This window comes from Akkermansia muciniphila, from assembly GCF_040616545.1.
Classification (GTDB): Bacteria; Verrucomicrobiota; Verrucomicrobiia; order Verrucomicrobiales; family Akkermansiaceae; genus Akkermansia; species Akkermansia muciniphila_E.
This window is the reverse complement of the sequence record NZ_CP156688.1, coordinates 1-57,671: the sequence shown is the minus strand read 5'-3', so window position 1 is coordinate 57,671 and position 57,671 is coordinate 1. Positions and strand designations below refer to the sequence as shown.

At 58.1% G+C, this 57,671-nt stretch carries 44 protein-coding genes and 1 tRNA gene (1 of these 45 running past the window's edge); 18 read left to right on the top strand and 27 right to left on the bottom strand.

Annotated features, from left to right (window positions below; genetic code table 11):
* Positions 1–583: the beginning of a sodium:alanine symporter family protein gene (locus ABGM91_RS00225; protein ID WP_215428399.1), read on the bottom strand. Its footprint begins 827 nt before the window's first position; only the first 583 of its 1,410 coding nucleotides appear in the window; the start codon lies at positions 581–583; its stop codon lies off the left edge, out of view.
* Between the two features lie 364 nt (positions 584–947).
* On the opposite strand from ABGM91_RS00225, the gene ABGM91_RS00220 reads away from it, so the two are divergent.
* On the top strand, positions 948–1,358 hold the full coding sequence (locus ABGM91_RS00220; RefSeq protein WP_354832799.1) for a GNAT family N-acetyltransferase: 411 nt from the start codon (positions 948–950) through the stop codon (positions 1,356–1,358).
* Positions 1,359–1,494: 136 nt separating this feature from the next.
* Here the strand turns inward: ABGM91_RS00220 and glsA are convergent, their stop codons facing one another.
* A complete protein-coding gene (glsA, locus tag ABGM91_RS00215) occupies positions 1,495–2,436 on the bottom strand; it encodes a glutaminase A (RefSeq protein ID WP_215428401.1) in 942 nt (313 codons plus the stop codon).
* Positions 2,429–3,913, bottom strand: coding sequence for a putative glutamine/gamma-aminobutyrate antiporter GadC (gadC, locus tag ABGM91_RS00210; RefSeq protein WP_354834876.1), 1,485 nt, complete (start codon positions 3,911–3,913; stop codon positions 2,429–2,431). Before gadC ends, glsA begins: the two co-directional genes overlap by 8 nt.
* 548 nt (positions 3,914–4,461) lie before the next feature.
* On the opposite strand from gadC, the gene ABGM91_RS00205 reads away from it, so the two are divergent.
* The 6 genes from ABGM91_RS00205 (at position 4,462) to ABGM91_RS00180 (ending at position 13,394) form a co-directional block, all read left to right on the top strand.
* Positions 4,462–10,008: an RHS repeat-associated core domain-containing protein gene (locus ABGM91_RS00205; RefSeq protein ID WP_354832797.1), complete on the top strand. Its 5,547-nt coding sequence runs from the start codon at positions 4,462–4,464 to the stop codon at positions 10,006–10,008.
* A 25-nt stretch (positions 10,009–10,033) separates the two neighbouring features.
* Positions 10,034–10,297, top strand: a complete 264-nt coding sequence (locus tag ABGM91_RS00200; protein WP_354832795.1) for a hypothetical protein — start codon at positions 10,034–10,036, stop codon at positions 10,295–10,297.
* Between the two features lie 94 nt (positions 10,298–10,391).
* Positions 10,392–10,778 carry a hypothetical protein gene (locus ABGM91_RS00195; protein WP_354832794.1) on the top strand — a complete coding sequence of 129 codons (387 nt, stop codon included), beginning with the start codon at positions 10,392–10,394 and terminating at the stop codon, positions 10,776–10,778.
* 274 nt (positions 10,779–11,052) lie between these two features.
* Positions 11,053–12,189 (top strand): RHS repeat-associated core domain-containing protein, encoded by a 1,137-nt coding sequence (locus ABGM91_RS00190; RefSeq protein ID WP_354832792.1) that lies wholly within the window; start codon positions 11,053–11,055, stop codon positions 12,187–12,189.
* Complete coding sequence (locus tag ABGM91_RS00185) at positions 12,186–12,767, top strand: hypothetical protein (protein ID WP_354832790.1); 582 nt, start codon at positions 12,186–12,188, stop codon at positions 12,765–12,767. Before ABGM91_RS00190 ends, ABGM91_RS00185 begins: the two co-directional genes overlap by 4 nt.
* A 165-nt stretch (positions 12,768–12,932) precedes the next feature.
* Positions 12,933–13,394: an RHS repeat-associated core domain-containing protein gene (locus ABGM91_RS00180; RefSeq protein ID WP_354832788.1), complete on the top strand. Its 462-nt coding sequence runs from the start codon at positions 12,933–12,935 to the stop codon at positions 13,392–13,394.
* 376 nt (positions 13,395–13,770) lie between these two features.
* Here the strand turns inward: ABGM91_RS00180 and ABGM91_RS00175 are convergent.
* The 4 genes from ABGM91_RS00175 to ABGM91_RS00160 all read right to left on the bottom strand — a co-directional run bounded on the left by ABGM91_RS00175 (position 13,771) and on the right by ABGM91_RS00160 (position 17,077).
* Positions 13,771–13,845: transfer RNA gene (locus ABGM91_RS00175), tRNA-Gly, on the bottom strand.
* 86 nt (positions 13,846–13,931) lie between these two features.
* Positions 13,932–14,366 (bottom strand): hypothetical protein, encoded by a 435-nt coding sequence (locus tag ABGM91_RS00170; protein WP_354832786.1) that lies wholly within the window; start codon positions 14,364–14,366, stop codon positions 13,932–13,934.
* A gap of 443 nt (positions 14,367–14,809) precedes the next feature.
* Positions 14,810–16,330, bottom strand: coding sequence for a proline--tRNA ligase (gene proS, locus ABGM91_RS00165; RefSeq protein WP_354832784.1), 1,521 nt, complete (start codon positions 16,328–16,330; stop codon positions 14,810–14,812).
* 54 nt (positions 16,331–16,384) lie between these two features.
* On the bottom strand, positions 16,385–17,077 hold the full coding sequence (locus ABGM91_RS00160) for a site-2 protease family protein (protein ID WP_354832782.1): 693 nt from the start codon (positions 17,075–17,077) through the stop codon (positions 16,385–16,387).
* 103 nt (positions 17,078–17,180) lie between these two features.
* On the opposite strand from ABGM91_RS00160, the gene ABGM91_RS00155 reads away from it, so the two are divergent.
* The 6 genes from ABGM91_RS00155 to ABGM91_RS00130 all read left to right on the top strand — a co-directional run bounded on the left by ABGM91_RS00155 (position 17,181) and on the right by ABGM91_RS00130 (position 23,184).
* A complete protein-coding gene (locus ABGM91_RS00155) occupies positions 17,181–17,900 on the top strand; it encodes a hypothetical protein (protein ID WP_354832780.1) in 720 nt (239 codons plus the stop codon).
* A 75-nt stretch (positions 17,901–17,975) separates the two neighbouring features.
* A complete protein-coding gene (locus ABGM91_RS00150) occupies positions 17,976–18,884 on the top strand; it encodes a sugar phosphate nucleotidyltransferase (RefSeq protein WP_354832778.1) in 909 nt (302 codons plus the stop codon).
* 12 nt (positions 18,885–18,896) lie between these two features.
* Positions 18,897–19,991 (top strand): aminoglycoside phosphotransferase family protein, encoded by a 1,095-nt coding sequence (locus tag ABGM91_RS00145; protein WP_215428410.1) that lies wholly within the window; start codon positions 18,897–18,899, stop codon positions 19,989–19,991.
* Positions 19,992–20,020: 29 nt separating this feature from the next.
* Entirely contained in the window at positions 20,021–20,947 is a 927-nt protein-coding gene (locus tag ABGM91_RS00140) for an NAD-dependent epimerase/dehydratase family protein (protein WP_215428411.1), read from the top strand.
* Positions 20,948–21,316: 369 nt separating this feature from the next.
* Positions 21,317–21,712, top strand: a complete 396-nt coding sequence (locus ABGM91_RS00135) for a hypothetical protein (RefSeq protein ID WP_290566319.1) — start codon at positions 21,317–21,319, stop codon at positions 21,710–21,712.
* A 92-nt stretch (positions 21,713–21,804) separates the two neighbouring features.
* Positions 21,805–23,184 carry a replication-associated recombination protein A gene (locus ABGM91_RS00130; protein ID WP_354832775.1) on the top strand — a complete coding sequence of 460 codons (1,380 nt, stop codon included), beginning with the start codon at positions 21,805–21,807 and terminating at the stop codon, positions 23,182–23,184.
* A 122-nt stretch (positions 23,185–23,306) separates the two neighbouring features.
* Here the strand turns inward: ABGM91_RS00130 and ABGM91_RS00125 are convergent, their stop codons facing one another.
* The 4 genes from ABGM91_RS00125 to ABGM91_RS00110 all read right to left on the bottom strand — a co-directional run bounded on the left by ABGM91_RS00125 (position 23,307) and on the right by ABGM91_RS00110 (position 29,001).
* Entirely contained in the window at positions 23,307–24,524 is a 1,218-nt protein-coding gene (locus ABGM91_RS00125) for a hypothetical protein (RefSeq protein WP_354832773.1), read from the bottom strand.
* 26 nt (positions 24,525–24,550) lie between these two features.
* The gene (locus ABGM91_RS00120; protein ID WP_354832771.1) at positions 24,551–26,779 is read right to left on the bottom strand and encodes a discoidin domain-containing protein; all 2,229 of its coding nucleotides are present in this window, start codon (positions 26,777–26,779) and stop codon (positions 24,551–24,553) included.
* Positions 26,780–26,888: 109 nt separating this feature from the next.
* Positions 26,889–27,488 carry a manganese efflux pump gene (locus ABGM91_RS00115; protein ID WP_290566316.1) on the bottom strand — a complete coding sequence of 200 codons (600 nt, stop codon included), beginning with the start codon at positions 27,486–27,488 and terminating at the stop codon, positions 26,889–26,891.
* A gap of 793 nt (positions 27,489–28,281) precedes the next feature.
* Positions 28,282–29,001 carry a GDSL-type esterase/lipase family protein gene (locus tag ABGM91_RS00110; protein ID WP_290566315.1) on the bottom strand — a complete coding sequence of 240 codons (720 nt, stop codon included), beginning with the start codon at positions 28,999–29,001 and terminating at the stop codon, positions 28,282–28,284.
* Positions 29,002–29,140: 139 nt separating this feature from the next.
* Here ABGM91_RS00110 and rpoN point away from each other — a divergent pair, with 139 nt between their 5' ends.
* Both rpoN and ABGM91_RS00100 read left to right on the top strand, forming a co-directional pair.
* Entirely contained in the window at positions 29,141–30,538 is a 1,398-nt protein-coding gene (gene rpoN / locus ABGM91_RS00105; RefSeq protein ID WP_354832768.1) for an RNA polymerase factor sigma-54, read from the top strand.
* 149 nt (positions 30,539–30,687) lie between these two features.
* Positions 30,688–31,839, top strand: a complete 1,152-nt coding sequence (locus ABGM91_RS00100; RefSeq protein ID WP_354832766.1) for an MFS transporter — start codon at positions 30,688–30,690, stop codon at positions 31,837–31,839.
* Between the two features lie 17 nt (positions 31,840–31,856).
* Here ABGM91_RS00100 and ABGM91_RS00095 read toward each other — a convergent pair whose 3' ends face one another.
* Both ABGM91_RS00095 and eboE read right to left on the bottom strand, forming a co-directional pair.
* Positions 31,857–32,813: a hypothetical protein gene (locus tag ABGM91_RS00095; RefSeq protein WP_290566313.1), complete on the bottom strand. Its 957-nt coding sequence runs from the start codon at positions 32,811–32,813 to the stop codon at positions 31,857–31,859.
* A gap of 4 nt (positions 32,814–32,817) precedes the next feature.
* A complete protein-coding gene (eboE, locus tag ABGM91_RS00090) occupies positions 32,818–33,960 on the bottom strand; it encodes a metabolite traffic protein EboE (protein WP_354832764.1) in 1,143 nt (380 codons plus the stop codon).
* 218 nt (positions 33,961–34,178) lie between these two features.
* Here eboE and ABGM91_RS00085 point away from each other — a divergent pair, with 218 nt between their 5' ends.
* The gene (locus ABGM91_RS00085; protein ID WP_354832762.1) at positions 34,179–36,551 is read left to right on the top strand and encodes a glycoside hydrolase family 95 protein; all 2,373 of its coding nucleotides are present in this window, start codon (positions 34,179–34,181) and stop codon (positions 36,549–36,551) included.
* A 211-nt stretch (positions 36,552–36,762) separates the two neighbouring features.
* Here ABGM91_RS00085 and ABGM91_RS00080 read toward each other — a convergent pair whose 3' ends face one another.
* The 7 genes from ABGM91_RS00080 to pheA all read right to left on the bottom strand — a co-directional run bounded on the left by ABGM91_RS00080 (position 36,763) and on the right by pheA (position 47,110).
* Positions 36,763–38,208 (bottom strand): Gfo/Idh/MocA family oxidoreductase, encoded by a 1,446-nt coding sequence (locus tag ABGM91_RS00080; protein WP_215428422.1) that lies wholly within the window; start codon positions 38,206–38,208, stop codon positions 36,763–36,765.
* A 482-nt stretch (positions 38,209–38,690) separates the two neighbouring features.
* Positions 38,691–39,299 carry a hypothetical protein gene (locus ABGM91_RS00075; RefSeq protein ID WP_290565420.1) on the bottom strand — a complete coding sequence of 203 codons (609 nt, stop codon included), beginning with the start codon at positions 39,297–39,299 and terminating at the stop codon, positions 38,691–38,693.
* A 112-nt stretch (positions 39,300–39,411) separates the two neighbouring features.
* Positions 39,412–40,701, bottom strand: a complete 1,290-nt coding sequence (locus tag ABGM91_RS00070; RefSeq protein WP_290565421.1) for a DEAD/DEAH box helicase — start codon at positions 40,699–40,701, stop codon at positions 39,412–39,414.
* Between the two features lie 443 nt (positions 40,702–41,144).
* On the bottom strand, positions 41,145–41,753 hold the full coding sequence (gene pgsA, locus ABGM91_RS00065) for a CDP-diacylglycerol--glycerol-3-phosphate 3-phosphatidyltransferase (RefSeq protein ID WP_290565422.1): 609 nt from the start codon (positions 41,751–41,753) through the stop codon (positions 41,145–41,147).
* Between the two features lie 131 nt (positions 41,754–41,884).
* Complete coding sequence (gene ligA, locus ABGM91_RS00060) at positions 41,885–44,269, bottom strand: NAD-dependent DNA ligase LigA (RefSeq protein ID WP_354832759.1); 2,385 nt, start codon at positions 44,267–44,269, stop codon at positions 41,885–41,887.
* A 24-nt stretch (positions 44,270–44,293) separates the two neighbouring features.
* Complete coding sequence (locus ABGM91_RS00055; protein WP_354832757.1) at positions 44,294–45,910, bottom strand: alpha-L-fucosidase; 1,617 nt, start codon at positions 45,908–45,910, stop codon at positions 44,294–44,296.
* A 42-nt stretch (positions 45,911–45,952) separates the two neighbouring features.
* On the bottom strand, positions 45,953–47,110 hold the full coding sequence (pheA, locus tag ABGM91_RS00050) for a prephenate dehydratase (protein WP_354832755.1): 1,158 nt from the start codon (positions 47,108–47,110) through the stop codon (positions 45,953–45,955).
* 141 nt (positions 47,111–47,251) lie between these two features.
* Between pheA and ABGM91_RS00045 the strand changes: the two genes are divergently transcribed.
* On the top strand, positions 47,252–48,025 hold the full coding sequence (locus tag ABGM91_RS00045) for a hypothetical protein (RefSeq protein ID WP_354832753.1): 774 nt from the start codon (positions 47,252–47,254) through the stop codon (positions 48,023–48,025).
* A gap of 251 nt (positions 48,026–48,276) precedes the next feature.
* Positions 48,277–48,810, top strand: coding sequence for a TlpA disulfide reductase family protein (locus ABGM91_RS00040; RefSeq protein WP_215428430.1), 534 nt, complete (start codon positions 48,277–48,279; stop codon positions 48,808–48,810).
* Between the two features lie 45 nt (positions 48,811–48,855).
* Here the strand turns inward: ABGM91_RS00040 and ABGM91_RS00035 are convergent, their stop codons facing one another.
* The 7 genes from ABGM91_RS00035 to dnaA all read right to left on the bottom strand — a co-directional run bounded on the left by ABGM91_RS00035 (position 48,856) and on the right by dnaA (position 57,671).
* Positions 48,856–49,827 (bottom strand): RluA family pseudouridine synthase, encoded by a 972-nt coding sequence (locus ABGM91_RS00035; protein ID WP_354832751.1) that lies wholly within the window; start codon positions 49,825–49,827, stop codon positions 48,856–48,858.
* A 16-nt stretch (positions 49,828–49,843) separates the two neighbouring features.
* Positions 49,844–50,620 (bottom strand): Nif3-like dinuclear metal center hexameric protein, encoded by a 777-nt coding sequence (locus ABGM91_RS00030; RefSeq protein WP_354832749.1) that lies wholly within the window; start codon positions 50,618–50,620, stop codon positions 49,844–49,846.
* A 13-nt stretch (positions 50,621–50,633) separates the two neighbouring features.
* Complete coding sequence (locus tag ABGM91_RS00025) at positions 50,634–52,688, bottom strand: DUF4340 domain-containing protein (RefSeq protein WP_354832747.1); 2,055 nt, start codon at positions 52,686–52,688, stop codon at positions 50,634–50,636.
* Between the two features lie 27 nt (positions 52,689–52,715).
* A complete protein-coding gene (locus tag ABGM91_RS00020) occupies positions 52,716–54,287 on the bottom strand; it encodes a Gldg family protein (RefSeq protein WP_215428434.1) in 1,572 nt (523 codons plus the stop codon).
* 36 nt (positions 54,288–54,323) lie between these two features.
* On the bottom strand, positions 54,324–55,106 hold the full coding sequence (locus ABGM91_RS00015; protein WP_102713460.1) for an ABC transporter permease subunit: 783 nt from the start codon (positions 55,104–55,106) through the stop codon (positions 54,324–54,326).
* A gap of 49 nt (positions 55,107–55,155) precedes the next feature.
* A complete protein-coding gene (locus tag ABGM91_RS00010) occupies positions 55,156–56,091 on the bottom strand; it encodes an ABC transporter ATP-binding protein (protein WP_354832744.1) in 936 nt (311 codons plus the stop codon).
* A 173-nt stretch (positions 56,092–56,264) separates the two neighbouring features.
* Complete coding sequence (gene dnaA / locus ABGM91_RS00005; protein WP_354832742.1) at positions 56,265–57,671, bottom strand: chromosomal replication initiator protein DnaA; 1,407 nt, start codon at positions 57,669–57,671, stop codon at positions 56,265–56,267.

Sequence of the window (57,671 nt, the reverse complement as noted above, 5' to 3'; positions counted from 1 at the left end):
TTCCCCAGGAAGGAATGGCAAAAGCGTGGTGGAGCTGTTCCGCTGCCGCGTTCCCCTGCGTCAGGTTGCCGATGCCGAAGGCGGCAACGGCCGTGAATACGGCAAAGGCTACCCCGAGCCATTTGCATTTCATGCCGCGTTCCAGCACAAACATGGGGCCTCCGCTCATGTTGCCGTCCGGGTTTTCCACGCGGTACTTGATGGCGAGCAGCCCTTCCGAATACCGTGTAGCCATGCCAAGAACGCCCGTCAGCCAGCACCAGAAAATGGCCCCCGGCCCCCCGGCGGCAATCGCCACCCCCACGCCGATGATATTGCCCGCGCCGATGTTGGCGGCCAGGGCCACCATCAGGGAACTGAACGGGGAAATGTCTCCCTTGTCCGTATGGTCTTTCACAAAATACAGTTTCAGGGCCTTGAGCAGATAACGCTGCGGAAAACGCAGAATGATGGTCAGGTACAGGTGCGTGCCCAGCAGCATGATGAGCAGAGGCCATCCCCACAGGAAACTGCTGAAGGCGGACAGCCAGGACGTGAGTGTGTCCCCGGTCTGGAAAAAGGCGTTTTGCAGGGCTTCAAGCATACCGGAAAGACTCTAGGGAAAAATGTTGTGGTGGCAAGTCCTTAAAACACGGGAAGAGCGCGGGAAAACAACTCTGCGGCTACGGAAGAGGGGAGAAGGAAAGCTTTTTACCAGGGCGCGTGGTTAAGCTTCCATGAAGAAAAGTCCGGACTTGTCCGGGACCAACTGCCATTTGGCCGGCATGGAAGAGCGCCACAGGCGCCTCTGCCGCTCCTTGTGCTGTTAATGAAGCACAAGGAGCGGCACATAGTTGCTTGTCTCCGGGGCCTGTGGACTTTATCATGAGTCCCATGAGGAGAGCTGTAAATGGCATTGTCCATTGCCTGGACTGTGCTGGCCACTCACCCTGCAACCAAGCGGAAAGATGATTGTTTTTACGGAAGAAAAGAAGTTTACCCGGGAAAAAGTGCAGGAGCTGTTCCTGTCCGTGGGATGGATTTCCGGCCAGTATCCGGCACGGCTCTACAAGGCCCTGATGAATTCGTCCACCGTGTTTACCGCGTGGGACGGCGACCGCCTGGTCGGTCTTGTGCGACTGCTGGACGACAGCGAGATGGTGGCCTACATGCACTATGTCCTGGTGCACCCCGACTATCACGGCAGGGGAATTGCAGGAAAAATGATGGAAATGGTCAAGGAGAAGTACAAGGACTACCTCTATATTGAAATCATGCCTGAAGAGAGCAGGAACGCCGCTTTTTATGAAAGGCACGGTTTCCACGTTATGGAAGACGGCGTACCCATGCAGCTGTGCAACTTCTCAAACAGGATTTAATGTCTATGGCCCGGCAACCGGGTTCCGCCAGGCGCAGAAGGCACCGCCTTGCGTTATTTTCACATGGCCGGGATACAGTAAACCCGCGGGAATCCTTTCGGATCTTGGCTCCGCGGGTTTACCTTCTCATCCCGGATCAGCTCCGGAAAAGGTTCAAATTCAATTCTTTAATAATGGATTGAAGAGCCGCCTGGCCCTTGACGGTGTTGCCGGCGGGGTCCAAGGGCGGGGAGAAGGCCGCCATGGCCAGCTTGCCGGGGGCTACGGCCACCAGGCCGCCGCCTACGCCGGACTTGGCCGGAAGGCCGGCCTTGTACATCCAGTCCCCTGTGGAATCATAGAGGCCGGACATGCACATTTCCGCCAGAATGGGAGGAACGTTGACATCCTGAACCACCCGCTTCTTGCTGACGGGGTTGACGCCTCCGTTGGCATAGCAGGCGCCCATCAGCGCCAGCTGGGAGGTGGTGATGTTCAGGGAGCACATGCGGGTGTACAGGTCCACGATCATGGGCGGCGTATTGTAAAAATAGCCGTAGCTGTCAAGCAGCCACGCAATGCCGCGGTTGTGCTGGTTGGTGGCGCTTTCCGACTTGTAGATCTCCTGGTTCACGGTCAGGGCCGTGTTGGCGAAGTTGTTGAAATTATGAATCATGTTGGACCATATTTCATCGGAGTCTGAGCCGTTGACCAGGCTGACCGTCGCCATGGCCCCTGCGTTGACCAGGGGGTTGAGGGGCTTGCCGCCGTGCAGTTCAATCGCCATGACGGAGTTGAAGGGCTCCCCGGTGGGGTCTGCCCCGATCTTCGTGCGGAGCTCCTTCATTCCGATCAGGTCCATGACATAGGCCAGGTTGAAGGCCTTGGAGATGGATTCAATGGCAAAGGGCGTGTCTGCGGAACCTGCGGTCAGCAGGTCCCCGTTGACAGTGACCACGGCAATCGCCAGCAGGTCGGAAGGAACTTGAGCCAGAGCGGGAATGTAGGAGGCGTTTTTGCCTCCCTGGACGGTTTTGGCGTAGGCATACGCGTTGTCCAGAGCCGTCTGTATTTGTTCATTGGAAGGGACGTTACTCATGGGATATGGGATGGATTGGGGTTACTGTAGAATGGGTTCCATTGGTTTTTTCCCATCCGAAGGGTTCGAAGGCGTCTTCAGGATCCACAGGCCGCTTCCAGGAGGGCTTGGCCATGGCATGGATGATGAAAGGAATGCCGGCGAAGATGAAGGTGCCTACCACCAGAAGCATAATGTACATCGTATTGCTGCCCACGGTAATCTGGTTCGGCGGGATGAAGCTCACCAGGAAGGCCGCCAGGCTGGCCAGGAAGCCGAGGCCGCCGACAATCCACATGCCGAGGGTCTTGCCTCCGGGAATGCGGAAGGTGCGGGGCGTATTCGGTTCCCGGTAGCGCAGATAAATGCCGGAGGCGAACATCAGCATGTACATGATGAGGTACAGGATGATGGTAAGCTGGGAAATAATCTGGTAGGCGGACTGCACGGAAGGCATGATCACGAACATGATGGAAAGCAGGGTGACGATGCAACCCTGAATGAGCAGGATGCCCATCTGGACGTTGTTCTTGTTCCGCTTCTGCATGACGGGCGGCAGGTTGCCGGCCAGGCCTACCTGGTACAAGCCTTTGGAAGGACCTCCCACCCACGCCGTTACCTGGGCCAGAACGCCTACGGCCAGCGCAAGGGCCAGAATCCAGTTCATCCAGCCAAGGCCGAAGAAGCTGAAGTAACTGTCATAAGAAATCAGCAGGCTCTGCACCAGGTTGATCTGGGAGTTGGGAATGATGAAGCCGATGGCCAGCGTGCCCAGAACGAAAATGAGTACCGTAATGATGGCGGAAATCAGAATGGCCAGCGGATAGTTGCGGCCGGGGTCATTCACGTCCTTCACGTGTACGGCGGACATTTCCATCCCTGCATAGAACAGGAAGATGCTGGCGGCCAGAACGAGGTTGTTGAAATTGCTCATGTCCGGTATCAGCTTGTCCCAGCTCATGTCCAGCAGAATCGGGTTGCCTCCGGCCCAATAGCTCAGGCCCAGCAGAATCAGGATGGCGCCCGGAATGATGGTTCCGATGATGGTGCCCCATTTGGTGACGCCTGCGGAAGTCTTCATGCCGCGCAGGTTGAGCAGGGTAGCCGCCCAGTACACGCACAGCACCACGATGAGCACATACCACTTGTTGGCGGCAAGCGCTTCATCCCATCGCTGTCCGGGTCCCATGAAAGCCAGGGAGACGGCGGCGAAGGTCAGTACGGTCGGGAACCAGATGGTGCTCTCAATCCATTGCAGCCAGATGGCCAGGAACCCCCATTTCTTGCCGAAGGCTTCACCTACCCAACGGTAAACGCCGCCTTTCTGCGGCCATCCGGTAGTGAGTTCCGCGGCCACCAGGGAGACGGGCACCAGGAAAAAGACCGCTGCAAAAATATAGTAAAAGACGGAACTGAGTCCGTACGTGCTTTCCGCAGGCATGCCGCGCAAGCTGACAATGGCGGAAACGTTAATCATGGCGAGCGTAAATACCCCCATGCGAAGGACGGATTTTACCGCCGGAGCGTTATTGGTTGTAGCGGGACCTGTTGGAGAGGTCCCTGATTGAGTCGTATTGTTCATTGGTTTATTCCGGGTTGAGAATTGGGACGGCGTATCGAAATGCCGACACCGGCCTTATCTGAACGACCATCAGGAAGGCTCTTTCGTTGAAGGGATGGTGCAGATAGGGCTGCCGGAGTCTGTCTTAACGGCGGCTACCGCTTTCCGGACGGGATGGGAAAGCCGCACGCTTTTATTTTGGAGGGAGGCCTTTTTGGATAACAAAGTAGGAGTACATCAGCATCACGTGTCCGGATGGTTGCCGCCCGGGAAGAGAACGGGAATCATTAGAAGGAGATAGGAACTATTGCCATGTAAGGTATTCATCATGATGCCTTCCTACAAAATCAGTCACTTGGGGAAGAAAGATTTTCCTGTCATTCTTCTCTTCCCATTTTTTCCGGAAATTTCCATGGCAGCCGCCGGCCTTCCGGGCATTTTCAAAGGCGGCTGCACTATCATATCAAACAAATTAAATCAAAATCATGAATACCCCTGTTACTTTACTTGAAGCGGAATATCCCTTGGACAAATGGGAAGGTCAACTGAAAGGCGACCAGCCCCATTTGAATGTGGAAGCTCCCGCTCCCGAAAAGACGACCCTTTGGGACGGCTACATCAAAATTGAAACCGCAGGCTCCTATGAAATCAAAATCGGCGCGGACGATTATGGTTATTTTACGCTGGGAGGCCAGACTGCCAGCATTGCCGATCCGGGACAATACCGGGAATCCGATCCTGTCACCGTGGAACTGGAAGCGGGATGGCACCAGGCCTTCCTTTCCCACACCAACATTGACTACAAGCCGGAATCCGGCAACGTCTCGCGCTTCGACTCCTATCTGAACGGAGTCCAGGTGGAGCTCTACGACATCGTGCCCGCAGAAAACAAGCCGGTGGTGTGCAAGAAGGGATGTGACGGCAAGGAAGTTTGTGAGGACCCGGACGCCCCTAGCGGGGGAACCAGTCCCAGTTCCTCGCCGTCCTCCGCCCGCATGTCCTCCCGGCTGGCCCGCTCCACGGTGTCCGGCTCCTCCGCAGGAACGAACGTGGCGGCAGATGCCTCCCAGGAAAGCATGTACTGGCAGTGTAACTTCGGCCTGTTCCGGGGATTGCCCGGCGTACCCGGAAGCCAGATTGAAATCGTGGAGGAGGAATTTACGGAACGCCTCTGGTCCCCCTCCGCCCTGTTGTTCCGCCATGTGCTGCACAGCAAATTGCTCAAACCCACGGAAGGCTTGAGCAACAACTGCATGGTAGCCGTTCGGAAAGGTTCCCTGCTGGCCTATTACTTCATCACCCAGGGGGAAGAAGACAACGGCAGTGTGGGCAACATCGGCTACAACACGCGCCTGACCAACCGCGCCCGGATGCTGGGAGAAGATTTTACACCGGTCGTTTCCAATCCGGTTTACATTGAAGTGGCGGAAGCCAATGGCAGCAAGATGGTCTATTCCGTGGAAACGGGAGATCCCGTGCGTTTTACGGCATCCAGCGGCCTGCAGCTCACGAAAGAGGATTTTTATGCCTTCATGGATGTGGTGTATGCGGAAGATGGTTCCCTGCGGCAGGTAAGCAATATTTCAGACGGTCTTGCCAGCGTGCAGGACGTGACGGAAGCGGGCTATACGCTGGCCCTGTACCTTCCTTCCCAAGTAGGAGCCAAGGATGAGACGACGGGGCTTTATGCCGTGACGGGAGAGCCGTTCAAGCGCTTTGTTTTTGCCCGCAATGAAGAAGGGGACAAGGCGAGCGTGACGGAAAGAACGCCCGGAAGGAATGATTTTGTCACAACCTGGTGGAAGAATGGAGAGGTATGGTGCCTGGGCAAGGGCACGGGAGACTCCGCTATTCATACGGTCAGGACGCGCACGGAGGTCTCCGAAAAGGAATGGAACCTGCTGACGGAAGTGCGGATGGGGGAAGAAGGAATGGCGGTCTCCAGCCTGATGGAGAGCTACAAATCCACCCCGCAAGGCAATCTGCTGATGAGCAGAACGGAAGGCTACGGTTCCGGCATGGCCCGCACGACTTCTTATGAATATTCCGCCAACGGGGTTCTGACGAAAGAAACGCGTCCGGACGGTTCCGAAGTCAAGTACGAACAGGATCGTCTGGGCCGCCAGACTCTCATTTCCACTCCGTATAAAGGCTTTGCGGAAAAGAGAGTGAAGACGACCTACTGCGAAGCGAAGTTCAACGATCACGATCCCGCAGAAGTGACCACCATACTTCGGCAAAAGAACAAGGCGGACGTGCAGTTGAGCCAGACGCTTTATACCTATACGGAAGAAAACGATGTCAGGCGCGTGGAAGAAAGGACGACCGCGCTTGGGGCTGAAGGAACGCGGCTGGAAGTGACGGAAACATGGCTGGCCTCCGCGCCCAATCCGTATGCCAGGGGACGCCTCAAGATGCGCCAGGGTATTGACGGCGTACAGAGGGTTTATTCCTATGAACATGCAATCCGGCATGGAGCGGCCTATACCGTGACGGAGGAAATGCAAATCGGCGGAGCGCCCGTACCGGGGCAGAGCCGCCGAATGGTGTCCTTCATCTCGGCGGAGGGCAACACGGTCAGAACGGAGGAATACATCCTGCTGACGGATGGAACCTGGTCGCTGCTGGACAGCGCCGACTACGAGTTCGACCTTCAGAACCGCTGGACCAGGAAGACGCGCGGCAACGGACGAATAACGGAACGGGAACTGATGTGCGACGGGCGCGTTTTATGGCAGCGTGACGAAGACGGCATCCTGACCAGCTACGGCTATGACAGCGCAAGGCGGTTGGTAGAAATGATCCGCTCCGCGACGGAGACTGCCCCTGAAACCATCATCTCCTATACAAGGGATGCCCTGGGGCGTGCGGTTGAGGAGAGAAAGGACATCGGAGCCATGAGTACTGTGCGCCGGACGGCCTATGACGTGCTGGGGCGCGTCAGCTCCAAGACGGATGAACTGGGAAGGGTTACGTCCTATGCTTATAGCGACGACGGATTAACGACGGCGGCGACGCTTCCCCATGGAGCAACCTTGATTCGGACGACTGCCCCTGACGGTACTCTTCTCTATGAGGGAGGGACGGGCCAGAAGGAACTGTCCCACAGGATTGACATCATTGAGGATGGCATCCGGAAAGTCACGCTGGAAGCGCAGGCTGAAGGAGACCCGGCAGCAACGTTCCGGGAAATCACCAACGGCTATGGGGAAGTCATCCGTACGGCCACGGCCAACGCCCTGGGCAGTTTCTATTACAGCCGGTTCACGTATGATGAACGGGGGCATCTTGTCAAGACGGAGGTGGATGCGGGAACGCCTGCTACCGCCATGGCTCCAACCTTGAAGGAATACGACGCCTTTGGCAATATAACGAAGGAAACATGGAAGTTGGACGATCATCCCGATGCCACCAATTCCCGCATCACGATTTATTCCTATGCGGCTGAACAGGCGGATGACGGCATCTACCAGATCAAGACCACGACTATGAACAACAGCCGGGGAACAACCTATTCCCTTACGGGAAAGGCCTTGATTTCCTCCCTGTCCACGACATTGGAAAACAGGACGGTTTCTACTGACCCGAGAGGGCAGGAAACTGCTTCCTGGACGGAGTATGCCGGAGATGCCAAGCGAATCAGCAAGAACAAAATCCCGGGTTGTGAAACTGCGGAAAGCTCCCTGATTGTGGATGGTATGACTGTGTCCCGTACTGATTATGCTGGAGTAACGACAAGTATTGCCCGCAGCTACACGGAAACAGGCATTGTTCTCGTCTCCACGGATGCTCGTGGTAATGTGACAACGACTGTCCAGGACATCGCCGGGCGGACAGTCAGCGTAACGGATGCTGCGGGGAATGCCACTACTTACGCTTATGGGGAACCGATCGACTCTCCTACGGTCATCACGGACGCTCTGGGGCATTCCTCCTGTTATGCCTATGACATGAGGGGGAGAAAGATTGCAGAATGGGGAACGGCCCTTCAGCCAGCCTTTTTCTCTTATGACAATGCCGACCATCTCACCAGCATGCGCACGTTCCGGACAAATGGTGAAACTATTACGACCGATCCCAGGGAACGGACGGACGGGGACACGACCACCTGGACCTACCACAAGGCTGGCGGCCTGCTGATGCGCAAAACCTATCCGGATGGAACCCATGAAGATACGGCTTACAATATCCTGAACATGGTTGCCAACACCACGGATGCCCGTGGAGTGAGGACTACCTATGGATATGACTTGCCCAAGGGAGTGAACACGTCCGTCACGTTCAGTGACGGAACTCCTGGCATTGCCTATGCCTACAACCATCTGGCGCAGATGACCCGCGTGACGGACGATACCGGAACCCGGGAATTCTCCTACAACCAGTACAATGAACTGGAGACGGAAACAACGGCGGGACTGGCGCCGGGCATCTTGACGTACCGGAAGGACAGCCTGGGCAGGGACGGCGGTTACAGCCTGGACTACGGCAATGCTACTGTTCAGCAGACGGCGCTGGGTTACGATGATGCCGGAAGGCTCTCAACCGTTGCCCTCAATGAAGCCGCAACGCCGTTTACCTATGGCTACAATGCCAATAATGGTCTACTGGAGACGCTGAACTATCCCAATACGCTGAAGAGATGGTACACACGGGAAGAAAAGCGGGACCTGGTTATTAAAGTGGATTATCTGCGTCCGGGAGGTCAGAATTATCCGGCCAAGGTTGATTATACCTATGACGCCCTGGGACGTTCCGTGACAAAAAAGGATTATTTCAACACACCCAGTCCTGATTTGACACACGCCTACACGTATAATGACCGTGGCGAGCTGACTGCCGATGCCATGAGCCGTGGAGGAACCTACAGCTACGCCTATGACAATATCGGCAACCGGGAAATGTCCCGGGAAGGCGCGGCTGTTCCCAGTTCGTATGAAACCAATGAACTCAACCAGTATACTTCCATTGGGGAAGGAGAGCAGGCTGTGTTCGTTCCGGAACATGATGCTGCCGGGAACCAGACGAAAATCAGGACAGCTACAGGAGAATGGTCCGTTGTCTACAATGCCTTGAACCAGGCGGTGAGCTTTACGCAAGGTAACAAGCGTGTGGAATGCCGTTATGACTACTTGGGAAGGCGTGTGGAGAAATCCGTTTATGAAGGGGAAACCCTTGTTGCACGTAAACGTTTCCTGTACCGCAACTACCTGCAAATTGCGGAGCTGGATGCCACCGATACAACGGAGGAAGTAACACCTGTCCTGCAAAAGACCTACCTGTGGGACCCGATGGAATCTTCAGCAACACGCATTCTTATCATGAGCCTGTTTGATGAAGTAGGAACTTACCAGGAAGACCTGTACTACACGCATGACCTGTTGAAAAACACGACGGCGTTGTTTGGAATCCAGGTGGGAAGAAGGGGCTTGTACGAATACGGCCCTTATGGTAATGTAATCAAGATGGAGGGTAATGTTGCCGAACAGAATCCGTTCCGTTTCTCAAGCGAGTATGCTGATGATGAAATGGGATTGGTATATTACAATTATCGTTATCTCAATCCTGTGGATGGCAGGTGGATTAGTAGAGATCCCATTTCGGAAGAAGTAGGGTTAAACTTATATTTATTTTTTCCTTTTAAGAATGATAGGTTGGGACAATTAACTATTGATACTCTATCGGAAGGAGCTATTCAAGGTTTAGCTGGTGGTGAAATTGTAGCTGTTGCCAGAATGTTAGGATTTGCATCTGTTGCTGCTTTCTTAAAAGCTATGGATAAGAGTGGTTATAAATTAAGGTGTATGCCGTGCAAACCTCCTGTCGGAACACAGCGCCAACAATGTCACGATGTGGAAAAAGGAAATAAAAAACATTATAAATGGCCTAAACATTATCATGTATTTACAGTAAATCAATCTCCAGTTCGAGCGGGATGCAGGTGCTTTGACAAGCGCACTACTGTTGAAGAGGATCCCGGGTTTCCTCCTTATCAGGGGCGGCCGCGAGGAGGAGGGATTATCGCAACCAAGTAATTAAGTTAGAAACAGATATTAATTTATGAATGTTAAAAAATATTATTCTGGGGAAGAGATTAAAATTGGTGATCATATTACAACAGATAGTGGTGAGGATCACAACACTATCATGAAATTCATAGATAACGATAAAGATAGAGATGATTACGGTGTTGATTGTTTCGGCGCTTTGATGTCTAGTTCTCAAGCAGGAGGGATAATATTTGTTCCGTTTGATGAAATTGCTTCACAAGGCACTAAGCTTATTCATCGAAAAATAAGCTCTGATAAAATTATTAACCTATGAAAATAGTAAATAATGGAAAATTAGTTTTTATGGAGGCATAGATTTTTATTGTGTAATAATGAAAATAATTTGTTCTTTTATTTTCCTGTTTTGTATGCCAAAGGCAATTTGTGCACCCGAGATGTGGACGCCATTTCCTGTTATGGGACAGGTAGAAGGGAGTTGTATTTGGTATTATTCAAACATTCAAACAAGTACATCGGGAGCTCGAAAGCATCTTTGTGTTTTTGGATTTAAGAAAAAAACAGGTACGGAAGAACTGACTATTATACCTATACTGAAGTTGCCTGCTGTCAAAGGTGTCATCTATACTTGGAAGATAGAGGATCGAATTCTTATTATAAAAAGAAATGATCAGATTGTTGCTAAGTTGGAATTGAAACCTTTGGAGGAGTTGGCAAGACGCGATAAAAATCTCGAAACCTATCAGGATGAAGACATAAAACCTTCCGATATATACGTGGATTTGGATAAGACTTAAGTAAAACACTGAGGTAAGAAGTGGTTGGTTAGTCGATCAGTAAAAAACTCCCAATTCCTGTTTTGATGAGTTCTCCCTTTTTTGTGATCTGATATTATCAGGAGACCAAGTTTTTCTGGATGATTTTTCCAAAAGCGCCCAAAGACCTTATTAAGAATCCATATTTTATTGTAAGAGGCTCCCGGAGTATCCGGGAGCCTCTTTGTTTTTCCATTTTCCTGATGGATTTTTCGGGAAAGAAGCAGTAGATTGGGGGCTGTTTCCCTGTCTCTCCATGAATACGCCTATTCATTGCCTGCTTCTTCGGATTCCGGGAGAACTTTTGGAGGGAGAAGAAGATTTTCTCCGGCTTGGGGTATGCCGTGGAAGCCTTTCCTTCTTCACAGGACGCCTCCTGCCTTTAACGAGACAGAGGAGGCAACACCTATCCCTGCGCAAGACCTACCTGGGGGACCCGATGGAATCTTCAGCAACACGCATTCTTGCCATGAGCCTGTTTGATGAAGTAGGAACTTACCAGGAAGACCTGTACTACACGCATGACCTGTTGAAAAACACGACGGCGTTGTTTGGAATCCAGGCAGGGAGAAGGACCTTGTACGAATATGGCCCTTATGGTAATATAATCAAGATGGAGGGTAATGTTGCCGAACAGAATCCGTTCCGTTTCTCCAGCGAGTATTCCGATGACGAATGGGGACTGGTCTATTATAATTACAGATATTATCATGCCCTCTTAGGGCGATGGTTGACAAAAGACCCCATGGAAGAATATGGTACGTTGAATATGTACAGATTTCTCAATAATAATTTGGGAATTGATCAACTTGGATTAATCAGCGTGTCTCAACAACAGCCTTTGCCCGGCGGGCCTCCTCGTGTGGAAGGACCTCCCGAATTAGACTATAAAAGTATCTCAAAGAAAGCGGGTGAGTGTGGACACTTCCGCTGGGATATTCAATGGATTCTTAAGGGAAAAACGAACCCAGATGGAGTAATATATCAGGAATTCAAAATAGAGGGAGAAATTAAAAACTGTGATAAAGAAGATCCTAAATCTGTTCCTCTTTCGGCCTCAGAAAAAGAAAGCTGGAATGTGAGTGGAACGATGAAAGATACATGGTCATTTGCTAAACTGTTTTCTCACGAGGAACGGCCTACGGAAGGAACAGCTACCTTTGAGGGAACTGCTTACTATACATCGAAAAAACCTGGTATGGGAAAACCTCCTGTATGGACGTATGCAGGAGACGAGGCGGAACCTCTGTGTAAAGGAGGAGTTTGCCTTGCCGATACATCCCACAATGGACTTGGAAAAGAGCCGCCAGCCAACTCTAACAAAGTCACAAGAACCTTGAAAATATCGTGGTGCTGTTGTAAATCCAATAAAAAGACTAAATTTGAATCATGAGAATGTTACCCTCTGCCTGTTGTATTGGGTTCCTATGTACGTTGATTTCCTGTACTCACAAAAATATCGGACAAAACGATGTTGAGCATATTGAAATCATTCATGATCAATTTAATCCAAAAATAGATGATTTGTATTTACCTGGTTACAAACGTTATTCTTGGACGGATTATCCCTCCGACAGTATTCGGGAGATCAGGGAGAGAGCGAAACGCCTGAAACAAGGAATGGATGAACAACAAGTGATTGCCCTGATGCGTCCTTTAGTTATAAGTTCGTCTTTTTCTTTTCTGCTGGCAAAGTACAGGGATCCGGAGATTGTAAAAAAGGAGTTTCATTTTAATGAATCTTCAAAAGATTTGGTAAAGATCAATCAGTCATCTTACGATCCAAAACGTTCTGATAGATTCTACATCTTCATGGAAATTCCCTTTTCTGAGAAAACAGGGAAACTCCGGAAAGATGGACGGGAGCTTGAATTGGATGTAAAAAGAATTCGTCATGGGACGGATGCTTTGAAATTTGAGGGATATCGCCTGCCCGTTTCTGAAAAACGTCCGATGTATCGTTATAGATAACAGATGAAATGAGGTTTCCATGAGGATACATAAAGAGCCTCGAAATGTTTCGGGGCTCTTTTTTGCTCAATGGTAATTTACCTGTTTTCTTATCATGTGACTTTTGATGCCGAAGAATGACTTGAAATGAAAAACATGAAGTAGCCTTATGATAGCGTAATCAGGATGGAAGGTAATGCAGCCGAACAGAATCCGTTCCGCTTCTCAAGCGAGTATGCTGATGACGAAATGGGATTGGTCTATTACAATTACAGATATTATCATGCCCTCTCCGGGCGGTGGCTGACGAAAGACCCCATGGAAGAATATAGTACGTTGAATATGTACAGGTTTTTCAATAATAATTTGGGAATTGATCAACTTGGATTAATCAGCGTGTCTCAACAGGACTATTTCAATGCCCCCGATCTCGGCCTGATACACAACTACACGTACAATGACCGTGGAGAACTGGTGTCTGGCGCCATGAGCCGTGGAGGGACGTACAGCTATGGCTATGACAACATCGGTAACCGGGAACCTTCCCGGGAAGGCGCGACTGCTTCCACCAGCTATGAAGCCAATGGACTCAACCAGTATCTTTTTATTGAGGAGGGGAGAGCAGGAGGCATTCGTTCCGCAGCATGATGCTGCCGGGAATCAGACGAAGATCAGGACAGCTACAAGGGAATGGGATGTTGCCTACAATGCGCTGAACCAGGCGGAGACCACCGCCAAGCCGACAAGCACGCGGAATACCGTTACGATTACAAAGAAAGGCGAGTGGAGAAATCCATTTATGAGGAAGGAGCTCTCGTTTCACGCAAGCGCTTCCTTCTTTCCTGCCAGCTTCCCTTTGTAGTATGTCGATGCCTCTGAGCCATACTTTGGAATATTGTCCACTAGAGGGACAGTAATTTCCCAGTCAGGAAGACGTCTAAAGCTGTATAGAATTTTCTTGCATGAACTTTATGCATTATCCTAGCAATATCAAGGTTTGCGTAGGTTTTCTTACAGGAATTGTTGGAGCGGATGATGGGATTCGAACCCACGACATCAACCTTGGCAAGGTTGCGCTCTACCCCTGAGCTACATCCGCTTTGGATGACCGGAGCCTTGCGGCGTCCGTGTGGCAGAGAATATATAGGGCTATCCGGATTTGGCAAGATTTTTTTAGAGAAAAATTCATGTTTCACCGGAATAGGTACACGCTGCCATACCTCTTAAAGAGAACTGATGCTTCTGGGAAGGAGGGGGGATGGAAAGAGGTGAGGCTGCTTTTTCCGGGCGTTCCGGTTCGCCCTTGGGAGGGGCGGCTGGCTGCTGCTCTTTCAGTTCCGCGGCTGTTTTGGCCCCGTGTTCCAGCAGCAGTTTTTCCTGGGCGGTGTCATGGCGGTTCCTGGCGTGGTCCAGCATGGAAACCGTTCCCCCGCATATGGCGTTAACGTGGGCGCCGTGTTGAATGAGCAGGCTCGTAATTTCAGGTTTTCCCTTGATGCCGGTAGCGTGGTACAGGGGGACGAGGCCGTTCCGGTCCATTTCATTGGCGTCGGCTCCCTGTTCCAGATACGAATTGGATCTGTTTCGTATCGCCAGGGACAGGTTGGCAGCACCCGCCAACTAACCGCGGAGCCTTCGCGGACGCCTCGCTGCTCCGCGCGGATGGGCGGCCTAGAGAGAGTGGGAAGGGTGTCCCACATGGGACAAATGACACTTTCAGAATTTCAGGTTTCACCCTTTCTCAGGGAATTATGTGTGTAAATGCTCTCGTGACCCTTTCGTCTTCTCTCAACAGCTTAGTAATTTCAAGGCTTTTCAACCTTCTTCAACCAATTTCCACCCTTTTCAACTATTTATGCTTGGTCATATTGAACCGGAAGAGCATGTATTTATCCCTTATAACGGCGGGGCGGGGGCGGCGTCCGAAATGAAGAGGTTTTTACAGAAAGAATGCGGAAAATTATGAAGGGCTCCCTGTTTCCATAAAAAACGGGACTGTTCCGGAAAGGCGCGTTTTCCTTGCCTTGGAACAGTCCCGTGAAGAAAGGGTGTCAATGGGAGGATCAGTAGCTTCTGGCCCAGAGGACGCGGCGTTCCGTCATGCGGCCGGTGAGGATGCAGGGGGCGGGCTCCCCGCGGCCCAGCTCGCCGAGCGGGATGCAGCGGATGGAGATGCGCAGCCGTTTGGCGAGCTCCTCTTCCTCTTCCGGCGAACCGTCCCACGGCACCTGGAGCCAGTCGGCGTCGCCTTCTCCGGAGAAGTTTTCTTCCAGTTCCCGCAGGGTGGAGGCGGGGCGGATGTGGGCGTCCCGGAAGGCGATGGCCCGCTGGAGCAGGGCGTCCTGGATGTCCTGGAGAATGTCCGTAACGGTATCCACCAGTTCCGTTTCCGGGACGAAGGATTTTTCATTCACGGGCTGGTCGCGCCGCTGGACGCATACGGAGCCTTTTTCCAGGTCCCGGGGGCCTATTTCCAGACGCACGGGCACGCCCTTCTTCACCCATTCCCATTTCTTGGCTCCGCCGCCCAGGTCGCGCCTGTCCACCAGCACGCGGAGCGGCTGGCCATGGAAGGTCTTGGAGCGGAGGGTGCGCGCCAGTTCATCGCAGTGGTCCAGAATGGCCTGGCGGCTTTCTTCCTTGGGCGTAACGGGGATGATGACGACCTGCTGGGGAGCGACGCGGGGCGGGCAGACCAGGCCGTCGTCGTCGGAGTGCATCATGATGAGCGCCCCGATCATGCGGGTAGAGACGCCCCAGGAGCTCGTCCAGGCGAACTGCTGGGTGTTGTCACGCCCGGCAAAGCAGATGTTCTGGGATTTGGAGAAGTTCTGCCCCAGGAAGTGGGAGGTTCCGGCCTGGATGGCCTTGCGGTCCTGCACCATGGCTTCCACGGTGTAGGTCTGTTCCGCGCCGGGGAAGCGTTCCCCTTCCGTCTTTTCTCCAGGAATGGTCGGGATGGCGAGCACGTCCCTCTGGAAGTCCTCGTAAACCTTGTGCATGGTGAGGGTTTCCTCAATGGCTTCCTCGCGGGTTTCATGGGCCGTGTGGCCTTCCTGCCACAGGAATTCCGCCGTGCGCAGGAAGATGCGGGGCCTCATTTCCCAGCGCATCACGTTGCACCACTGGTTCACCTTCAGGGGCAGGTCGCGGTAGCTGGATGTCCAGCGGGCGAAGGCCGCGCCGATGACGGTTTCCGAGGTGGGGCGGATGACGAAGGGCTCCGTGAGCTCACCGGTGGGAATCATGCGGGTCTTGCCGGTGGCTTCATCCTTCTGTGCTTCCAGCCTGTGGTGGGTGACTACGGCGCATTCCGTGGCGAAGCCTTCGGCGTGTTCCGCTTCCTTTTCCAGATAGGAAATCGGAATCAGCAGGGGGAAATAGGCGTTCGTGTGGCCGGTGTCCTTGAAGCGCTGGTCCAGGTCCTTCTGAATGAGTTCCCAGATGGCGTAGCCCCACGGCTTGATGACCATGCAGCCGCGCACCTCGGAATTCTCCGCCATGTCGGCGGCCTTGATGACTTGCTGATACCACTCGGGAAAATCCTGGGCGCGGGTGGGCGTGATTGCAGTTTGTTGAGACATATTGGATGGTATGTTGAATGGAACGGGCGTAACCCGCGGAGAAAGCTTGGAATATTAAAAAGGGGCGTTCTTATATTCCCGGTAGTTGCTGAAGGCGAAGAGGGCCATGAAGATGGGAATGAAGTAGCCGTGGAAGAGCTGGAAGCTGAGCAGCCCGATCATGATGGCCGTGATGAACCCGGTCATGAACACCTTTTTGGGAGAGCGGATGAACTGGGCGATCAGCTGCCCGCCGTCCAGGGGATAGATGGGCAGCAGGTTCAGGATGGTCCACCATTCCCCGATCATGATGAGGCAGGAGAGGATGTAAAGCTGGGGGGAGATGGCCGCTGCCGTGAAGGGGCTGATGGCCAGGTCCCAGAAGGTCAGGTTGTGCGCGGTCATGACCGGGGCGACGATGTTCCAGGTAATCCACAGGCTGATGACGCCCAGCAGCAGGGTCATCATGGGGCCCGCCAGAATCATGAGGGCCCTTCCTCCGCGGGTCAGTTGCATGCCGTGGCTGCTCGTCAGGCCGCCGAAGAGTTCCAGAATGATCGTCTGCTGGCCCCCGCCCAGCCTGCGGCCCACCAGCGCGTGCCCCATTTCATGGGACAGGATGGCGACGAAGCCGGCAATGACGAACAGGGCCGGGTAAATGAGGCCTTCCACACTGTTGATGCTGAGAGCGCCGCCAAAGATGGCCAGCACCACCCAGAAGCTGGGGCGGATGTAAACAGGTATCCCGAACAGGGTGAAATGAATCATGCGCGAGAGGGTAAGGGCAGATTCCCCTTTTGCCAAGTCCGGAGAACGTGCATGCACCGTTTTGGCGTTGGTATGGCGCAGGAGATTGTGTTAAAAGGCCTTCATGAGGCTGTTTCCCATTATCCTGTGCTGCGCCGTGCAGGCCGTACAGGGGTATGACGGACCCCCGCCCCTGACGGAGGTGGACGGCCGTTCCCCCATCCGCATGGGGGGAGAATTGCTGGGCGGCTACCGTTCGGACTACATCCACCGCGGGGAGAAGCTGGGCCCCAATTCCGTGGAAGGCCAGATTTCCGGCGGGGCCTCCCTGTCGGACTCATGGGCGGTGAGCGGGGAACTCTTTGCCATCCGCAACTGGCAGGGGCGCAATTTCAGCCAGACCACCCTGCACGGGGAGCTTCAGTATTATCTGGCGGACGAATGCACGGCCGGCCTGTTCGTCAACGGGCAGTGGTATGATTCCTGCCCCTTGAAAAGCGGAACGGAGCCCGGCCTGTCCCTCAAGTGGAATCCCATGCCGTCCTGGTCGTTCAGCGGCTCCTTTCTGTATGACTCCGGGCAGGAGGGGGTGTACTCCCAGTGGGGCGTTACGTGGCAGCCCCTGCTGTGCGAATCCGTAGCCATGGTAAACACGGTTTCCCTGGGGTTTTCCCATGATTACCTGGGGAGAAACGGCTTGAAGGAGCTGATGGCGCGCACGGGCGTGCGGTGGGCCGTTTCCGGCAGTCTGCGGGTGGAGCCCTTCCTGGGGTGGTATTGCGGCTACGGGCGGGATGATTTCAAAAAAGTGGTGCTGGGCCTTTGGTGCTCTTACGTTTTTTAACGGGCGGATTTCTCCGGTTTTCCGGCATTTTCCAGTTGCCAAACGGGGAGGCTTGGTCATAATGGCCCGCGTATTATGAAGCCTACACTTCTTGTTTTAGCAGCTGGTATGGGTAGCCGTTACGGCGGTCTCAAGCAACTTGACCCGATGGGCCCCAACGGTGAAGTCGTTCTTGACTACTCTGTTTATGATGCCATCCGGGCCGGTTTCGGAAAGGTGGTATTCATTATCCGCCGTGACTTTGAAGACATTTTCAAGGAAAAGGTCGGCAGCCGCTTTGCCGGCAAGATTGAGGTGGATTACGCCTTCCAGTCCCTGGACGACCTGCCAGAAGGCTTTTCCGTGCCGGAAGGCCGCGAAAAACCCTGGGGCACCGCCCACGCCCTGCGCGCCGCCCGCAATGTGGTGAAAGAACCCTTTGCCGTGGTGAATGCAGATGACTTTTACGGCGCGGACGCCTTTGTGCAGGCCGCCAAGTTCCTGACCACCACCACGGATGAACCCGCAAAGGCCCATTACGGCATGATCGGCTATCCGCTGAAGAACACCCTCTCCGACAACGGGGACGTGAACCGCGGCATCTGCTCCATCAAGGAAGGCCTGCTGGACGGCGTGGAGGAATTCGTGAAAATCCAGGCTGATGAAGACGGCGTGGTGCGCGGCAACAACCTGAAGGGCGAACGCCTGCCCGTGGACCCCGGCGAACTGGTTTCCATGAACTTCTGGCTCTTCTCCCCCTCCTTCATTGAGCTGACGGAAGACCGTTTCATCGACTTCCTGAAGGAACACGGCCAGGAACCCAAGAGCGAATGCTTCATTCCCACCGTGGTGGACGCCCTGATTCATGAAGACCGCGCGGACTGCGCCGTTCTTCCCACCTCCTCCACCTGGTTCGGGATGACCTATCCCGGGGACAAGCCCATGGTCGTGGAAGGCATCAACAAACTCATCAAGCAGGGCGTGTACCCTGAAAAGCTCAACTAAGCCCCTTTTCCCATGCACGATCTCAAGGCTGTATCATCCCTGTTCGATCTCCGCGGCGACTTCGTCCACGGTTACTCCTACGGCAGCGGCCACATCAACGACACCTACTGCATCTGGGTGGACCAGGCGGGGCAGCGCATCCGCTACATCCTCCAGCGCGTGAACCATAACGTGTTCAAGCAGCCCATCCCCCTGATGGAAAACGTGAAGCGCGTGACGGACCACGCCCTGAAACGCCTGAAGGAGGAGCAGTGCCCGGAAGCCTACCGCCGCACCCTCACGCTGGTTCCCTCCGTGGACGGCAAGCCGTACGCCCTGGACGCGGACGGCAACTGCTGGCGCGTGTACCCGTTCATTGAACGCGCACGCACTTACGACCAGATTGAAACCACCAGGCAGTGCCAGGAAGCGGCGCGCGCCTTCGGCGAGTTCCAGAAGCTGACGGCAGACCTTCCCGGCGAACCCCTGTTTGAAACCATTCCCGATTTCCACAACACCACCTCCCGCCTGGCGGCTCTGAAAGAAGCCATCCAGTCCGACCCCCTGGGCCGCGTGAAGGAAGTGCAGAAGGAAATAGACTGGTACCTTTCCCGTGAGGCGGACTGCCATCTGGTGGTGGACTACCTGAAATCCGGAGAACTGCCCCTGCGCTGCACGCACAACGATACCAAGCTGAACAACGTGATGCTGGACGACGTGACCGGGGAGGGCATCTGCGTGATTGACCTGGACACCACGATGCCCGGCTCCGCCATCTATGACTTCGGGGACATGATCCGCACGGCCACGTCCCCCGCCGCGGAAGATGAAAAGGACACCTCCAAGGTCACCATGCGCATGTTCATGTTTGAGGCCCTGGTGCAGGGTTACCTGAGCTCCGCCAAAAGCTTCCTGACGCCTCTGGAAAAGAGCCTGCTGCCGTTCTCCGGCAAATTGCTCACGATGGAATGCGGCATCCGCTTCCTGACGGACTACCTGTCCGGCGACGTGTACTTCAAGATCCACCGCCCGGAACACAACCTGGACCGCTGCCGCACGCAGATGGCCCTGGTGGAATCCATCGAGGCGCAGATGGATGAAATGAAGGCCGTTGTGGACCGCTACTAATCAATACCTACCAACATCGGAAAAAACACATGAAGATTCTCGTAACCGGCGGCGCCGGATTCATCGGTTCCCACATTGTGGAACACTATCAGGACAAGGCGGAGGAAATCCGCGTGCTGGACAACCTGCGCACGGGCTACCTCAAGAACCTGGACGGTCTCAAGCACACCTTCATTGAAGGCTCCATCTGCGACCGGGAGCTGGTTCGCCAGGCGGTGCAGGGGGTGGACTACATCTTCCACATGGCCGCGCTCGTCTCCGTGCCGGAATCCATGAGCAAGATCGGCGAGTGCATTGACATCAACGTCAACGGCCTTCTGAACGTGCTGGAGGAAGCTTCCGCCGCCGGAGTCAAGAAAATCGTGCTGGCGTCTTCCGCCGCCATCTATGGGGACAACCCCACGGTGCCCAAGCTGGAAACCATGTACCCGGAACCCAAGAGCCCCTATGCCATCACCAAGCTGGACGGGGAATACTACCTCAACATGTTCCGGGCGGAAGGCAGGGTCAACACGGCCGCCGTGCGCTTCTTCAACGTCTTCGGCCCACGGCAGGACCCCAAGGGGGCCTATGCCGCCGCGGTGCCCATCTTCATTGAAAAAGCCGTCAAGGGAGAAGACATCACCGTGTACGGGGACGGCACCCAGACACGTGACTTCATTTACGTGAAGGACATCGTGGGAGCCCTCACCTTCGTGGCGGAACACCCGGAAGTCACCGGCGTGTTCAATGCCGGGTACGGCGGCCAGATCACCATTGAAGAACTGGCGCAGAACATCATCAAGGCCGCGGGTTCCTCCTCCAAGGTGCTCCATGCCCCGGAACGCGCCGGCGACGTGAAGCATTCCCGCGCCTGCGCGGACAAGCTCCGCAACGCCGGATGGCAGCCCAAGCACACCCTGCCGGAAGGCCTGGCGACAACGCTGGAATACTTCAAGGGCATCCTGGGCAAGTAACTTTCCGGAATTTCCGGTTTACCATTATTCAGGGACTGTCTCCGCTCCTGCGGCGGAGGCAGTCCTTTTTTGCCGGGAAAACGGCGCGTGTATGACAAATATGCCCGGAAGCCGTAAAGTGAATCACTCAAAAGGCTTTTTTCCGGAGCGGGAAAAGCGGGGGAAACGAATCGCCGGAAAAAATGGAAATTCATTCATCATGAAGCATGTTTTATGGAATGCGGCAGTACGTTGAAGTTACAGGAAGATGATTGGCGCAAGTTGATATTTCATGTTTGTTAGAGAACGGTATTTCCTACAGAAAGGACAGTCTCCGGCATTGAATATCATTGACAGGAGGGAGGGTTAATAATAGAGACCAAAAACGATATGAATCCCTACAGAAATTCTTCTGCCAACCAATTATCTGCGCTTGATGATCCCTATCTTGAACTGGTGATGGCCCGCCGGAAGGAGGAAGCCCGCTGGGGATGGATACCTTTTGCCGCATTCATTTCCTTTCTGCTCGTGTACCGCATCTTTGGCTTTCTGATGCCTACCAATGACACGGACGGTTCGGAACCCTGGCTCTTCTTGCTGGCGCTGGCGGGCTGGGGGCTTCTGGCGCTCATCCACATGATTATACTCCCCATCTGGATGCTGATAGCCTCCCTCCGCTATTGGGAGGTGAACCGCAGGGGACTGGCTGTGGCGGGGCTGATGTTCAGCGTGCTTGCCCCTGTCTGCATGGTCCTGATGCTCTCCTGCTGGTCCGTTTTTGGATAACATGGAACTCCCCTCCATACCCGGGCGGGAAACTTGCCGCATTCCGGGGATTGGCCTTTCCTCCGCTCCTGCGACCGGGTAAAGTGCCTTTGATGGATCTGTTCAGTTTACAGGAAGCGGAGGCGCGGGGAGGCTTTGAACCCGGAGCGGACGTCTCCGCCATGCCTCTTGCTGCGCGCATGCGCCCGCGCTCCCTGGATGAAGTGGCCGGGCAGAAGCACCTGCTGGCGCCGGGAAAGCTGCTGAGGCGCGCGATTGAAACGGACCGGTTCACCTCCCTGATTTTTTACGGCCCTCCCGGCTGCGGAAAGACCACCCTGGCCGCCGTCATCGCCCAGACGACGAACGCCCACTTCATGATGCTCAACGGGGTGGAATCCAACGTGGCGGACATCCGGGAAAAAATCGCCCAGGCGCAGATGAGGATGAGCATGCACGGGCGGAAAACCGTCCTCTTTGTGGATGAGCTGCACCGGTTCAACAAGGCGCAGCAGGACGTCCTGCTCCCCCATCTGGAAAAGGGAACGGTCAGGTTCATCGGCGCGACCACGGAAAACCCCTACTTTGCGATCAACTCCCCCCTGCTGTCCCGTTCCCAGGTCTTTCCGCTGGAACCGGTGCCGGAGGAGGAACTGGCCGCCCTGCTGAAACGCGCCCTGGCGGATGCGGAGCGCGGACTGGGAGCCTCCCGCGTGGACATGGAGGAGGAAGCGCTGAACCATCTGGCCGCCAAGGCGGACGGAGACGCCCGGAAGGCCATCACGGCCCTGGAGGTGGCCGTTCTGTCCACTCCTGCGGGGGAAGACGGCATTATTCATGTGAATCTCTCCGTGGCGGAGGAATCCATCCAGCGCAAGGCGATCAAGTACGACCGCCTGGGGGACTCCCACTACGACACGATTTCCGCCTTCATCAAATCCATGCGCGGCTCCGATCCGGACGCCGCCCTGTACTGGCTGGGCATGATGCTGGAAGCCGGGGAGGACATCCGCTTCATCGGCAGAAGGCTGGTCATCGCCGCGTCGGAAGACGTGGGGCTGGCGGACTCCAACGCCCTGCGCGTGGCGCTGGATGCGGCGCGCGCGGCGGAAATGGTCGGCATGCCGGAGGCCCGCATTCCGCTGGCGCACGCTACCGTGTACCTGGCGACGGCCCCCAAGAGCAATTCCGCCTACATGGGCATCAACGCCGCCATGGAGGACGTGCGCAACGGAAAAACGCTGGCGGTGCCGGAACACCTCCGGACGCCCACGCGCAAGAAGCTGGCCGCCGCCGGCGGTGCGGACGCCGCCAGGCTGGAATACCTGTATTCCCATGATTACCCGGAACATTACGTCCCCCAGGCCTACCTGCCGGAAGGCCGCGTTTACTACACCCCCACCGGAAACGGCCTGGAGCTGCGCATCAGGGAACGCATGGAATACCGCCGCAAGCTGGCGGAGGAAGCGCAAGAAGGCGGAAAGAAGAGCTGAACAGGACAGTTCCCTTCCGTTTTCCGCCGGAAGAAGAAGGCAGGAATTCCCGTGGGAATATCCTGCCTTGCTGAAGGTTCCGATAGGGGGCATTTTGTACGTCTGCCGCTTTCCGGAAGGAATCAGGATTCCTTGGTCACGATGATGTCGCAGTCCGCCTCAAACCAGCCCTGGCCCTGGCAGTCGAAGACCAGGTCCGGCTTTTCCGAGCCGGAGAAGCGCAGGGTGAATTCCCGCCCGTTTTTGTCCTGCTGGTCCTTGGGAAGTTCACTGACCACGCGGCTGCCCCGCATGAAGCGGGGGTTGCGGATATTGCAGCCGCCGCTGTTCATCTTGAAGGTGATCTTGTAGTTTCCGGGGCCGTTGAGCATGCTGCCGATGTTGACGCGGGTGGGCGTAAATTCCGGGCGGAGGTCATAGCCCGTGAAGTGCGGCTCCTTCAGGGTGACGGGTTCCGTCAGGAAGCGGTAGTAGTTCTGCGCGCCTGTACCCATGAGGGTCTTGGGTGAGATTTTGGCGATGTCCGCCAGGGTTTTCAGCGCCTGGTCCTTTTTCCCCTCATTGCGGTAGAGCCAGAATCTGACCGCCATGACCTGCTGTTTTTGCAGGGGAGTCAGGCCGGGGATTTTGAGCTGCCTGTCCACATAGGCATGGGCGGCCTTGTAGTCTTTCTGCCCGCCGTTTTTGCCGGAGTCTTCCACCATCCGCTGTACCTTTTCAATGTAGGGCAGGTGCTTGAAGGTGTATTTGAAGTGCATGCCCTTGGTGTCTTCCGGGTCCGCCTTCTTGATTTTTTCCAGAATGTCCTTCCGGGCGGAGGCCGCGTACGGGGGAAGCTGCTGGAGGCCTTCCCCGTAAAGAAGGGCCGCGGCCGCACCGGAAGAGGCGTCCGCCTTTTCCCACAGGGCATTGGCCTTCTCCTGCTGCTTCACGGCTTCCAGCGCCTGCTTCATGACGGCGGGCAGCGTTTCCTTGGAAACGCCTTCCGACAGGAAGACCATGCCGCCGGCGGGGGAAACCACCTGGATGGCCGGGATATTCCAGATTTCACCGGGAGGCCTGGGCAGTTTCTTTTCCTCTTCCGTCATTTCCTCCCGTTCGTCCTGGATGCACCAGAGGACGGGTTCCGGGGAGTCCTTGGCCAGGTGCTCCACGGCTCGGGTGACTTCCCTTGACTTGGGGGACCAGTCCGTTCCGGCCCACACGACGATCATGTATTTGTTGACGGTTTTGGCCTCATCCTTGACGGTGTTGTAGGCCGGAAGGGCCGCCTGGAGGGGTGCGCCCAGGAACAGGGCGGCGGCCAGCAGGCAGGGAATGGTATTGAGATGATGAAACATGGCGTTAATGGAAAGGGTGCTGGGGGTTATTTTTCGTAAACGAGGATGTGGCGCAGGTGCATGAATTCCGGCTGGGCGTTCTTGGCCTCCACCTTGATCCACTTGGCCTTGGTGCCTTCCGGAGCGGTGATGACCCATTCCTTGGGCATGTTTTCCGTGGCGGCCAGCGGGAACCAGGTAGCTCCGTCCGTGGAGGTGGAAACCTCCATTTTCTTCATGCGGTCTTCATTGCCGTTCCGCTTGGTGACCACCAGTCCGGCCAGGTTCACGCCGTTTTTCAGTTCCACAATGACGTTCGGATTAGCTTCCTTGTCCGTATGCTGGGAGCCGCCGCAGGGGCGCAGCAGGTTGATGTGGTCCCACGGGCTGTCCCACTGGCAGGTGGTGGAGCACCGGACCATGCCGTCCGCGGGCACCAGCTTCCAGCCCTGGGGGATGGCGGCATTGACCGTGTTGGCCGACGTGTCGGCGTCAGAGAAGGAGGCGGCCGCCTTGCTCAAGGTCTGGAAGGCCGGAATGGAGCGGGCCATTTCCGTGGCATAGATGGCTTTGCCGTAAGCTTCCTTCAGCTTCTTGGGATCGGGGGCTTTTCCGGTGGTTCCGGTTTCTCCCATTTGCTGGGCTACCTTGGCAAAGGCGTTGGAGAAGACGTCCGCCTGTCCGTTTTCCACAAAGGTTTTAACGGCCCATTCCAGCGCCTGGCCAAAGTTGGTGCCGTCCCCCGTTTTCAGATGGGTGGAGAGGACTGTTTCCAGATAGGCCGCCTTTTCCTGCGGGTTGGTCAGGAAGGCGGACTGGGAGTCCAGCACGGGCTGGAATTTCACCGCCCAGGACGTGGGTGTGGTGGCGATGGTTTCATGCAGGTCCCGGAACCAGGCGATCCGGTCTTCCGACGGGATGTCCATCAGGAACTTGTTCTGCACGTCTTTCAGGATGTCGAACGCGGCAAAGCCGTTCCCCTTGTAGTGGGAGAGGGCGTCTTTGGCGTAAACGTACCAGTCGATGGGCTGCATGCCTTCCTTTTCCAGCAGCAGGCGCTGGAGCTCCGCCCGGAAGAACGGGTGCAGGGGCGTCTGTTTCAGAGCTTCCCCCCAGGCCTGGATGGCCTTGTCCTTGTTGCCTGCGGCTTCGTCCAGCCGGGCCTGCGCGGCCCACAGGTAGGCCTGGTCCGCCCTGGCGTTGTCCGCAAAGACGGTTTCCATCAGCAGGTAGGAGGTGGGGGCCTGCCCGCCGAAGATGTGGTTGTGCATGCCTCCGTCCGGTCCGCCGAAGCCGCCTTTCCATTCCCCGCGCTTCACGCGCACCGCATAGGCGCAGTGGCCGGGCTGCCCCACCGGGTAGGCGGGAATGCCGTGGGCCTGGGCCGCCATGGTGCCGAAGTAGGAGAGGCCGCCGCACACGCCGCCGATGACTTGCGTGTTTTCCGCGGAGGTGTTGACGTCGCGCCACGGCACGTAGAAAAGGGGGCCCTGGATGGTGTCTCCGAAGAAGTTGTTGCCCGTATAGGGAGCGGCCCAGCAGGCGTCCGTATACCGCCGCCAGGGGAGGTTGACATGCTCATTGCTCCATTCGTAGGATTTGTCGTCCCACGTGTGGCCCACGACGAAGCGCATTTCCCACGGGCGCAGCTTGATGAAGCCGGGATGCAGCTTGTTTTCCTGATGCAGTTTTTTGAAGATCTGGTAGCGGCGCACCGGGTTGCTGCTGGCGGCATTGGTTTTCAGCTTTCCCGCCATGGGGCCTGTGGAGAAGACGGAGGCCAGCCCCGTGGCGAGGGACTGGTAGTCCCGGAAGTCCGCGCTTCTGCCGTCCGCCTTCCAGATATCGGAAAGGATTTGAAGGCCTTCCGGAGAGTTTTCCGGAATCAGGCCCGCTCCCAGGTAGAGTTCCACCCACGCGGGGTCCTGTAAAAAGGCCTTGATGAAGGCCGCATCCTGCGGGCTTTTGGAGAAAACGGCCTTTACGTTGTCCGGCCCCGTGACGCGCAGGAGTTCGTGAATGTCCAGCAGGTGGCGGTATTGTTTATCCTGAAGCAGTTTTTGTCCGGATTTGGTTTGTTCTCCAGCCTTCAGGAGGGAGGAGCGGAGTTCCGTTTGCAGCCCGGCAAAGTCGCCTGCGGCTATTTTCTGCGCCAGGGGGGCCGGAAGCTGGCTGATGGCGGACGGCGCTTCAGTTTCAGGTTCCGTCAAATCCTGAGCCATGCAGACGGGCGCGGCGAGCAGGGAGGTGCAGAGAAGAAGGTGTGAAATATTCATGTGGAAAAGCTTGTTTAAGGATAGCGGAAAAAAGGGGCCGGAGCCAGTTTGTTTTCCGACTTACTACGATGCCGGAAAGGGGGTTTTATCATTCGCCGCGGGGCATTTTTCAGCACAGGTGGTCGCAGAGCATTTTAACGCCCAGGCCGATGAGGATGAGCCCGGCTCCGGCTTCCAGGTGGAACGTGGGGAAGCGGTGCAGCCGCCGGGTCAGGAAGAAGCCTGCCGCCGTGCACAGGAAGGTGGTGAGGCCGATGACGGCGGCGGGGAGGAGCACGGCGTGGAGAGTGGGGGCGGGTCCGCACTGGGCGGAAGAAAGGTAGATGCTGATGCCCGCCACCAGGGCGTCTATGCTGGTGGCAATCCCCACGGCCAGGAGGGTGGGCAGCGTCAGGCTGGTGACTTGGGGCATGTGTTCCTCCTCATTGCGGTGGTTCCAGCCTTCCCGGATGACGTTGACTCCCAGAAACGTGAACACGGCAAAGCCGAGCCAGTGGTCCCAGGCGGCAATGTACTGGTGGACGGACCCCGTGAGCAGGAAGCCCAGCACGGGCATCAGGAATTGTCCCGCCCCGGTGGACACGGAAAGCTTGATGCCGTTGACCAAGCGTTTTTGCTTGATGAGCAAGCCGTAGGAGAACGCCACGACAAAGGCGTCTACGGACAGGGCGAAGGCCAGGAATAACAAGTCGGCAAGCGGCATGCTCATGCGGAGAAAAACTCTAGGGCATCCCCGGTAAAAAGCAATTTTTTTGTTCCACGCGGTTTTTCCAGGTTCCGGGGGCATGGGAGAGAGAAGAACCGGAACGTTCCCCCCATGAGGGACTGCCCAAATGCGCGGAGGTCTGTTGTAGAGAGACTTTTCCGTTTTTCGTCAGGAGATTCGCCTATGTAATATCACTCTTTTCAAATGCAAAAACTGTTGGATAACGGCCTTTGTGTGATTGGGGGATCAGTTAAGTTGGCGTTGGCGGTTTCTTTTACGCCCAGGTGCAGCAATTCAACGGAATAGCGATTGTCATGAAGAAGATAATGAGAATGGGAAAATTCGTGGTGTTCTCTGTTTTTAGAATTTCCCCTTGAGAGACATAAAATTTTGTTTGATCATTAATTTACTCACCGTCAATATTTTAGATCACTTGCATGTTTTCTTGCTTAAAAAAATGAATGAGACGGTAAAAAACACCGCGGCAATGAATGAAAATATAATAGAAAATGTGCTGTGGAACCATTCATCAAAACACAGTTCCCTAAGTCCGGAACATACACATAATGCGTTGAAGATAGCTACACTAACGAGAATAAATTTCATTTTCAAAGGGTATTAGGCAAAATGATTTAATCCTGAGGAGTGAAATTCTCAAGCATAAAAGCCTGAAAATGTTTCCGCAGGAGCCGTAAATTTCCCCCAATGATATTTCCGGCGCTACGGCTCCATAAGCTGAATGCTGGAAGAGGGACATTTCTTCCGTCCGTCATGCGGTGAAGAAGAAAGGTGAGGATTACTTGCAGTATTTTTTCATGTAGGGCAGCACGGCGTCCGCCCAGATGGCATAACCCTTTTCCGTGAAGTGCAGGTTGTCCCTGCTGATGCCGGGCAGGAGCTTGCCTGCGGGGTCCAGAAAGCGCTTGTTGATATTGGCGTAGGTGGTGCGGGGCAGTTTGCACTGGGCCAGGATGGCATTGATTTTGTCATTGTGCTGGCGCAGCTTGTCCTGGGGCCCCGTGCCGCGCGGGAAGATGCCCAGCAGGAGAACGTGGGTGTCCGGGAACCTGACCAGCAGGTGCTCCACGGCGCCCAGAATGCCCATGGCCGTTTTTTCCGGAGCTTCTCCTCCCTTGAAATGGCCGGTGTTGTTGGTGCCGATCATCACAATGCAGAGCCTGGGTTCCGTCCGTGCCGGAATGCCGGAGTCCGTGATGCGGTAAATCAGGTTGGTGGTCTGGTCCCCGGAGATGCCGAAGTTGCAGGGATGGTAGGGTTTGAACTCCTTTTCCCATACCTGCTTTCCTTCTCTTTTCCAATAATCCGTGATGGAATCTCCCAGGAAGAGCACGCCGCAGGGGTTGTTTTTTACCTGCTCCACCTGTTGTTCATACTGTTGCCTCCACCATTGGGGCTGTTCCCGCGGCACTGGGAGCAGGGGGGACGGCATGGCGGCCGCCATCGCCATGGGGAAGGAGGTAAGCAGGGAGAAGGCAAGTGCGAGCAGCGTTTTCATTTGTTCTATTATACGGATGTTTTTCAAAAACGTTACATGAAAGTTGTGGTCTTTTTCCGCCTTTGCCGTGCGCTGGCAGCTCTTGCAGCGGGGTGTTCCCCCTTGCCAGATTCCGGGGGGTGGTGTAGCTTGTGACGGTATGAGTGAGGTATCCCTGCAGCATGGAATGGCGCGCCAGATGGCCGCCTCCCAGTCCATGCAGGCCGGGATGCAGATTCTCCAGGCCTCCTCACTGGAATTGAAGCAGCTTCTCCGCCACGCGCTGGAGACCAATCCCATGCTTGAGGAACTGCCGGACGCCTCTCCGGAAGCCCTGGAGGACGGCCCGGACGGAGACGCCTGGAATGAGCGGGAAGACGGCTGGAACGAGTTTACGCCGGAAGGCCGTCCATCCGCGGAGGCCGCCGCCCGCCGCGATTTCATGTATGAGTCCGTGGTGGCTCCGGAATCCCTGAAAACCCATTTGACGGACCAGGCGCAGCATTCCGCGCTGACCGGGCGTGCCCGGGACGCCCTGTTCCTGCTGATTGACGCCCTGGACGACCGCGGCTTCCTGACGGAGTCCCCGGAGGAGCTGGAAGAACGGGAGTGCTTCAGCATGCGGGACATGGAGGAAGCCTTGGCCGTACTGAGGGGGATGGACCCTCCCGGCGTGGGCGCGGCGGATTTGAGGGATTCCCTGTTGATCCAGCTTGAGCAGCGCGGCTTGAAGCGTTCGCTCGCCTTCCGCCTGGTCAAGCGCTGCTGGCGGGAGCTGGCGGCTCACAAGTATGAGGAGGCCGCGCGCCTGCTGGACGTGGAGCCACAAGCCGTGGCGGAGGCGCTGGAAGTGATCCGCAGCCTGACGCCGGACCCCGGCTGCTCCTATGCTCCCGGCGGCAACCCCCATTTGCTGCCTGACGTCGTTGTGGAGGAGGGGCCTGGCGGGACGCTGGAGGCAGTGCTCACCTCCGAGTACCTGCCGCGCCTGTCCATGAATGAACGGTACATGGAGCTGATGGCGGAGAGCTCCGGAAGCCGGGAGCTCAGGCAGTATCTCCGCAAGGCGTTCCGGGAGGGACAGGAGCTGCTGCGCGCCCTGGACATGAGGCAGGAGACCGTGCTGCGCCTGGCCCGCGCCATTGTGCGGCGGCAGGAGGATTTTTTCAGGTTCGGCCCGTCCCGGCTGAAGGCCATGGGCATGGAGGAGGTGGCGGAGGAGATGGGCGTGCATGTCTCAACGGTTTCCCGGGCATGCCGGGACAAGTACCTGCTGTGCAAGTGGGGGATGAAGGAGCTGAGGGCCTTTTTCAGCGCGGGCGTTCCGGCGGAGGGGGGCGCTTTCCCGGATGGAGCGGGCGCGGAGGCCGTAGCGTCCGGCGCGGTTCAGGAGCTGATGCGGCGGTTGATTGCGGAGGAAGATTCTTCCAGACCCCTCAGTGACGCCAGGCTGGCCGCCGCGCTTCAGGAAAAGGGGGTGAACATTGCCCGCCGTACGGTGGCGAAGTACCGGGAGCAGATGAAGATTCTGCCCGCCTCCCTGCGCAGGGGAATATGACAGTTCACTATATTTTTAAATAGTTTATTGATGATTTATTATCAATAATTTGTGTGGTGTATTGAGGGAATGCTTCCCTTGTTTTTATTGCCGGCGGAAGAGGCGGTTGACTGCTGCGGCTTTGGTGCTATAGTCCCCGCTTTATCGTGATGCGTACATTTACCTGGCCCATTGCCCTGCTTCTGCTGGGGCTTCTCTTTCAGACGGTGGCGTTTGCTGTTCTGAATACGGTAGTTCCGCTGTGGATGGAACAGTCTGACGCCGCCACCTGGGAAGCCGGGCTGGTGGGGGCTTTTTTCTTTCTGGGGAACCTGGCGGGCACGCTGATGGCCGGCGGAGTGATCCGCAAGGCCGGCTTCAAGGGGAGCTACCAGTACGCGTGCGTTTTATGTGCGGCGTCCACCCTGCTGCTACTTGTGTTTCCCGGCGCGCTGGCCTGGAGCGGCCTCCGGATGCTGACGGGGATAAGCTGCGCCCTGGTCTGGGTAGTGGTGGAAAGCGCCCTGCTGAGGGCTGGAACGCTGAAAACCCGCGGCATTCTTCTGGCCTCCTACCTGGTGGTCTATTATCTGGGAACGGTGCTGGGCCAGCTTCTTCTGGGCTGGTTCCCCAGTGACATGTCCCTGGTGGTGACGGAAGTATGCGTTCTGTCCGCGGTGGGCATGATTCCCCTGCTGTTTGCCCGCCTGGAATCTGATTCCGCGGGCGCCCTGTCTTCCACCCATGTGGAGGTACGGACGCTGCTGAAACGCCGCAGCGTGTTTCTGGGCGTGGTGGGGTGCGTGATTTCCGGAGTGGTGCTGGGTACCATTTACTGCCTGATGCCCCTGTTCCTGAAGCACCAGGGCATGGACCATTCCTCCGTGGGGTACTGGATGGCCCTGCTGATTGCCGCGGCCATCCTGGGCCAGTGGCCCATGGGCAGGCTGGCGGACAAATACGGGCGAGCCTTCGTCATGAAATGCCAGTCTTTGCTGGTGGTGGCCGCATGCGCGGGGCTGGTGCTGAAAGGCGGCCTGATGGCTCCTTCCCTCATCGCGCTGGGGCTGGCGGGTTTCTCCCTGTACCCCGTCGCGATGGCCTGGGGATGTGAAGACGCCTCCCGTGACGAGCTGGTAACCATGAACCAGCTTCTGCTGCTGAGTTATTCCATCGGCACGCTGGCTGGTCCTTCCCTCACCTCCTTCCTGATGCAGCGGTATTCCGACAACTGGATGCCGATGGTCATTGCGCTGGTGGCGCTTTCCTTCATGCCCGTGCTGATGCTGGACGGCCGTAGAAGGAGGAGACTGTCCCGGTAAGGGCATGGGAAACGGCGTCAGGATTTTTTCGGCTCCGGCGCGGCGGTTTTCTCCGGCTGGGGAGTGTCATTGTCCGCCACCTGGTGAATCATGTCCGTCAGGGCGCGCACGTAATCTTCCGTGTGGGAATCCGTGACGGGGTATTTGCACAGGCAGGAGACCGTGGGAATGTTCAGGGCCGCGTAATGGCGGTCATTCCCGGCAATGGCCGAAGGCTCCCGGTGGAACGTGGGGGGCGCCTGCTCCCAGGATTTGGTGAAAGGGGCGGCGCACTGGCCCGCGAATTCCTTCCCGCGGGGAGTGGTCATGAACAGGACGGCCTCCTGCGGGGCCGGCGGTTCCTGCTGTTTTTTCTCCCCGGCGGGGGCCAGTTCCTGAGGTTCCAGATTGATCATGCCCAGGATGTTGGCCGCGCCGATGCTGCCGCTCAGGGCTTTGGCATGCACGTAAGCTCCGGAAGAGGAAGACCGCCCCGCGGGGCCTGCTCCGTTCGCGTACGCGACAAAATAAATATTGTGGTTGGTGGGGATGTCCTTGAGGTCCCGGGCCGTTTCCAGCAGCAGGGCGGTGCCGCTGCCGTTGTTGAGCTGTTCGCCGGAGTCGTAATTGGCACCCACCACAATGCTCTGGTTGTTGGAGTACAGGCCGGGCTTGTACACCAGGACGTTGTAAATGGCCGTGCCCTTTTTCGCGTCGCCTCCGGCTACGGGCTGGAGGGTGACGGCATAGCCCATGTCGGAAAAGTTCCCGGCGATGTATTTGGCGGCGGCTTCCATGGACTTGGGCTTTCGGGCGTTCCGTACTCCTATGTCTTTCTGCAGGACGTTCGCATGCTTTTCCATGCGTGCGCCCAGGGTCCGCGGCGTTTCCGGACCGCCGTGGGAAGAAGAGGGGAGGAGGGTGCAGGAGGAAAGGGCGGAAGCTATCAGCAGGCCTCCGGCAGCCAGGGCGGCGTGTGTGTGAAGGCGGGTCATGTCTTTACAGGGTTTCAACGTAGTGCAGTTCACGGGCAATCTGGGAGGCCAGCGGAATTTTCAGGTGGTCCGGCAGTACGCTCCAGGTGTAGGTTTCCACCTCCAGGTGCGGATTCAGGCCCGGGCGGCTGCGGAGAAAGTCATGCGTCTTGATGATGAACTCCTCCGTGCCGTGCAGGGGCGGTTCCGGGGAAGCGTACAGGGGGATATGGTAATGAATGCGCCACTGGGAATGGAGCGTTTCCTCCGCATAATCACGGCCGTAGGCCAGGGCGTTCGGCAGGTCGGGAAAAAGCATGGTGCGGTCCCGGTTGCGGATGCTGGTCTGGTGGAAATAAACGCCCTCGTCAAACTGGCGCAGGCGTTCCAGGTCTTCCGCCCCGTGTATGCGGCATTCCAGCGCATTAGAGTATTGAACCTTGCAGAGGGAGATGTTGTTCTCCTCCCAGGCGGAAAGAGTGGCTTCCGGCTCCTCCCGCAGAATGGCGAAGTGGCAGGTATCATACGTCAGCCCCAGGTGGCGTTCAATGAGTTCGGGGCGGCGCGAGTGGTTGCGCAGCCCGTTGAAGAAACGGATGGCCCCCTCCGTATCATGAAAATGGCCGAAGGGCTCCGGCTCCAGCCCCAGCTGCATCAGGCGGCCGGTCTGCCTGCTCAGCACGTCCAGAAATCCGCTCATGGCGTCCAGGCGGGAGAATATGCGATCCTCATCCGCGTGGAACCAGCTGTGGGACGCGGGGAGCGTGCTGACGGTCAGCCTGTCCGCCCGTTCATCCCCGAGGCGGGCCAGAATGCGGAACAGGTTGCAGGTGTATTCAAAGCGTTCCGGCGTGGTCCAGTCCGGCTGGAAAACGTTCTCCTTCACGCGCTGGCCGTGGAAGTTCCCGTACGGGAAACCGTTCATGGTCTCCACGCGCGCGCCGTGTTCATTTAGCCATGCTTTCAGGCCGTCCACGGCATCCGGCGTTTCCAGCAGTTCCCCGGCTGCCCGGGCGGACAGGCGCAGGCCGATGCCCAGGGGGCGGTCCTTCAGGGGGGAATTCAGTGCGGAAAGTTCCTGCCTGATGCGGGGAACGTGCGTATAGAGGGCTTCCCGGGTTTCCGCCCAGGATTCAGCGGGATGGATGTTGGTGCAGTAGGAAAGCATGGCGGGGCAGCATTTGCAGTGTGGGAGGAACGGCGTTCCGCTCCGGGGGAAAATGGCGGATGATGCATGTGCATAAGACGTTCCTCAAGCCTACATACGGTCCTCCCGAGAGAAAAAATTTCATGGAATTCCTCTTTTTGGCGTCATCTGGAACAGGCGTTCGCCGCAGAAAAAATGGCTTTGAAGGGACTCCGCATATATGGTAGTACCTTTCCGTTATGCGTCCGTTCTTTTTTCTTCTTCTTGGTTTTCTGTTCCATGGAAGCGTTCTGGCCGCGGCGGAGGAGCCTGCCGCCTGGAAATCCTCCCGCTTCTGGTTCAGCCGTCCGGCGGAGTGGAAGGAGCAGCGGCCCCAGAAGGGAACGGGGGACAATTCCTGGGCGAAGGACGCCACCCCGGTGGGCAACGGAAGGATAGGCGCGCTCATTTACGGGGGCGTGGAAAAGGACCGGCTGGAGCTGACGGAAATCAGCATGTGGTCCGGGGGATTTTGCTGTGCGGAAGCCAAGGACAAGGGGCCGGATTCCGTTAAATTCGGCTCTTACCAGCCGTTTGGCACGCTGGAAATAACGTATCCCGCCGCAGAGGGCGTCAGGGATTACAGGAGGATGCTGGATGTGGCGGAGGCGCTTGCCTCCGTATCCTATAATTCCGGGGGCGTCCGTTACCGGAGGGAATACTTTGCCAGCATCCCGCACCAGGTGATTTCCATGACGGTGCAGGGGGACAGGCCCCGTTCCGTGGAGGCCTCCTTCCGCCTGGCGACATTGCATCCGCAGGACCGGATCACGGCCACGGCCGGAGGGGGGAGGGGAATGATTCTGATGCAGGGTTCCCTGAAAAACGGGCTGGCTTATGAGGCGCGCATTGCCATTCTTCCCAGGGGCGGGAGCGTTACGGCGGACGGCGGCTCCGTCACCGTGCGGCAGGCTGATTCCTGCCGCGTGCTGGTTTCCCTGGCTACGGATTACGTGCTGGACGCTTCCCGGAACTGGAAGGGGGAGCCGCCCCGCAAAAGGAATGAAACCGTTCTGGCCCGTGCGCTCAAGACCACCCCGGAGCAGATGAAGAGCGCCCATCAGGCCGCCTACGGCAGGCTTTACAACCGGGTTTCCCTGGACCTGGGGGAGACGGAAGACGCCACGGCGCAACTCCCCGTCAACGAGCGGCTGAAAAAGTACAGGCGGGCGGTGGATGCGGGAACGGCCCCGGGAGACCCCGATCTGGAAGAACTGGTGTTCAACTTCGGCCGCTATGTGATCATCTCCTCCTCCCAGCCGGGCAATTTGCCCGCCAACCTTCAGGGCCTGTGGAATTACAGCCTCATTCCGCCGTGGGATTCCGACTACCACAACAATATCAACATCCAGATGTGCTACTGGGGCGTTCTGCCCGCCGGCCTCACGGAGTGCTATGGCCCGCTGGTGGATTACATCCGGGAAATGGCCCCTGCCGCGCGAAAAATCACCCGGGAGACGGCAGAGTTCAAAACGGCTGCCGGAAAGCCTGCCCCGGGCTGGACGTCCCGGACCGCCCAGAATATTTACGGCGGCCAGGGGTTCAAATGGAACAAGCCGGCTTCCGCCTGGTACGCCCTGCACCTGTGGGAGCGCTACCTGTTCACGCTGGACCGGGAATACCTGAAAACGACGGCCTATCCCATGATGAAGGAAATCTGCCGCTTCTGGGAAAGCCAGTTGAAAACCCTGCACGCGGGCGGAAGCAATTTCCGGACGGAGGACAGGAAGGTGACGCCGGACGTGGCCGCGCGCGATTTGAAGGACGTGAAGGAAGGAACGCTGGTGGCCCCCCTGGGCTGGTCTCCGGAGCACGGCCCCAGGGAGGACGGCTGCGCGCATGACCAGCAGATCGTGTGGGAACTGTTTAATGATACCGTACAGGCCGCGGAAATCCTGGGCGTGGACGCCGCCTGGAGGAAGGAACTGGCCGCCAAAAGGGACCTGCTGGCCGGCCCCAGGGTGGGGGAGGAAGGCTTGCTGCTGGAATGGATGATCGCGCGCAAGACGGGGGCTTCCTGGGATCCGCGCCACAGGCACACCTCACATTTGTTTGCCGTTTATCCCGGCAGCCAGATCAGCCCGGAAAAAACGCCGGAATGGGCGGAGGCCGCCCGCAAATCCCTGCTGGCACGCGGAACCACGGGAGATTCACGGCGCTCCTGGACCTGGGCGTGGCGCGCCAGCCTGTGGGCGCGTTTTCTGGACGGAAACAAGGCGTATGAGATGCTTCAGGGCATGATGCGCCACAGCATGATGGACAGCCTGTTCACCACGCATCCGCCCATGCAGGTGGACGGAACCATGGGCATCGTGGCCGGATTTGCCGAGATGCTGCTCCAGTCCCACACGGGCCGTCTGCATCTTCTGCCCGCGCTGCCGGAAGCATGGAAAAACGGGAGCGTGCGCGGGCTGAAAGCCCGCGGCAACATCACCGTGGACATAGACTGGAAGGACGGCAGGGTGACTCAGTTCCGCCTTTCCTCCCCGGTGGCGCAATCCGTGCGGGTGGCCGTCAACGGCAGGGAAAAAACGTACGCGCTGACGCCGGGTACGCCTGTCAGGGGCAGTTGAGGAATTCCCCCCTGACATTCGGGCCGGCCTCCGTGAAATCCGGAATCCCTCCGCGCCGTTACAGTGGTTTTGCTCCCTGCGCAACCGTTATTCGCGCCAATAAAAAACAGGCGCGCCTTGCAGCGGCCTGTTTTCTGAACGGGAAATCCTCTCCGGCCTGAAAACCCGCTGTAAGGGCGGGGGGACCCAGGCCGGGGAGGGAAGGGGTTTTTTACTGGACGATGCCCAGAGGAGCGGTCGTTTTCCAGTCTCCGCGGGTGAAGTCCGGGAACACCTGCGGGATGCCGCCCTGGGCTACGGAGTATTCGGAAAGCTCGGAGACGGAGGACCAGAAGGCGCCTTCATAAACGTTCTGGTCCATCGGTTCCCCATTGCGGAGGCATTCAATGATGCGGAAGAGCATCACAAAGTCCATGCCGCCGTGGCCGCCCATCTTCAGGGCCAGCGGGCCTACCCGCTTCCAGAGCGGGTGATCGTACTTTTCATAAATGGGGGCGAGTTTTTCAGCGCCTTCAATCCATTCATGGTAATTGCCGTTGCCCAGCTTTTCACCGGCCACGCGGGTCGGGAAGCCGGCCAATGTGCCCAGCGTGCCCTGAATGAGGTTCAGGCGGGAATACGGGCGCGGGCTGGTTTCATCCCATTCCACCAGGATGGTGCGGCCCATGGTGGTCTTGATGATGGAGGTGTTCATGTCGCCGCAGGCGAAGTCCAGCTTGTTCCACTTGTGGTCTGCCGGGAAATTCTTCTTGGCGTACGCGGCGCGGCCCAGGGCCGGGCTGGAGAAGGAAACGAGCCTGCCGAAGCAGTCTTCCGTGCGGGCCAGGCTCATGTCCTGGGCGATGGGGCCGAGGCCGTGCGTGGGGTACACGTTGCCGTTGCGCTTGGCGTAGTGGTAGGTTCTCCAGGAGCCGGTGCCGCGGTCCACCTGCTTCATTTGGCCGCGCAGCTCGTGGATGTAGGCGGCTTCCCCGTACAGCAGGTCGCCGATGACGCCCTGGCGCACCATGTTCAGGTACATGAGCTCTTCACGCCCGTAGTTGACGTTTTCCATCATCATGCAGTGCTTTTGGGTTTCCTCGGAGGTGTTCACGATTTCCCAGAGTTCCTTGATGGAGACGGCCATGGGCACTTCCACAAAGGCGTGGGCGCCCATTTTCATCACGTCGCAGGTGACGCGGCAGTGCCATTCCCAGCTGGGACACACGATGACGGCGTCCGGCTTGATTTCCTTCATCATGCGCTTGTAGTCTTCCGGGCCGTCCGTGAAAATGGGGGGGCGCTTGCCCGTCTTCTTTTCCACCAGCGCGGCATTGCGTTCCGCCCAGTCTTTGTACACGTCACAGATGGCGACGACTTCCGCGCCCTCAATCACGGCCATCTGGCCCACGTGCATGGAACCGCGTTCACCCACGCCGACGAAGGCTACGCGGACCTTGTCCAGCTTGGGGGCCTTGAAGCCGCCCATGTAGATGGCGCCGGGCTTGCGCGGGGGCCACGTGGTCATGGGGCCGATGATGTTCGGGTCCGGCACGGTGATCTTCCGGGGAGCCAGAGGAGCCACTTCCTGGGCGTTGGCAAAGGGACCGGCAGCCAGGGCTCCGGTAGCGAGGCCCAGGGTCTGAAGGAAACGACGGCGTGATGATGAATTATCCATGGATGGTAAATGTAGGGAAGGATTTGAATCCTTAGTTTGCCATAGATACCGGGGCTTGAGAATCTTTCTTTCACGGATGGTGTAAAAAATATATTCCCATGCGGGGAAGATATTTCCCATGCCGGAGGGGGAAAAAGGAGTAGCGTTTCAGGACGCGCGGGCACGAAAAAGGCCCCATTCCTGCCGCAGTGCGGGAAGGACGGGGCCTGTGGGGTGCATTCTCCGGTTGTGCCGATGTTGCATGCCGTTGCCTGGGATTGAAATGGGGTGAGCGTATCGCTGCACCGCGTTCCGAAGCATCGGCCCTGCATCGGAGGACATCCGGAGGGGGTTGCGTGGTGTCGCCGGCGGCGGTGTTGTTTCCGTTCCTGGCGACGGGGAAGATCATTCCGTTTCTTGCGGCTTCATATTCAGGGTACCTTGACGGGGTCCGCGTGCCGTAGAATCGGGATCATCTTCCCGGTCGTCCGTAGATGGTCCGGTTACTTTGCCACCTCAGCGGCGGGAAGTGTTGGCGCGGCAAGCCTGGCGTAAGCTTCATTAAGCGCCTTGCCCAGCTTGGGGCGGAAAACGGTGGTGGTAGGCAGTTGCGTGCCTTCCATGTCACAGGAACGGAGGATTTCCGGAATGGACGAGCCTAATGCATGCTTCATGATGTTCATGCAGTCTTCCAGGTCCACTCCGTACTTCTCCTCCATCAGGTTTTCTATACGGTCCGCCATCTGCTCCATCCTCTCAATCTGTTTTTTGGTCAGAATCGGCTGAATGGTCGCGTTCGGGTCGGGGACGTAGCTGGTCAGCATTTCAATGGCCCGTTTCAGGTCTTCCGGCAGATCAGTTGTATTGCCGCTGTTGAGGACCTGAGCCAGAACCTGGTAGCTGCTGGTGGCGTTTTCGTCATAATCATGAATGCCTGAGGCCAGCGCCACGCCTGCGATGCTCTGCACGTAACGGGCTACTTCCGGGGAATAGTTACCTTCCACGAAGGTGGAGGGAACGTCATCCGCGTAAGCCTGCATGGCGGCCTGGCAGGCGAGGGAACCGATGGTACCCACGCACAGTGTCTTGATGATGGACGAGACGATTTTCATGATTGAAACTCCTGTTGAAGCTTCCCGACTGGAACGGTCCGGTGAACCGTTTGTAGCAAGTGAGACTCCGCAGCCCCTGATTTTGTTCAAAAGATTTTTTGAATGATTAAAATCAGGCGCCCATGCGGCTTCCGTGTCTTCCGGCGGTATTCCGCCTTCCGTAACCTTTCCGCGGCCCTCTGCGGGATGCGGAGCGGTTTTCCTGCATGGAGTTTTGCCTTTCCCTGTGCGTGCCGGGAACCGCCTGCAATTCAGACGGTACGGCGGCGCTGGACGCGTGTACGGGAAGGAGGCGTCCCAGCAGCTTGTGCACGTCCCTGGCTTTCCTGATTTCATCCGGGGAGCAGAGGGCGATGGCTTGCCCGGCGGCTCCGGCGCGTGCCGTGCGGCCGATGCGGTGCACATAGACTTCCGGTTCTTCCGGCAGATCGTAGTTGATGACGAGCTGCACGTCTTTCACGTCAATGCCGCGGGCGGCGATGTCCGTGGCGACGAGAATGGGCGTTTCCCCGGAACGGAATTCCCGCAGCATGCGTTCGCGCGTGCCCTGGCTTTTGTCGCCGTGGATGGCGGAGGCCGGGTGGTCCTTTCCGGTCAGGAAGGAGGCCAGGCGGTTTGCGCCGTGCTTGGTCCGGGTGAAGATGAGCGTGCGTCCCGGCTGTTCCTGCTGTTCCAGCAGGTCCAGGGTAAGGGGCCTTTTCTCCGCCTGGGAGCCAACCATGCAGAGGGACTGTTCCACCCTGTCCGCCGTGGCGGCCGGGGGGGTGACCATGACCGTTTCCGGTTCCTGAAGCAGGGACTGGGCCAATTGCAGAATGTTGTCCGGCATCGTGGCGGAGAACATCTGGGTATGGCGTTTCTTCGGGATTTTGGCGACGATTTTTTTCAGGGCCGGAGCGAATCCCATGTCCAGCATGTGGTCCGCTTCGTCCAGAATCAGGGTTTCCACACCGCCCAGGCTGACGGTCTGGCGTTCCAGATGGTCAATCAGCCTGCCGGGCGTGGCTACCAGAATATCCAGGCCGCCGGCCAGCTTCTTGAACTGGGGGCCGTACCCCACGCCGCCGAAGATGACGGCGGTGGACAGGTTCAGCCCTTTGGCGTAGGCGCAGATGTTGTCATGAATCTGCGCGGCCAGTTCCCGGGTGGGGCTCAGGATGAGCGCCCTGACCTGGCGGGCAAGCGGCTTTCTGGGTTGTTCTGAAAATTGTTGAATGAGGGGCAGGGCGAACGCGGCCGTTTTTCCGGTTCCGGTCTGCGCCAGTCCCATCAGGTCCTTGTTCTGCAGCAGCAGGGGGATGCAGGCTGCCTGGATGGGGGTGGGGGTCTTGTACTCCAGTTTCTCCAATTGGCGGAGAATGGGAGCCGACAAGCCAAGCTCCCTGAATGTGGTGGATACCATGTCTATTGATGTGTCTGTGAATGCGCCTCGGCTGCAATGAACTGACGGAATCACGACAATCGCGGAACAAAAAGAAGTCCGCAGGAGCGATACTGAAAGGATCAATACGGAGACGCCCGTATTCCGCCAACCGCAAATGACTATCAAAATCAACAACCAAGCACCATTCGGCGGGAACAGGGCCATAAAAACACGGCGAAGGCCAGACGTCAAGAGAAATAAAAACGTCCCGCACGTCATGAATCCTTTTCCGGCGGTTCCGGAGGACGCGGAAGGGAGGTTGAAAGGTGGAACCCGGCTGATGGAAATCAGGAAGAAGTGGCCGGGCGGGCAGGACGCGCCGGAAGAGCTTGCTGTAACTGAATATCAGCTTGAGCGTCAGCAGATTTCTTTTAAAAGCCCGTACCTTGTGCGGAGCGCCGGGCCAGCCGGAGGGATGTATTTCAGCGCTGGAGGAATTTGCGCGCTCCCACGCAATAAACGGCTCCGGAATAAACGGTCAGGATGATGGAACCCCACAGCGTGAACTGGTACAGGAAATTGGAAGCTCCGGATCCGTACCACAGGCAGAGCGCCGCAAGCTGGTCCAGGAAGGAGGGCAGGTATTCCGGCGTGTGCATCCAGGTCAGGGCCAGCAGGGAGGCGATGCAGAAAGCCAGCTGGAAGGCGGTTTTCCATTTCCCGGACGTGCCCGCGGGGATGATGACGCCGTGGTCCTGAGCGATCTGGCGCAGGCCCGTGACCAGGAATTCCCGGCTGATGATGAGGATAGTTACCCAGACCGGGCACAGCCCCACGCCTGTCAGGTAAATGAACGCGGCGGAAACCGCAATCTTGTCCGCCAGGGGGTCAATCAGCTTGCCGAAGGTGGTGACCTGGTTCAGGCGGCGGGCCAGGTACCCGTCCAGCCAGTCCGTGCAGGCCGCCAGGATGAAGGTGACCAGCGCGGCCAGGTATCCCCAGGAATGCTGGTCCGCTATGCTGACCGCTGCCGTGAAGACGACTACCAGGGCAATCCGTGTCAGGGTAATGGCGTTAGGCAGGTTCAGCATACGCGGTTATTAGGGGGGAGATGACGCCCCGTAGCAAGCTTTTTTGCAGGATTCCGGAATTAAATTCCCGGCAGGCAGCGCACGGAAAAAAGCAGGCGGGACAGGGGACGGGAAAGGGTGGAGGATGTACTTTAATCCGCGATCAGCTTGTTGAAATCTTCCTCGGAAATGACGGGCACGCCCAGCTTGACGGCCTTGTCCCGTTTGGAGCCACCGCCGCTGCCTGCCAGAAGGTAGGAGGTGGATTTGGAAATGGCTCCGGTGGCCTTCCCCCCGTGCGCGGCAATGAGGTCTTCAAAGTAGTCCCGCGGATGGCTCAGCGTTCCGGTGATGACGAAGGTCTTGCCGGACAGGGCCCCCGTCGGAGCTTCCAGAAGGTTGGCCCGGTAGGACTGGGACTGGGGATTGATGCCCAGCCCGCGCAGGACTTCCAGCGTATGGTTCCCCGCTGCGGAGGTGAAAAAGCTCTGGAGGGATTTGGCCGCGGCCACGCCTGTTTCCGAGCCGTAGCTGAGCTTGCCCGTGTTTTTGCGCAGATAGCCTGTTTCCAGATAGGGAGCGGTCACGCGGTCGATTTCCTCCGTCAGCTCCCGGTAGCGTTCCTGCGCCGCCTCCGCGGAAAGCGCGCCTTCCTTCACCGCCTTCCTGTTTTCCCGGGTGTTGGGGTTGGCCTTGGCGGCCTGTTCCATCAGTTCATCCAGGCGTATGATGTCCCGCAGGTACGGGGAATGCGCCACATGCTCCAGGTCCGGATGCGTATCCGCCAGAGTCTTGGCCACCACTTCCCCGACCAGCGGAATGCCGAAGGCCACGAGCCAGCGTTCCAGGGGAAGCTCCCGGGCGTATTGCAGGGCGTCCAGCGCTTTCTGGGCATTCTTTTCCCCATAACGGCGCGGTTCCTCCGGTGTGCCCAGGTTCAGGTTGGCAAGCTGGTCCAGTTTCAGGAAGAAAAGGTCCAGGGGGGAAGAGGCCAGCCCGGAATTTCTCAATGCTTCCGCCACGGAAGAGCCGATGCTTTCCACGTCAAGGGCGGCGCGGGAGCAGAAATGGGTGATGCCTGATACGGCCTGGGCGGGGCACGTGAAGTTGGTGCACCGCCAGGCCACTTTCCCCTCCTCCTTCATAATGGGGTTGCCGCAGGCGGGGCAGAGACCTCCGGTGGCTTCCAGGATGCTGTAGGGCCTGGCGTCCGCCGGGCGTTTGGAAAGGATCACTTTCAGGACGGCGGGGATGATTTCTCCTGCCTTTTCCACCAGCACGGTGTCGCCGATGCGGACGTCCTTCCGGTCGATTTCATCCTGGTTGTGGAGGGTGGCCCGGGATACGGTGGAGCCGGAAAGCAGCACGGGCTTGAGTTCCGCCACGGGCGTCAGGGTGCCGGTGCGTCCCACCTGCACGGTGATGTCCAGCAGGGGAGTCTCCTTCTGTTCCGGGGGGAATTTGTATGCGGCGGACCAGCGGGGCGCGCGCGCCGTGGCGCCCAGAACTTCCCGCGTGGCCATGGAGCTGATTTTAATGACGGCGCCGTCCGTGCCGTAGGGGAGCGTGTGGCGTAGCTGGTCAATATCCCGCACCGCCTGGCGGGTGGCTTCCAGGGTATCCGTATAATACACCGGTTCATTGGCGGGAATGCCGCAGCGGTGCAGCATGTCCCAGAAGTCCTTGACGTTCTTCAGTTCCGATCCTTCATACGCGCCCAGCCCGTGTGCCAGGAAGGCAAGGGGCCGGGCGGCCACCTGCCGGGAGTCCAATTGCTTGAGGGTTCCGGCAGTGGCGTTGCGCGGATTGGCGAAGGCGGGGAGCCCTTCCGCGTCCCGCTCGTCATTCAGTTTGGCAAAAGCCTCATTGGGCATGAAAACCTCTCCGCGCACCTCCAGCACGGGAGGGGCTCCCGCAGGCAGGGTGAGCGGAATGCTGCGGATGGTGCGGACATTGGCCGTCACGTCATCCCCCACGTCTCCGTCCCCGCGCGTGGCCGCATAAGCCAGCCGCCCGCCGCGGTACATGATGGTCACCGCCACCCCGTCAATCTTGGGTTCCACGGAGACGGGCACATGCTCCGTTTTCAGCGTCTTGACCAGCTTGTTATAAAACTCCACCAGCTCCTCATCCGGAACGGGAGCGTCCCTCTGCTCAAAAATGTCGTCAATGGACAGCATGGGGACCGTGTGCCTGATCTGGTTGAACCCCTGGAGGGGGGCGCCCCCTACGCGGCGCGTGGGTGAATCCGGGTCAGCCAGTTCAGGATGGGCCTGTTCCAGCTTTTCAAGCTCCAGGAACAGGGCGTCATACTCCGCATCGGAAATCTCCGGTTCCGCCTGTTCATAATACAGCCGGTTATGGCGGCGCAGCTCGGAACGCAGATGGTCCGCGCGGCGGCGCACGGCTTCCTCCGCCTGGTCCGGCCGGGCGGGAGCGGCGCTTTCCTGCGGCGTTCCGGCGCCGGCGGCCGCGTCATCCCCCGCCTGCTGTGGTGCCTGCTTGCCGGACGCCAGGGAAAAAAGGTCTTCCTCCATAAGGAAAATGAGTGAAAAAGAGGGCTATTTGCTCAGTTTAATGACGGAACAAGGCGTTTTGGAATGTTCGTGCGCCTTGAACAGGACCGTGCCGTTGACGACGGGAAGGGCGGTGTTGTCCCCCAGCAAAACGGCTCTGGAATATCCTGTGGGCAGGGTGATGGTCGTGCCCTCGTCCTCCTCGTACCCGGTGGAATCCAGGGGCTGCATGCGGGCGTACTCCGCGCCTTCCGTCAGTTCCTTCATGGTCCCTTCACTGGGTGGCTGGGCCGGGCCCTTGTCCGGCGGAGGAGTCAGGAACACGAAGATGTCCCCGTTCCGGTTGATGGAGGCGGGCTGGTCCAGTTCCGTGAAGGCCCGCGTGCCATACACGGCCTCTCCGTTAATCTTGAGCCACTGGCCCACGCCGCGCATGGTGGCGGCCACCTTTTCCGGAATGGTGCCGTCCGCCATCGGGTTCACGTTCAGCAGGAGGTTGCCGCCCTTGGTGACGCATTCCACCAGTTTTTCAATGACGGTTTCCGGAGACTTGACGTTGGTGTCATACCGGTTGTAGCCCCACTTGTCGCTCACCGTCATGCAGGATTCCCAGTCCACGCCGGGATAGCCGCGGCGGGGGATGAAGCGTTCCGGGGTGATGTAATCCCCGCAGCGCAGGTCCAGCGTGCCGGCCTGGTCCCTGTTCAACCCGGAATAGGCGTACAGGCGGTTGTTCATGATGACGCCGGGATTGATGGAGCGCACCATGTCCATCAGTTCCGGGGCTTTCCAGCCTTTGGCGCCCTCCATGGCTCCCTGGGAGTAATCCCACCACATGATGTCAATGGGCGCGTAACGGGTCATGAGCTCCCTGACCTGCGCGTGCAGGTACTTCTGGTAGGCGGCGTGGTCCCGCAGGATGTTCTTCTTTTTAAGCATCTCCGCCTGTCCGGCGGGGTAGCAGAGGTCCGGGCAGATGGTGTTGTCATAGGACGGGTGGTGCCAGTCAATGACGGAGTGGTAAAGGCCCGCCTTCAAGCCGCGCTTGCGGCAGGAATCCACATACTCCCGGATGATGTCCCGGTTGATGGCGCTTTTGGCGTCGTAATCCGTCTGGGCGCTGTCAAACAGGCCGAATCCTTCATGGTGCTTGCTGGTCAGCACTACGTAGCGGCATCCTGCGTCCTGCGCTAGCTGGGCCCATTCTTCCGTCAGGCCCTCCCTGGGCTTGAACAGGGGGAGGGCTTCCGCGGCGTAGGAATCCGTATCCGCCTCCACGTTCTTCTGAATCCATTCGGACCCGCCGGGCTTGCCCTTCCATTCCCCCGCCAGCCCGGAGTACAGGCCGTAATGGATGAACATGCCGAATTTGGCGTCCCGCCACCACTCCATGCGCCGGTTGCGTTCTTCCGCCGTTTCCTTCACGGCGGCGTGGTTGGCGTCCGCGGGCAGGGGGAGGACGGGGGCGGGCGCGGAAAATACCGCGGGAACCGGGGCGGGCGCATCGGGCGCCGTATTTCCGCTGCGCAGCCGGGCTGCGAATGCTTCATCCAGGGCCAGGGCGGGCCGGCCGTCCTCAGTAACGATTTTAGTGGCGCCCTGCTGGGAGAAAGCGGGAAGCCCCAGGGCTGCGGCCAGGGCGGCAATCGTGGCGATATTCATGATCTTTCGGAATGGTGTGGGGGTAAGGAAAGGCCGGACCGGTCAAACGATGTCCGTATCCGCGTAACTGCCCAGGATTTTCAGCATGGAGCAGTGCTGTTCCAGCTCCGGAAGGGTCTCCCGGAGGGGGGATTCCTGGATGTGGCCCACGGCGTCTATGTAAAACACGTACTCCCAGTTGATGGACTTGGAGGGGCGGGATTCAATGCGGATGAGGTTGTTGTTATGCCTCTGGAAGCAGTTGATGACTTCCGCCAGGGTGCCGGGCTTGTGCTGGATGCGGATGAGCAGGGACGTGCGGTCCCTGCCGCTGGGCTGCGTGTCCTGGCGGCCAATGACGACAAAGCGGGTGGTGTTGCCGGGCTGGTCCTGGATGTCCTCTTCCAGAATGTTCAGCCCGAACAGTTCTGCGGCCAGGGGGCACCCCAGGGAGGCGCCGCCCATGGACGCGTTCTCCTTGGCAAGAATGCTGGCCTTGGTGGTGGAAGACGTTTCCACGACTTCCGCGTTCGGGAAGTGCCGCAGAATCCAGTTCCGCGTCTGGCCGAGGGCCTGCGGATGAGAATACAGGATGCGGATGTGCTCCCGCGGAACGTCCGCCATCAGGGCATAACGGATGTTCAGGTTGATCTGGGCGCAGATTTTCAGGGAGGAAGTGGCGAAGAGGTCCATGACGGGGGAGACGGCCCCTTCCGAGGAATTTTCCACGGGCACCACGCCGTACTGCGCCTTTCCCAGGTCAACCATGTCAAATACATCCTTGAAGCTCTGGCAGGCGATCAGCTTGCAGCTTTTTCCGAACTGCTTGAGCGCGGCCTGATGGCTCCAGGTTCCTTTGGGGCCCAGGTAGGCAATGGTAAGGCCGCCTTCCAGGAAAAAGGAGCAGGAAATGATTTCACGGTAAATGGCCTGGAGGGAAGCCTCCGGAAGCACGCCCGCGTTCAGGCTGTTCAGCTTGTTGAGCAGAGCCGTTTCCCGTTCCGGAACGAAGATGGGGGAATCATGTACCTTTTTAATGCGCCCGACTTCATGCACCCAGCGGGCGCGGCGTTTCAGCAGCTCCACGATCTGGGCGTCCACCTCGTCAATGGCCAGGCGCGCCTTCGTCAGGGCGATGGTCTGTTCATCCGGATTTCCGCTTTTCTGCTGCCGGGGGGGAATGTCCGGAGAGGTTTCCTCTCCGTGGTTGGTGTTCTCCATGTCTCTGTGAAAGCTGAATGTTTAAGGCCGCGTCAGGGTAGCGGTTCCGGGGGGGCAAATCAAGATTAAAGGGGCGTTGCCGCCATGGCGGATTCTTCTTGCATGCACGGAAGATGCAAGGTAAGTTCATTCCTACTCAACATGATGAAAAAACCGTTGTTACTGACTGCCGTGGCGTGCTGTGCGTGCGCCGTTTCCCATGTGGCCCGTGCCCAGGAGGCGGAGCCCGTGAACGTTTATGTCTCCGGCGTCTCCGTGTCCTTTCCTGATCCTGACGGTGTGGATGACATGTTCAATAAAAATAATAAAGCCGTGGAGGTGGTGCTGGGGTTTGTTGCCCCCAAGGGCTGTAAATTCGTTAGCGGCGGTGAGGATTCGCAGCTTGAAGTTACGGATGCCCGCGGCGTCAGGACAAAAGCCAAATTCGACAATTTCTTTACCCGCATTGCTGATTCCGGAGCATTTGCCAAGCATTCCCTGGGGCTGGAACAGAGACCCGTGTTTCCCCTGAAGCTGGCCGGAGTGGTTAAAATGAAGGTCTCCGAGGGAACCGTGACTTTGCCCGGCCAGGAATTTGACGCGCGGAAGGGTGCCAAATTCAAGGTGGAAGGCATGGAGATCACCGTAAAGGCTGCCAAGGACCACGGCAAGGCTTCCGGTGAAGTGGAGCTGGAATTCAAAGATACGCTCAATGTGGAGGAAATAACGCTGACTGACGCGAAGGGCGGCAAGCTGGATGTCATGGACGTCTCCAAAAGTTCGTTCAGCTTCGGTTCCGTTCCATCCTGCACTTATACGTACCAGGTAAAGAACATGCCCGCTAAAATGAAAGCCGTGGTGGCGGTGAACAAGGGCGTCAAAACCATGGATATTCCCGTGAAGGTGGCCGTGGATCTGAATGCTCCCGCCAGGTAGACGGGGGGATCAAGGGACCATCGTTCCGACCGCTGCTGAATTTTTTACAGGGCCGGGAAGCCGTCCAGTCGTCTGACGGTGTCCCGGTCCCCAACAGATGAAAAACAGGCGGAAAACTTCCGTTCCTCCATTCAGCTTTTTTCCCGGCGCCTTGAAAGCCGCCCTTCCTCCCCAGCCTTCTCCTTTCCGGAATGCACCCCGTCAAACAATCTTGCTTGACTGGTATTCCATTCATTGATAATGATGATGATATGAAAAAATCTATCAAACTGTGCTCTGTCATGTTCACGCTTGCCGGATGCAGTGCCGGCGGAATTTTCTCCGCCTGTGCGGATGTTCCCGCCTCCCAGGGGGCGGAGGCGGCTGTTTCTCCTGTGGGAAAGGCGCTGGAAAAAGCTGATTTTTTAACCAAGGACAGGCCGAACCCGAAGGCCAAATATTACCTTTTCCTTTATTCCGCCAGCTGGTGCGGCCCCTGCTGCCGGGAAATGCCCCATGTGGTGCGGACTTACCGCAAGGTGCGCCAGACGGATGATGTGGAACTGGTGCTGTTTTCCTGTGACAAGACGGAGGAGGCCGCCAAGGCATGGGCCAAGGAGGAGCGGATGAAGTTCCCCATCGTCAAGCCGAAGAAAGGGAACGGGATTCCCGGCTACAAGCCGGGAGGCGCTATTCCGCGGCTGGGCATTGTGGACAGTACGGGCAAGGTCATCATTACGGGGCATCCGGCCACGCTGCTGAAAGACTGGCGCAAGTATTGCAAGCCGGAGGCTGGGAAAAAATAGGGGAGCCGGGGAGGAGCTTCTTCCTGGCCCTGGAACAGGAACGCTTCAGCTTTGTTCTCCCTCTTTCTCCTTGGGGCGGGGCTCCGGAATGGCTCCGTAGAGCCCGTTGGGGAAGAGCTGGAGCCACGGCGTATATTCCGGCGGAATGGGGGCTTCAAACTCCATGCGCCTTCCCGTGCGCGGGTGGTCGAAGCCCAGGCGCCACGCGTGGAGCATGAGCCTGCCGGGTTTTGCCTTCTGCCGGGCGGGTTTGGCGTAAATGGGGTCCCCGATGAGCGGATGGCCCAGGTGCAGCATGTGCACGCGTATCTGGTGCGTTCTGCCCGTGTGCAGTGTGCACAGGACCAGGGAGGAATCCGTAGCGGGATCTGCGCACAGCAGGTCGTAATCCGTAATGGCGGCTTTCCCGGAGCCCGGATTGACCACCGCCATTTTCAGGCGGTTGACGGGGTGGCGGCCGATGTGGGTGAAAACCGTGCCGGAACTCTGGGAGGGAATGCCCTGGACGACGGCCAGGTACCGTTTTTCCGTGCTGCGGGCCGCAAACTGCGCCGTCAGGGACTGGTGGGCGCCGTCATTCTTGGCGATGACCAGGCAGCCGGACGTGTCCTTGTCCAGGCGGTGGACGATGCCGGGGCGTTCCACGCCGCCGATGCCGGAAAGATCCCCGCAATGATGGAGCAGGGCGTTCACGATGGTGCCGTCCGGGTTGCCGGCTGCGGGATGCACGACCATGCCGCTTTCCTTGTTGATGACCACTACGTCTTCATCCTCATACAGGATGTCCAGCGGGATGTCCTGCGGCCGGGCTTCCGCCGGTTCCGGCTCCGGAATGCTGACGGTGATGGAATCCCCGCGGCCAACGGGGCTTTTGGGCTTGGCCGGGGAGCCGTTGACCAGCACGTCCCCGCTTTTGATCAGGCTCTGGATTCTGGAACGGGAAAGTTCCGGAAGGTGGGCGGCAAGGTATTGGTCCAGGCGGATTTTTCCGTCGGCATCGTCCGTGGTCAGATTCATGCTCCGTAGCGTTTGGTCAGTGGCTGTAGGCGGAGGGCGGCAAATCAATGAACGTGCAGTCCAGTCCGTAAACGTCCTTGAGAAGAAGCCCCAGGGCCTTCACGCCGAACGTCTCCGTGAAGTAGTGGCCGCCGAAGACCAGGTTGATGCCCAGCTCCCGGGCCATGGGGATGTTCCAGTGGGAGCCTTCCCCGGTAACGTAGGTCCGGCAGCCAAGGGCCGCGGCCTGGGCCAGGTCATCCCCGGCCCCTCCGGAACAGATGAAAACGTCTCCGGCCGGGGCATCCGGGGGAGCCGCCCAGAAAGCCTGCACGGGAGCGCCCAGGACGGCTTCCAGCCGCTGCGCCAGTTCCCTGCACGTGCCGGGGAATTCCCCGTGCGTACCCAGGGAAACGCCGTGGTAGTCCAGCCCTTCATTGGAGCATGGCCGGATTCCGCAGGCCTTGGCCAGCAGGGCGTTGTTGCCGTACACGGGGTGGACGTCCAGCGGAAGATGGGCGGCGTAAATCGCCAGGTTCCCGTTCATGGCGGCTTTCAGCTTCCGGTACGCGATGCCGGTAACGGGCTGCATGGACTGCCAGAAAATGCCGTGGTGCAGGAGGAGCAGGTCCGCCCCCATGTCCAGCGCCGCATGAATGGCCTGTTCCGAGCCGTCCACGGCGGCGGCCACCCTGGAAACAGTGCCGCTGTTTTCCAGTTGAAGGCCGTTCAGGGCGCGGGGGGCGTCCGGAATGGAATCCACGGAGAGGATTCCATCCAGAAAAGTGGTCACGGTGTGCAGCTCAATACTCATGCGGGAGGAATGGTTAATTGTCTTCCGAGAGGCTGGCGCCCAGCAGGCGCACGGCGTCCATATTCAGGATAAAGTAATTCGGGGAGGTATTCACCCTGCCGTAATAAAACCTGCTGTATCCGGCCTCTCCTGCCGGGGCTATTTCCAGCGTGACGACTTTTTCCTCCATTTCCGGTTCCGCGGCGAAGGTGACCTCGCCGGAGCCGTCATGGGCCTGGACGGGAGCTGCCTCCTTGTAAACCTGGAGGAGCAGTTTCAGGCGGAAAACGGGATTCTTCAGCGCCTCGTGCGCTCTGGCGTCGGTATAGGGCAGCCAGGTGCTTACCTCCATCTTTTCCAGTTCGTCCAGGTAGCGGTTGGCCCGGTTCGGGTTGATGTTCAGGGTTTCATCCTTCCCGTCCTTGGAAGCCGTCCAGGAATCGTCCAGACGGTCGAATTTCAGGACGAGCGGGCCGCCGGAACCGATGCGTTCCAGGTGCATTTCCTTAAGGTCAAACCTGCTGAAAGAGAACAGTTTTTTCTTCTTCCAGGCCAGGGCGTCCGTCAGCAGGTCCTTCATGTACGCATTATCCAGCATGGCGACGGTGGGCTTTCCGGCCTGGCGGCCATACCAGGAACCGTCCGTTCCCTTGGAGAAGAAGACCGTCACCGGGGCGCGGGGCTCTTCACCGGGCTTGGGCAGCAGGGACATGGTGAGCGTCATCCTGGGATTGTCCAGTCCGTACACGGAAAGGTCCGTGGCCTTGTCTGACGCGAAGCCCGCCACTTTCCCCAGTTTCACGGTTTTCAGGAGAGAGATGAGGTGCTCCGGATTGGCCTCCTGGTAGCTGGAGCCTTCCGCCGTGTACAGCCAGGTGGGCTTGATGCCCTTCTTCTCATCTCCCTGAATGAAACGGGCGATGGTGGGGTAATCCTGAAAACTCTTGCGGATGGAAAGTCCGGTGATTTTGTAATCCCCGATGTCCGTGAGCTGCTTGGAGCGCAGAAGGCCCAGGTCCAGCGGAATGTTGCGCACGCCGGGCACTTCCTTGTTGGCCTCTGTGGTTTGCGCCAGTTCAAACACGGCCTTGCGGTCGGAAACGGTGGCCTTCACCAGTTCGGACATGCTCCCGTTGTCGGAAGGGGGGTAAATGCGGAGTGTGACGGGATTTTCCTCTTTTTCCAGCGACTTTCCGTCTTCCGTGCGGCGCCCGGTGAAATTCCTGATGGAGACGGAGGTGATCTGGTCATTCGTCATGTCCGGCACGCTGGTTTCCTCCGGATTGTACACTCGTACGGCGGTCAGCTTCTGGAGGGTGCCCAGCAGCACATCCATCATGGCCGGGTCCGTATCCAGGGAAAGGGGGTAGGTGATTTTCCAGGGGCCTCCGGGAACCTTCCGTTCCAGGGCGATGCGCTGGCCGTGGTTATTGATTTCAATGGAGGCGGGCAGGGCCGGGTGCAGGAGCAGGGGGCGGTGGTCCCGGAGCTGGCGGATGCCGGACTTGAACAGGGGCAGGATGTTGCCGGTGCCCACCAGGATGCGGGTATCCCGCCCGTAAAAATCCGTCTGCATGTACGTGGTGTCATCCGTGGTCTTGTTCTCCGGATCATCCACCAGCCAGGGCGCGAGGGAACCCAGCGTGTAGCGGGCCACGGTGGAGGAGCGCTTGCCGTCGTCGCTCATCTCCTTCAGGGTGATGGTGACGGGCGTGGTCTTTACGCCGAACTCCTTCAGGGAGGCGGAATCAATCTTGTGCAGGGGCAGCGCGTCCACGATGCTGGTGGAGTATGTATACTGGAGGATGGCCGCCGCGGCGCGGGGGTCCATGCGGTCGTCCCACGGTTTTTCACACCACCACACGCCGTTGGGCCTGCGGCGGAACTCCGCCACGTCCCCCACGCAGTTGATGCGCATCCAGGAAACCTCGTTCATTTCCTCCCGGGTGTAGGGGAAAAGCCGTTCCCCGGAACTGAAGGCGGTGCGCCCGATGATGCGGGACAGGTTGCCGTCAACGGTCAGGAGCACCGCCGCGCCGATGGCGGCGAGGGTGACGAGGATAAGAAGGATGAAGCGGAATGTGCGCATGTGCTTCCGGTGATGGGCGTGGTGGAGTTAATGGCGGCGCGTGTTCCAGATAATCAGGGCAATCAGCAGCGCCAGCAGGGGAAGGCCGATGTTCGTCAGGAGTTCCAGAATGCCCAGGGCGTTGCGGTCCAGGTTCAGCTTGACGGTCAGGTCATGGCGGGAGCCGAGGCCGCGCAGTTCCTCACGGTCCGTCATCCAGCCGACCAGCGTGCGCATGAAGTCCCGTTGTTCCGGCTTGATCTGCCTGGGCTGGAGCAGGTCCGTATTGCCCAGCAGCACCAGGCGCCCGGTGGTTTTATTCTGGTTCACGTCCCCGGCGTTGCCGCGGATGAGGGCCGCTCCGATCATCAGGGGGCCGGGATTGTCTTCCCGCGGGTCAAACTTGGCGGGGAACTGGTTGTACTTGGTTTCCCCGTAATAATCCTCCGTCGTAACCAGGAGGGGATACGGCGTGATGCGCTTCTGCTCCATGGCCGCGTTATCGGAATCCAGGATAAGGGAAATGCTTTCTCCTTCCAGCCCGGTGCTGGAATTCCAGAACTCGCGCGTGCAGTTCAGGGAGGGCGCGAAAATGGCGTTAATCTCAAATACGGAGCGGTTGTTCCTGTTGCGGAGCATCACGCGGTCATTCTGCGGGCGCAGACCTTGTTCACGAAGGAAGCGGTACAGCTGCTTGGGCGTATCCTGGAGGGGGTCCAGCATCACGAGCACGGCGGCGTTCGGGCGCGCCCAGTACCGTTGCAGCACCTCCGCCTCCTGCGGGGACAGGTCATACTTGGAGCCGATGATCATGAAGCCCGCGGCGTCCTCCGGAATCTCCTTCAGGCCGCTCATGCGGATGGGGACGAGCTGAAGGTTGACGGAACGGCAGATTTTGGCCAGGGTGGTGAAGATGCTCTCCTCCTGGTTGTTGCTCAGGGCCTCGTTGAAATTGCTCTTGTCCGCTGCGATGTACATCTTGCGGGGTTCCCCGTTGGCCGCCCCGTAAATGCCGGCGGTCATCATGTCTTCAATCTGGAGGGCTACCGCCTTCATGCTCTTGCCGTCCGGGCTGGGAGCGTACACCACGAAGGAATCACCGGGGAGGATGCGCACGTGGGCGGCGTCCGCCTGGGTGCCTTCAAACGTCTTGAGCGCTTTTTCCGTATCTTCCCGGGCGTCAATGATGACCAGGTTCTTCTTGAACTCAATCCCGTAAATGTTCGCAATCTCCCGGGCCTTGTTCGGCTGGCGGAGCGGGTCCACGTACTCCACCTTCACCTTTCCGTTGGAGTAGCGTTCATACTCCTCCAGCAGGGAGCGCATGCGGGTGTAGTTCTGCGTGGTGCGCAGGAAGGCGAACGTGACCTTGACGGGCGTCTTGCGGTCCTGGATTTCAGGAGACTTGAGCATGTTGATGCTCTGCTGGGAAATCTCGTAACGCTGGTCTTCCGTCAGGTCCCGGCGGTAATACTCATGGCAGCCCACGTAATTCAGGCACACGACGATGAGGAACAGCAGGAAAAGCTTGATCCAGGTCATCCAGGGGCGTTTGACCTTGCGGGCGGGGGGCTGGGGGGCTTCCGTGGCCGCGGCGTGGTTATCTGGTGCTTCGCTCATAGATAAAAATAAAAAAGGGTGAAAGGGGAGGGGGAATCAATGCTTCCAGCGGCGGTGGTCAATGATGCGGATGGTGACGGCCAGCGTCAGGACGGTCATGGTCAGGTAAAACACGATGGGGCGCGTATCAATCAGCCCCGCTGAAAAGCGGTCCAGATGTTCCGAGCAGGACATGTAGTGGAAAATTCCCGCTGCGGGGAATTCCCCCCATACCACGGGAATCAGCCCCATGAAGAAAATCAGCACCAGCAGACCGATGGTGATAATGCCGGAGATAATCTGGCTGCCTGTCAGGGATGAGGCGAAAATGCCGATGGCCGTGAACCAGGCGCCCACCAGGAGCAGGATGGCGTACGCCCCGGCCCAGTCCGCCAGGCGGTAGGAAAGGACCATGCCCGCGTCATAACCGTAAATCCACTGCACGATCAGGTTGGACCAGTCCGCCAGCAGGGGGTACAGCAGCATGGGCAGCCACAGGATGATGTAAAAGGCGTATGCGGAGAAATACTTGCCCAGGACCACCTGCCAGGTCTTGATGGGCGTGGTCAGCAGGGATTCCAGCGTTCCCGTCTTCTCCTCCTCCGCCAGGGAGCGCATGGTGAGCAGCGGGAAAATGAACAGGAAGTAAAACCAGAACATGGGGGAATGCAGGATGAAGAACAGAATGCCTTCTTTCTGCGGGGCCAGTTGGAACGCCTTCAGCGTGCCGGACAGGGAAACGCTCTGCAACGCCATGACGAAGGCCAGGATGACCCAGCCGTACGGGGTCGTCAGGTAGCTTCTGAGTTCTTTTCTGAAAATGGTGAGTACCGGAGACATGGGGAGAAAAGGAAAAATGAGGGGTGGTGAATGGGGAGGGAACGGGCGGTTAATCTTTACGGGTCATTTCCACGAACACCTCTTCCAGGGTGGGGGTGTGGCGGTAAATATGGCGCAGGGGGCAGCACTGTTCCGCAAGGAGGCGCGCGGCCTTCTCGCGGGTATCCGTTCCGGCCTCCGCACGTACGGTCAGCGTATGCCAGCCGTCGGCGTCCGTGCCTTCGTGGATCACCTTCTTCACGTGTTCCAGGGCTTCCAGCTTTTCCGTGATCTGGGCCAGGTCCCCGCGGAACTCCAGCGTGATCTTGCCGGCGGCGCGGAGGTTGGCTGTCAGGTTGGAGGGAGTATCCGCGGCCTTGATCGTCCCCTGGTCAATAATGATGACCTTGTTGCAGATCATCTCAACCTCACTGAGAATGTGGGTGGAAAGAATAATGGTGTGGTTGGCGGCAAGGCCCTTGATTAACTCCCGTATCTGGCGTATCTGGTTGGGGTCCAGTCCGTTGGTGGGTTCGTCCAGAATCAGCAGGTCCGGCTCGCCCAGCAGGGCGTCCGCCAGGCCCACACGCTGGCGGTAGCCTTTGGAAAGGGTGCGGATCATCTTGCGGCGCACGGGTTCCAGACCGCACTGCTCCACGACCTTGGAGACGGCAGGCCAGATCTGCTTGGAACCGATGCCTTTAAGCCTGGCGCGGAACTTCAGGTACTCCGTCACGCGCTGGTCGTCGTAAAGGGGGACGTGCTCCGGCAGGTAGCCCAGGTGCTTGCGCGCCTCCAGGGGATTCTTGACGATGTCGAACCCTGCAATCGTGGCGGTGCCGGAAGTGGGTGGCAGGTAGCCGGTCAGCATGCGTAAAGTCGTGGTCTTGCCTGCGCCGTTCGGCCCCAGGAACCCTACGATCTCCCCCTTTTCAATCTGGAAGGAGGCATTCTTTACCGCTTGAAAGCGGCCAAACTCTTTGGAAAGCTGGTCGGCGTGAATCATGGAATCAATGGGAACAGGGTGATTCTAATCCAAACCGCTCCGGCCTCAAGCTAATTCTCCCCCGCATCTCCCCTGTGTCGCGGAGGCATTCCCGCCGCTTGAAAAGCAATGCATGCTGAAACGGAACCGGGGCTGTTCCGGCACGGCAGGCATGGATGCGGAGGGGGAGGGAATCAATCCTTCAAATCCTCTTCCAGCCGCAGAACGATGTCCCGCACGCGCACATCCTCCTCCATGCGGGAGGCAACCAGCTTATTGGCGTGAATGACGGTGCCGTGGTCACGGCCGCCGAAAGCCTGGCCGATGTCCTTCAGGGAGCACTCCGTCAGGCGGCGGCTCAGGTACATGGCGATCTGGCGGGGGAAGGCGATGCTGTTCGGGCGGCGCTTGCCGGTCAGGTCGCTCACCTTGAGCTCATAAAAATCCGCCACGCGCTTCTGGATGGAATCCACGGTCAGGATGCGGCTGTTTTCCTCCCGCAGGATGTCGCGCAGAAGCTGTTCGATCTTGGCGATGTCCGGCATGTCCCCGGAGAGGGACGTAAAAGTGGCTACGCGGAGCAGGGCCCCTTCCAGGCGGCGCACGCTCTTCTGGATGCGGCTGGCCAGGAACTCCAGAATCTCGTCTGAAACATTCATGCCGGCGCGGTCGCGCTTGCTGCGCAGGATTTCCAGGCGCGCTTCGTCGTCCGGAAGGTTCAGTTCCACCGTAAGGCCGGATTCCAGACGGGCGGCCAGGCGGGAATCCAGATTGGAAATATCGCAGGCGGCGGCGTCCGCGCAGATCACGATCGTCTTATGGGCGTGAAACAGCTCGTCAAACGTATGGAGGAACTCCTCCACCGTCTTCTCCTTGCCGGAAATAAACTGCACGTCGTCCACCAGCAGGACGTCCGCCTTCCGGTACTTGCGGCGCAGCTTGGCGAAGCTCTGTCCGTTCTGGGTACGGGAAGCGTCAATAAACTCGTTGGCGAACTGCTCTCCGGTAACGTACACCACATTGGCGGAGGAATCCTGGTGAAGCACCTCATGGCCGATGGCCTGGAGCAGGTGCGTTTTTCCCACGCCGGACTTCCCGTACAGGAACAGGGGATTGAACAGGGCGCGTTCCGACTGGGCGATGGACAGGCCTGCCTTGTAGGCAAAGCGGCTGTCTTCGTAAACCACGAAGGAATCGAACGTGTACAAATCATTCAGGGATGCCCGTGCCCCCGGGGTGCGCGGTTTTCTGGCCGGGGCCGCAGGGGAATCCTGGACCTGGGGCGTTTTAGTGCGGGACGAAGGTTTTTGCGGCTGGCCTTCGGAAGACGTCATGGACGCAACCTCGTCCGCGCAGATGAACTTCACCTGGCGTTCCGTGCCCAGGGCCAGCATGGCGGCCTGCTTCAGTTCCGGGGTGTAGCTGTTCTCCACCCAGAGGGCGGCCATGGGATCGTCACACACCAGCGTCAGCGTCTTGCCGGAATCCTCCAGGAGGGAAAACTTGGGAAACCACAATCCATACACCTCCGGGGACATGATTGTTTGCAGGGCTCCTGTGATCCTGGACCACGTGGCTGACAATTCTGATGGCGGCGTCAT

What these genes read in the sequence shown, in the direction of transcription:
- ABGM91_RS00220 (WP_354832799.1), top strand. Translation starts at nt 948, where the DNA reads ATGATTGTTTTTACGGAAGAAAAGAAGTTTACCCGGGAAAAAGTGCAG.
- glsA (WP_215428401.1), bottom strand. Translation starts at nt 2,436, where the DNA reads ATGAGTAACGTCCCTTCCAATGAACAAATACAGACGGCTCTGGACAAC.
- gadC (WP_354834876.1), bottom strand. Translation starts at nt 3,913, where the DNA reads ATGGGGGTATTTACGCTCGCCATGATTAACGTTTCCGCCATTGTCAGC.
- ABGM91_RS00205 (WP_354832797.1), top strand. Translation starts at nt 4,462, where the DNA reads ATGAATACCCCTGTTACTTTACTTGAAGCGGAATATCCCTTGGACAAA.
- ABGM91_RS00200 (WP_354832795.1), top strand. Translation starts at nt 10,034, where the DNA reads ATGAATGTTAAAAAATATTATTCTGGGGAAGAGATTAAAATTGGTGAT.
- ABGM91_RS00195 (WP_354832794.1), top strand. Translation starts at nt 10,392, where the DNA reads ATGCCAAAGGCAATTTGTGCACCCGAGATGTGGACGCCATTTCCTGTT.
- ABGM91_RS00190 (WP_354832792.1), top strand. Translation starts at nt 11,053, where the DNA reads ATGAATACGCCTATTCATTGCCTGCTTCTTCGGATTCCGGGAGAACTT.
- ABGM91_RS00185 (WP_354832790.1), top strand. Translation starts at nt 12,186, where the DNA reads ATGAGAATGTTACCCTCTGCCTGTTGTATTGGGTTCCTATGTACGTTG.
- ABGM91_RS00180 (WP_354832788.1), top strand. Translation starts at nt 12,933, where the DNA reads ATGGAAGGTAATGCAGCCGAACAGAATCCGTTCCGCTTCTCAAGCGAG.
- proS (WP_354832784.1), bottom strand. Translation starts at nt 16,330, where the DNA reads ATGTCTCAACAAACTGCAATCACGCCCACCCGCGCCCAGGATTTTCCC.
- ABGM91_RS00160 (WP_354832782.1), bottom strand. Translation starts at nt 17,077, where the DNA reads ATGATTCATTTCACCCTGTTCGGGATACCTGTTTACATCCGCCCCAGC.
- ABGM91_RS00155 (WP_354832780.1), top strand. Translation starts at nt 17,181, where the DNA reads ATGAGGCTGTTTCCCATTATCCTGTGCTGCGCCGTGCAGGCCGTACAG.
- ABGM91_RS00150 (WP_354832778.1), top strand. Translation starts at nt 17,976, where the DNA reads ATGAAGCCTACACTTCTTGTTTTAGCAGCTGGTATGGGTAGCCGTTAC.
- ABGM91_RS00145 (WP_215428410.1), top strand. Translation starts at nt 18,897, where the DNA reads ATGCACGATCTCAAGGCTGTATCATCCCTGTTCGATCTCCGCGGCGAC.
- ABGM91_RS00140 (WP_215428411.1), top strand. Translation starts at nt 20,021, where the DNA reads ATGAAGATTCTCGTAACCGGCGGCGCCGGATTCATCGGTTCCCACATT.
- ABGM91_RS00135 (WP_290566319.1), top strand. Translation starts at nt 21,317, where the DNA reads ATGAATCCCTACAGAAATTCTTCTGCCAACCAATTATCTGCGCTTGAT.
- ABGM91_RS00130 (WP_354832775.1), top strand. Translation starts at nt 21,805, where the DNA reads ATGGATCTGTTCAGTTTACAGGAAGCGGAGGCGCGGGGAGGCTTTGAA.
- ABGM91_RS00125 (WP_354832773.1), bottom strand. Translation starts at nt 24,524, where the DNA reads ATGTTTCATCATCTCAATACCATTCCCTGCCTGCTGGCCGCCGCCCTG.
- ABGM91_RS00120 (WP_354832771.1), bottom strand. Translation starts at nt 26,779, where the DNA reads ATGAATATTTCACACCTTCTTCTCTGCACCTCCCTGCTCGCCGCGCCC.
- ABGM91_RS00115 (WP_290566316.1), bottom strand. Translation starts at nt 27,488, where the DNA reads ATGAGCATGCCGCTTGCCGACTTGTTATTCCTGGCCTTCGCCCTGTCC.
- ABGM91_RS00110 (WP_290566315.1), bottom strand. Translation starts at nt 29,001, where the DNA reads ATGAAAACGCTGCTCGCACTTGCCTTCTCCCTGCTTACCTCCTTCCCC.
- rpoN (WP_354832768.1), top strand. Translation starts at nt 29,141, where the DNA reads ATGAGTGAGGTATCCCTGCAGCATGGAATGGCGCGCCAGATGGCCGCC.
- ABGM91_RS00100 (WP_354832766.1), top strand. Translation starts at nt 30,688, where the DNA reads ATGCGTACATTTACCTGGCCCATTGCCCTGCTTCTGCTGGGGCTTCTC.
- ABGM91_RS00095 (WP_290566313.1), bottom strand. Translation starts at nt 32,813, where the DNA reads ATGACCCGCCTTCACACACACGCCGCCCTGGCTGCCGGAGGCCTGCTG.
- eboE (WP_354832764.1), bottom strand. Translation starts at nt 33,960, where the DNA reads ATGCTTTCCTACTGCACCAACATCCATCCCGCTGAATCCTGGGCGGAA.
- ABGM91_RS00085 (WP_354832762.1), top strand. Translation starts at nt 34,179, where the DNA reads ATGCGTCCGTTCTTTTTTCTTCTTCTTGGTTTTCTGTTCCATGGAAGC.
- ABGM91_RS00080 (WP_215428422.1), bottom strand. Translation starts at nt 38,208, where the DNA reads ATGGATAATTCATCATCACGCCGTCGTTTCCTTCAGACCCTGGGCCTC.
- ABGM91_RS00075 (WP_290565420.1), bottom strand. Translation starts at nt 39,299, where the DNA reads ATGAAAATCGTCTCGTCCATCATCAAGACACTGTGCGTGGGTACCATC.
- ABGM91_RS00070 (WP_290565421.1), bottom strand. Translation starts at nt 40,701, where the DNA reads ATGGTATCCACCACATTCAGGGAGCTTGGCTTGTCGGCTCCCATTCTC.
- pgsA (WP_290565422.1), bottom strand. Translation starts at nt 41,753, where the DNA reads ATGCTGAACCTGCCTAACGCCATTACCCTGACACGGATTGCCCTGGTA.
- ligA (WP_354832759.1), bottom strand. Translation starts at nt 44,269, where the DNA reads ATGGAGGAAGACCTTTTTTCCCTGGCGTCCGGCAAGCAGGCACCACAG.
- ABGM91_RS00055 (WP_354832757.1), bottom strand. Translation starts at nt 45,910, where the DNA reads ATGAATATCGCCACGATTGCCGCCCTGGCCGCAGCCCTGGGGCTTCCC.
- pheA (WP_354832755.1), bottom strand. Translation starts at nt 47,110, where the DNA reads ATGGAGAACACCAACCACGGAGAGGAAACCTCTCCGGACATTCCCCCC.
- ABGM91_RS00045 (WP_354832753.1), top strand. Translation starts at nt 47,252, where the DNA reads ATGATGAAAAAACCGTTGTTACTGACTGCCGTGGCGTGCTGTGCGTGC.
- ABGM91_RS00040 (WP_215428430.1), top strand. Translation starts at nt 48,277, where the DNA reads ATGAAAAAATCTATCAAACTGTGCTCTGTCATGTTCACGCTTGCCGGA.
- ABGM91_RS00035 (WP_354832751.1), bottom strand. Translation starts at nt 49,827, where the DNA reads ATGAATCTGACCACGGACGATGCCGACGGAAAAATCCGCCTGGACCAA.
- ABGM91_RS00030 (WP_354832749.1), bottom strand. Translation starts at nt 50,620, where the DNA reads ATGAGTATTGAGCTGCACACCGTGACCACTTTTCTGGATGGAATCCTC.
- ABGM91_RS00025 (WP_354832747.1), bottom strand. Translation starts at nt 52,688, where the DNA reads ATGCGCACATTCCGCTTCATCCTTCTTATCCTCGTCACCCTCGCCGCC.
- ABGM91_RS00020 (WP_215428434.1), bottom strand. Translation starts at nt 54,287, where the DNA reads ATGAGCGAAGCACCAGATAACCACGCCGCGGCCACGGAAGCCCCCCAG.
- ABGM91_RS00015 (WP_102713460.1), bottom strand. Translation starts at nt 55,106, where the DNA reads ATGTCTCCGGTACTCACCATTTTCAGAAAAGAACTCAGAAGCTACCTG.
- ABGM91_RS00010 (WP_354832744.1), bottom strand. Translation starts at nt 56,091, where the DNA reads ATGATTCACGCCGACCAGCTTTCCAAAGAGTTTGGCCGCTTTCAAGCG.
- dnaA (WP_354832742.1), bottom strand. Translation starts at nt 57,671, where the DNA reads ATGACGCCGCCATCAGAATTGTCAGCCACGTGGTCCAGGATCACAGGA.